The following is a 57,357-nucleotide window of genomic DNA, read 5'->3' on the forward strand; positions in this document are numbered from 1 at the left end:
GACACCGAGGTGTTCCGGCCGGTCGCACCGGCCCCGGCGTGAACTGTCGACATGTCTCTACTTCCCTTCGTGGCCGACGAAGGGCCGCCGGCGGCCCGGAACCGCGCGTGGCGCCGGATTCCGGCCGGGGCGGCCCAGGGCGTCCCGTCGCTGCCGCCGAGCCTAGGGGGCCGGGGGCGGCGCGGGGCCACCGGGGCGGGAGTCGCGATCCGTGAACCTCTGGGTTTAGGTTGCGGTCATGGCGGAGGGAACGCGTTTAAACGCGCACATGTCACACACGGACGATTCACCCACGGGCGGCTCCCATACGGGCGGCTCCCATACCGACGGCTCCCCCACGGACGGCTCCCCCACGGCCGACGACGGGGCCACGGAGACGGGCGGTGGCAGCCTGCGCCGCTCCTCCCTCCTGATGGCGGCGGGCACGGCCGTCTCCCGCGCGACGGGCCTGATCCGGGGCGTCCTCCAGGCCGGTGCCCTCGGCACCGGCCTGCTGGCCACCACGTACAACACGGCCAACCTCGTCCCGATGAGCCTGTACACGCTGCTGATCGGCGGCGCCCTGAACGCCGTGCTCGTGCCGCAGCTCGTCCGGGCCCGGGGGGAGCACGCGGACGGCGGGCGGGCCCACGAGCAGCGGCTCGTCACGCTCGTGCTGACCGTCCTCGGCCTCGGCACGCTGCTCGCGGTGTGGGCCGCGCCCGAGATCGTGAGCCTCTACACGACGGACTCGCCGGAGAACCACGCCGCCTACGAACTGACCGTGGTCTTCGCCCGGTTCCTGCTGCCGCAGATCTTCTTCTACGGGGTGTTCGGCATCCTGGGGCAGGTGCTCAACGCGCGCGGGAAGTTCGGCGCGATGATGTGGACGCCGGTGCTCAACAACGTCGTCCTGATCGCCGTGTTCGGCGCGTACGTCGGTCTGCTGACCGTCCCGGAGACGGTGGCGGACATCACCGGGGCGCAGGTGCGGATGCTCGGCGTGGGCACCACGATCGGCATCGCCCTCCAGGCACTCGCGCTGATCCCCTACGCGCGCGAGGCGGGGTTCCGCTTCCGGCCGCGCTTCGACTGGCGCGGCACCGGACTGCGCAAGAGCGCGAACGCGGCGCGCTGGACGCTGCTGTTCGTGCTGGTCAACCTGGTCTCGATGACCGTCGTCACGCACTACGCGACCCTCACCGACCAGGAACTTCCCACGGCCGGCGCGGGCTTCTCCTCGTATGCGTACGCGCAGAACATCTGGGGCCTGCCGCAGTCCGTCGTCACGGTCTCGCTGATCACCGCGCTGCTGCCGCGGATGACCCGGGCGGTCGCCGAACAGCGCCTGGACGACCTGCGGGACGACCTCTCCCGCGCGCTGCGGGTCAACGGAGCGGTGATCGTCCCGGCCGCCGTCTTCTTCGTGGCCTTCGGCCCGGAGATGGCGCAGCTGCTGTACGCGCACGGCGCCGCCAGCGCCGAGTCCGCCGTGCCGCTGGGGCAGATGCTCCAGGCCCTCGGGCTGGGCCTGATCCCGTTCTCCGCCCAGTCGCTGCTGCTGCGCGGTTTCTACGCCTTCGAGGACACCCGTACGCCGTTCCTGATGGCCGCCTGGATCTCCGGCGTGAACATCGCGCTCGCCACCGCCTGCCACCTGCTGCTGCCGGCCCGGTGGGCGGTCGTCGGGATGGCCGCCGCGTACGCCGTGTCGTACGGCGCCGGGCTGCTGGCCAGTGCGTACCTCCTGCGCCGACGGCTGGACGGGCGGCTGGACGGACGCCGCCTGAGCCGTACGTACGGCAAGCTGACCGGTGCCGCGCTGGCCGCCGGGGCGGTGGGCTGGGCGGCCGCGCACGCCTGTGCCGGTGCCGCCGGGAACGCCTTCTGGTCCACGGCCCTGGCCCTGGCCGCCGGGACCGCGACCATGGCCCTGCTCTTCCTCCTCCTGGCGCGCGTCCTGCGGATCACCGAGCTGCGGTCCCTGCCGGGGCTGCGCTGACGGCCGGGGCCGGGGTGGCTGCCGCCGCCTCGGCCTCCGCCTGCGCCGCCACCTCGGCGGCAACCACCTTCTCCATCTTGTCGATGCCGAGCACCCCGCTGACCAGGATGGCGAGGACGATGGCCACGATGAGCATCACCGTGCCCAGCCACACCATGACGTCCACCGGCAGCGTGAACGCGCCGATCACCCGGGCCACGCATTCGGCCAGCAGCGCGGCGCCCCACACGGCGGAGTGCCGCCGCTGCACCCGCCGGAACGCCGCCGACTCCGCCGTCAGCCGCTCCCAGGCAGCGCCTTTGGCCGCGTTGCCCTTGGTGATCCACGGCTTCAGCATGGGGGCCATCAGCGGCCGCCCGATGAGCGCGGACACCAGCACCGCCAGCCCGAAGGTGCTGCTCACGGCGCTGTCCTTGGCCATCATCAGCCGCTCGTCACCGGCCATCAGGCTCAGCAGCAGACCGATGATGTTGGTCGCCGTCATCAGCGTGGCCACGGCGTTGAAGCGGCGCTCCCTGACCAGGCTCCATACGGAGCGCGCCGCGGGCAGGGCGCCGCTCCAGGCCAGCGCGGCGAGCGTGCTCATGCCGAAGACGCCGGTGAAGAGGTAGTACGAGGCGATCGGGATGCCCGCGTCCAGGAGCAGCGCCCGGGGGCCCTCCAGCTGCCCGCCGGGCCGGGGCTCCTCGCCGGTACCGATACCGGTAGCACTGCCGATACCGGTGCCGGTGCCGGGTGCCGTGCCGTGCGGGGTCTGGCTGTTCATGGGGGCCTCCGTGTCGCTGTCCGCGCCGTCCGTTGCGATGCGTTCAGCTTCGTTCCCGGGCCCCGTGCACCGGCAGGACCGGGTGTAAGCACATCTCCGTGACATTTGTCAGTCCCCGGGGCACCCGGCCGGCCGGGCCCTTGCGCTGGAGTGCTCTCCAGCTCCTAGTGTCCGACGCGGCAACCGACCACCGGAGAGGAACTCTTCGTGCGTTACACACTGTTCGGCAGGACCGGTCTGCGGGTGAGCGAGCTGAGCCTCGGCACCATGACCATCGGATCGGACTGGGGCTGGGGCGCTCCCGAGGACACCAGCGCGCGCATCGTCGACGCCTACGACGACGCGGGCGGCAACTTCATCGACACCGCCAACAACTACACCGACGGCAGCTCCGAGAAGATCCTCGGCAAGCTGCTCGAAGGCCGCCGGGACCGCTTCGTGCTCGCCAGCAAGTACACGTGCGCGACCCGCGCGGGCGACCCGAACTCGGCGGGCAGCCACCGCAAGAGCCTGGTGCGGTCGGTGGAGCAGAGCCTCGCCAGGCTGCGCACCGACCACCTCGACGTCCTCTGGGTGCACGCGCGGGACCACTTCACGCCCGTCGAGGAGACCATGCGGGCGCTGGACGACGTCGTCCGGTCGGGCAAGGTGCTGTACGTCGGCGTGTCCGACTGGCCCGCCTGGGAGATCGCGCAGGCGAACACCCTCGCCGAGCTGCGCGGCTGGACCGCGTTCGCGGGCTCGCAGCTGCGCTACAGCCTGCTGGAGCGCACGCCGGAGCGCGAGCTGCTCCCCCAGGCACGCGCCTTCGACCTGGCCGTCCTGGCGTGGGCCCCGCTGGCGGCGGGCAAACTCACCGGCAAGTACCGGCGCGGGGAGCGGGGCCGGCTGGACGTCGTCGGCGACGGCGGGCGCCCGGCGGACAACGAGGAGGCGACCGTCTCGGCGGTGCTGGAGGTCGCCGAGCAGGGCGGCTGGAGCCCGGCGCAGGTCGCCCTGGCCTGGCTGCGGCAGCGGCCCGGGAACATCATCCCGGTCATCGCCGCCACCAAGGAGAGCCAGCTCGCCGACAACCTCGCGAGCGTCGGTGTGGAACTGGACGCCGGGGCCCGGCAGCGGCTCGACGAGGTGAGCGCCGTACCGCTGGGCTTCCCGCACGACTTCCTGGCGGAGCCCGCGATCACGCAGAACGTCTACGGCGACCGCTGGTCCGCCATCGAGGACCGGCGCTCCGGCTACCGGCGGTCGGTCCACGGGGTGCTCTGACCCGGGGTGCTCCGGCCCGGCGGACCGCGCCGCTCACCGCGCACGCCGCGCGGTGGGCGGCCCGGCCGTCACGCCGCCGCGCGGGCGCGGTCCGTCGTGGCGATCGTCGCCGAGCCGACCACGCGTGTGCCGTCGTAGAGCACGATGGCCTGGCCGGGGGCCACACCGCGGACCGGCTCGGTGAAGGCGACGCGCAGCTCGCCGTCGACCAGCTCGGCGCTGACCTCGGTCTCGCCGCCGTGGGCGCGCAGCTGCGCGGTGTACGTGCCGGGGCCGGACGGCGCGGCGCCGCACCAGCGGGGGCGGACGGCGGTCAGCGCGGTCACGTCCAGGGCCTCCACCGGGCCGACGGTGACCGTGTTGTCGACCGGGGAGATGTCCAGGACGTAGCGCGGCTTGCCGTCGGGGGCCGGGGTGCCGATGCGCAGGCCCTTGCGCTGGCCGATGGTGAAGCCGTACGCGCCCTCGTGGGTGCCGATCCGGGCGCCGGACTCGTCGACGATGTCGCCCTCGGCCGTGCCGAGCCGCTTGGCGAGGAACGCCTGGGTGTCGCCGTCGGCGATGAAGCAGATGTCGTGGCTGTCCGGTTTCTTGGCGACGAACAGGCCGCGCCGGGCGGCCTCCTCGCGGATCTCCGCCTTGGTCGTGAGCGTGTCGCCGAGCGGGAACATGGCGTGCGCGAGCTGCCGGTCGTCGAGCACGCCGAGGACGTAGGACTGGTCCTTGGCCATGTCGGAGGCGCGGTGCAGCTCGCGGCCGCCGTCCGGGAGCTCCACGACCGTGGCGTAGTGGCCGGTGCAGACGGCGTCGAAGCCGAGGGCGAGCGCCTTGTCCAGCAGCGCGGCGAATTTGATCTTCTCGTTGCAGCGCAGACAGGGGTTGGGCGTCCGGCCCGCCTCGTACTCGGCGAAGAAGTCCTCGACGACGTCCTCACGGAAGCGTTCGGCGAGGTCCCATACGTAGAACGGGATGCCGATGACGTCGGCGGCGCGGCGGGCGTCGTGCGAATCCTCGATCGTGCAACAGCCGCGGGCTCCGGTACGGAAGGACTTCGGATTCTCGGAGAGCGCGAGGTGCACGCCGGTCACGTCGTGGCCCGCCTCGGCGGCGCGGGCGGCGGCGACGGCGGAGTCGACACCGCCGGACATGGCGGCGAGCACGCGGAGGCGGCGGGGAGCGTCAGTCGTCATAACCCTTCCAGGGTAGACGGAACCACCGACAGGGCCCCAAGCGTTGTGCAGCTCATGGGAGAAGCGGGGGATTCCGGGCAGGCGGCCGGCGGGGGCTTCAGCAGACGGGCCCTGCTGCTGGGCGGCGTCGGCACGGCACTGGCGGGCGGCGCCGCGTACGCACTGCACGACGACCTGCTGCGCTGGTGGTGGCGCCTGCCGGGCCGCAAGAAGCCGCGGACGGACGGCGCGGTGGACTACGGCGGCGCCCGCTGGGTCCCGGCCGCCACGGCGAACTGGCGCCAGGCCGACCGGCCGGACGACTACACCATCGACCGGGTCGTCGTCCACGTCGTCCAGGGCGGCTACACGGACGCCCTGCGGGTCTTCCAGAGCCCGCTGCACGGCGCGGCGGCGCATTACGTGGTGCGCAAGGACGGGCAGGTGGCGCAGACCGTCCGCGAGCTGGACGTGGCGTACCACGCGGGCAACCGCGCGTACAACGAGCGCAGCATCGGTATCGAGCACGAGGGCTTCGTGGACCGCCCGGCGTCCTTCACCCCTGCCATGTACGCATCATCCGCGCGGCTGACCGCCGGAATCTGCCGCCGCTACGGCTTCCCCGCCGACCGGGAACACATCGTGGGCCATGTGGAGGTACCGGGCACCGACCACACCGATCCCGGGCCACACTGGAACTGGAGGCTGTACATGGACCTGGTGCGCGCCGAGCTGCGCCGGCCGACCTCGACGCCGGGGGCGTGACACGGGGCCGCCGGGGCGTCCGGGCGCCACCGCGCGCCCCTCGTGGAACGGACCACTCATGGCGTACGACAGAGCCCCGGCCGCCGGACCGGCGCACCGGAGCACCGGAGCCGGGCCGCCCGGCCTCGCCGAGGACCGCACCTTCGGCCGGGTCCTGCTGGACCTGGACGCCGACGCGGGCCTGCTCACGGTGCGGGGCGAGCGGGTGGCGACGGCCGAGCTGCGCCGCGCGCCGGGCGCTCCGGCGGCGGGCCACGTACCGGTCGGCACCCGCGACGGCGCGTACCTGCACCTGTCCGTCGACGGCCGGCCCGCGCACCTCACCCCCGCCAAGGGGCGCCTCACCCGGCGCTCCCACCGGGTGGAGGTGATCTACGGCGGCGCCGTGTACCGGCTCCGCCCGGACTCGCCCAACGGCAGCCGGCTGGTCAAGGAGGGCCGCCGGATCGCGGACTTCTCCTCGGACGGCGCCGGGCACGTCTGGGCCGACTGGCATCCGGACGTGGCGCCGCCGCTGCCGGAGGACGCCGCGATCGGGTACGCCCTCGCCACGGCCTTCGGCACCGGCGCCGGGCCGGCCTGGCGGCTGCTCGTCCAGGCCGCGCTCGACAGGGTCAGGTGACCCCGGGCGTCAGCCCCGCCCCGGACGACACCCCTGCCCCGCGCCCGGCCCGGCATGACGGCTCCGGCCCGGCGTGACGGCTTCAGCCCGGCGACGGCTTCAGCTAAGCGTGACGGCTAGGGCCCGGCGTGACGGCTTCAGCTAAGCCCCGCGCTCCGCGCCCGTTCCACCACCGGGCCGATCGCCTCCGCCACCGCCGCCACATCCGCCTCGGTGGTGGTGTGGCCGAGGGAGAAGCGCAGCGTGCCGCGGGCGAGGTCCGCGTCCATCCCCGCGGCGAGCAGGACGTGGCTGGGCTGGGCGACGCCCGCCGTGCAGGCGGAGCCGGTGGAGCAGGCGATGCCCTGGGCGTCCAGGAGGAGGAGCAGGGAGTCGCCCTCGCAGCCGGGGAAGGAGAAGTGCGCGTTGGCGGGGAGGCGGCCCGCCGGGTCGGGGTCGCCGCCGAGGACGGCGTCCGGGGCGGCGGCCCGTACCGCCTTGACGAGGTCGTCGCGCAGGGCGCCGATGTCGCGGGCGAACTCCTCGCGGTGCGCGACGGCGTGCCGCGCGGCGGCGGCGAACGCGGCGATACCGGGGGTGTCCAGGGTGCCGGAGCGCACCTGGCGCTCCTGGCCGCCGCCGTGCAGGACGGGTACGGGCGCGTACTCGCGCCGCAGCAGCAGTGCGCCGACGCCGTACGGTCCGCCGATCTTGTGCGCGGAGACGGTCATCGCGGCCAGGCCGGAGGCCGCGAAGTCGACCTCCAGCTGTCCGAACGCCTGGACCGCGTCGGAGTGCAGCGGAATGCCGAATTCCGCCGCCACTTCGGCCAGTTCCCGGACCGGCATGACCGTGCCGATCTCGTTGTTGGCCCACATGACGGTGGCGAGCGCGACGTCGTCGGGATCGCGGGCGACGGCCGCGCGGAACGCGTCCGCGTGCACCCTCCCGTACGCGTCGACGGGCAGCCATTCGACCTGCGCGCCCTCGTGCTCGGCAAGCCATTCCACGGCGTCCAGGACGGCGTGGTGCTCGACGGGGCTGGCGAGGACGCGGGTACGGGCCGGTTCGGCGTCCCGGCGGGCCCAGTACAGGCCCTTGACCGCGAGGTTGTCGGCTTCGGTGCCGCCCGCGGTGAAGACCACCTCACTGGGGCGCGCGCCGAGCGCGGAGGCGAGGGATTCCCGCGCCTCCTCGACGGTGCGCCGGGCGCGCCGGCCCGCGGCGTGCAGCGAGGACGCGTTGCCGGTGGCGGTCAGCTGGGCGGTCATCGCCTGCACCGCCTCCGGGAGCATCGGGGTGGTGGCGGCGTGGTCGAGGTAAACCATGGTGCGCACGATTCTACGAGCAGGCGCGGGGGCGCGTGCCGGGCGCGTGGAGGCTCGGCCCCACTCCCCTGGCCGCGCCGCGCGCCGGGGCCGGTGTCACACGGGTCTCCGCAATCCCCTCGACACCCATGTAAGGAGTCACTACGGTTACGGTCATGACACAGTGGCGTTTGGACCGTACGTACCGCAGCACCTCCGGCGAAGTGCGCTGGACCGCGCTCGGGGAGGAGGGGGCGCCGCCCCTGGTCCTGCTGCACGGGACACCGTTCTCCTCGTACGTCTGGCGGGGTGTCGCGCGGGCCCTGTCCGCACGGTTCCGGGTGTACGTGTGGGACATGCCGGGCTACGGCGCCTCCGAGAAGGCCGCAGGCCAGGACGTGTCCCTGCCCCGGCAGGCGGAGGTCTTCACCGAACTGCTCGCCCACTGGGGGCTCGGCGACCGCGAACCCACCGTCGTCGCGCACGACTTCGGCGGCTACGTGGCACTGCGCGCCCACCTCGTGCACGGCGCGCGCTACCGGCGCCTCGCGCTCGTCGACGCGGTCGCCCTCACCGGCTGGGGCTCCCCCACCTACCGCCTGCTCGGCAGCCACAGCGACGTCTTCGCCCAGCTGCCCGCCGGCCTGCACCGGGCCCTGGTGACCGAGTACATCTCCTCGGGGAGCCACCCCGGCCTGCACCCGGCCGTACTGGAACAGCTGGTCGAACCGTGGTGCACGGAGGAGGGACGGCCCGCTTTCTACCGCCAGATCCAGCAGAACGGACTGGACACCACCGCGGACCTCGACGGCCGCTACGGCGAGATCGCGGTGCCCACCCTGGTGTGCTGGGGCGCGCAGGACACCTGGCTGCCCGTCACCTGGGCACATGGCCTCGTGTCGGCGATCCCGGGCGCCCGCCTGCGTCTCTTCGAGGGGGCCGGACACCTCGTACAGGAGGACGCCCCGGCAGAGCTGGCGACGGCGCTGGCCGCGTTCGCGGCGTAGGGGCCCCTACGCCCTTTACATCCCGCCCGGCTCCAGAGGCAGCCGCAGCCGCGCCTGCGGGAGCGGCGCATCGGTCACGTTCAGCGCTTCGTACAGGGCGAGCGCCTCGTGCCGGTGCTCCTGGGCCCGCGCCAGCTCGCCCAGGGCCTCCAGCGCGTTCGCCAGCAGGCTCAGCCCGTCGGCCCTCCGCCGGTCGCTGCCCGCCTCCGCGAGCAGCCGTACCGCTTCCTCCGCGGACAGCTTGGCGCCGTCCGGCCGGCCGATGGCGAGGCGGGCCTCGGCGGTCCGCAGCTGGGTCAGGCCCGCCCAGAGGCGTTGTCCGGCCTCCTCGAAAGGGGGCAGGGCCGCCTGGAGGATGCGCTGCGCCTCGTTGTGGTGGCCCGCCTCGGCATGCGCGGCGGCGAGGAAGTACAGGCCCGTGCCGAGGCGGAGCCCCTGCCCGGTCGCCCGGTAGATCGCCACGCTCTGCCGGGCGAGGTCGATGCCCCGCTCCGCGTTGCGGTCGCGTACGCACAGCCGCGAGCGCTCCACCAGCACCGCGGCCTCGCCCAGCCGGTCCCCCTGCACCTGGCAGTGGCTCATGGCCAGGGTGAAGTGCTGCTCGGCGTCGGACCTGCGCAGCGCGACCGCGGCGACGCCGCGCATCAGCGGGGCCCGGCCGCTGGTCACCGGATCGCCCGCGTCGAGCCCCAGCCGGTACGCGCGGCGGGCCTCGTCCTCCGCCTCGGCGAACCGGTCGGCCGTCAGGCAGGCGCGGGCGCGGGCCAGCCGGGCCCGCGCCTCCGCGCGCTTGTCGCGTCCGGCGACGGCACGGGCGGTCACGGCCAGTGCGGTCTGCTCGTACCGGTCCGTCAGGCGCCCGCCCCCCAGGAGCGGTTCGAGCAGGAGCAGCGTGTCGGCGCACCGGGCGGCGTGCGCCCCGGACGGCAGTTCCACCGTCTGCCGGACGACGGCGAGCGCGCCGGCGCCCTCCCCGGCCCACCAGGCCGACGCCGCTCCGCGGTCCGCGAGCGGGAGGGCCGTGACGGGCGTCGCGGGGGTGGCGGTGTGGTCGAGCAGCAGGGCGCCGGGCGCGTCGAGGCCGTACGCCCGGTGGGCGGTGACGAGGTACCAGTCGAGGAGCCGGGACAGCGCGGCGTAGCGGTCCTCCGGGCGGCTGTGGCGGGTCAGCGTGTCGTACGCGAAGGAGGCGAGCGCTTCCCGGTGCCGGTAGCGGCCGGGGGCCGAGGTCTTCAGCAGGCCGGTCCGCACCAGGGTGTCCAGGTGCTCCCGGGCGGCGCCGGGTGTGGTGCCGGTCAGGGCGGCCACGGCGGCCGCCGGGAGGTCGGGACAGTGCGGCAGCGCCAGCAGCCGGAAGGCGACGAGCGCCGGTGGGGCGAGGTCGTGGGTGAGGCGCAGCGCGGTGCTGTTGATCATGGCCTCGGCCGCCGTACGGCCGGCCGGCCCGTCCAGCATCAGTTCCGCCGCCACCGCGTCGACCGCGGCCTCCGAACAGCCGCACGCCTCCAGCGCCGCGCGCGCCACCGCGCGGCGGGCCGCCACCCGCTCCTCCCCCACCCGCAGCACGAGGAGTTCCATCGCGTCGGCGGAACTCATGGTCTCCAGGTGCAGGGACAGGACGCCGGGCAGCGCGGCCGGCGGCCGGTCGCGCGCGATGACCAGGGCGGCGCCCGCGCCGTCCGGGAGCAGGGACAGGACGGACGCGGCATCGCGCACCTCGTCCAGGACGACGACCAGGCGCAGGCCGCGGACCACCGACCGGTAGAACGCCACCCGCTCCGCACCGGCCGCGGGGATGTCCTCGGCGCGGTGGCCGAGTTGCCGCAGCAGTACGGCGGCCAGGTGCGGTGCCGCGTCCTCCGGGTCGCCGGCCGCGGGCATGATCGCGTACAGCCGTCCGTCCGGGAACCGCTCCTGCACGGCGTCGGCCACCCGCGCGGCCAGGCTCGTCTTGCCGACGCCCGCGTCCCCGGAGATGACACAGGCGTTCCCCCCCGTGGGACGCTCCCGCGTCAGGTGCCCCGCCAGCCGGTCCACCTCGGCCGTCCGGCCGCCTCCTCCGCGGTCCTGCCGGGGCCCGTACCGGCCGGCCCGCAGCAGGCTGCGCAGCCCCGGGGTGACCGCGTCGTCGTGGGCGAGGGCCTGCGCGAGGAGTTCGCGGGTGCGTTCGCGGGCCGGGTCGAGGTACAGCAGCCAGGTCAGCGCCTCCCCGGCCTCGGTGTAGCGGCCCAGGCGCAGTTCCATCTCGGTGCGGTCCTCGACCAGGGTGCGGCGCCGGTCGGCCAGCCGCCGGGACTCCGCGCGCAGGTACGGGCCGCGCAGGCCCGTCAGGGGCTCACCGCTCCGCCACAGGGCGACGGCCGAATCCAGCAGGTCCCTGGCGCGGTCCCAGTCCCGGGCGGCGCGGGCGTCGCGGGCCGCCGCGACCAGGTCGTCGGCCCGGCGCAGGTCCACGTCGAGGTCGGTGTCGGCGGTACGGCGCAGCGCGTACCCGCCGTGCTCGCCGACGAGGGCTTCGGCGTCCGGCCCGAGGGCTTTGCGCAGCCGGGAGACGTAGGTGTGCAAGGCGGCGTGCGCGGCGCGCGGCGGATCGTCGCCCCACAGGGCGTCGACCAGCTCGGCCTCGGAGATGACGCGTCCGGCCCGCAGCACGAGGACGGCGAGCAGTGCGCGCTGCTGCGGTGAGCCGATCGCCAGATACTCGTCGCCGCGCAGCATCCGCACCGGTCCGAGCACGGTGATGCGCAGCGGTTCGCGCGGAGGCGGCGTGTCCGCTGTGCTCCGCCCGGCCTTGTTCTGGTCCCGTGCGAGCGCGAGCAGTTCGCGCAGGCGCGCGCGGGACGAGTCACGGGCGAGCATTTCGGCCAGCTCGGTCTGGACTTCGTCGTACAGGCCGAGCCGCAGGTCGCATTCGATGCGGTCCTCGACGAGGGTCTGCCGCCACTCGGCCAGCCGGAGCCGTTCGGTCTGGGCGTACGGGCCGGGGATCCCGGCCAGCGGCTCGCCGCGCCACAGGTCGAGGGCCGCGTTCAGCAGCGTGCGGGCGCGGTACCACTCTCCCGCGTTCCGGGCGGCGCGGGCGGCCCGCTCGTACCCCTCGGCGCGTTCCAGGTCCATGTCTATGTCGGTCCCGGCGTCGCCGCGCAGGGCGTAGCCGACACGCTCCCTGACCAGGATGTGCTCGTCCTCGCCGAGCGCTTTGCGCAGCCGCGCGATGCTGTGGTCCAGCATCGAGCGGGCGCTGCGGGGCGGGTCGCCGCCCCAGAGCGCGTTGAGCAGTTCGGCCTCGGAGGCGACTCCCTCGTGGCGCAGCAGGAGGGCCGCGAGCAGCCCCCGGTCGAGGCGGGCCGGGATCTCGATCCGCTGGTCCCCCCGCCACAGCCGGACCGGCCCGAGCACGGTGAAGCGCAGCGGCTCGCGCAGTTCCTCGACGGGCAGTACGGGGGCGGGGCGGGCCGGGGCGGGCGCGGCGGGTCCGGCGGCGGGCTCCGCGGGCGCGTCCGGTTCCGTACCGGCGGGTTCTCCGGCGGGCGGTGCGTCCTCGGCCGGCGCCTCCACGGGCGCCGTCACCGGTCCCGCGGTGCCGACGGACGCGTCCGGTACGGCCGTTCCGCCATCGGAATCCGGGAATCCGTCGTCCGTACGCGGGAGGGTGTCCCCGTCCCCCGCGGCCGCGCCGTCCGTCCCTCCGGGCACGACGCCGCGCAGCCGCTCCAGCACGGGACTGGCCAGCACCGCGAACGCCTGCGCCGACTCCTGGAGCCGCATCTCCCCGGTCGCGTCGGCGACCAGGGCGGGGAAGTCGGGCAGCCGTCCCATGTACGGCTCCAGGGCGCGCCCGACGGCCTCGACGACGGCCAGGGACTGCTGGGTGCCGAGGCCGCTGAAGAGGAGTTCGCGCACGCCGGGCCGGAAGTCGTAGACGGGCTGCCCCGGTCCGGTGCCCAGCGGCCCGCCGTACGCGCCGAAGGGCCGGGCCCCGCGTGAATCGGCGACGCGCTCCAGCAGGCCGCCCAGGAGGATCTCGGCGACCTGGGTCGGTCCGGCGTCGCTCATCGTGGCGGCCCGCACCAGCTGCATCAGCGGCACGGTGAGGGGGTTGATGGCGGAGAGCCGTACGGCCAGGCGGTAGGACTCGGGCGAGAACGCGCCGCGGAAGTGGGCGACGAGGTCCTGCGCGGTGCCCGCGGGGCGCGGCGGGTCCTGTTCCGGGTCCTCGCCCAGCAGCGCCGTGTCGATCAGGTGCGGGACGCCGGGCCGGGTCAGCAGCGCGGCCCACTGGCCGAGTCCGCCGGGCGTCAGCGGGACGACGGGCAGCGCCACCGTGCCCGGCTCCTCGGCGTCGGGGTCCGGCTCGCCCGTCAGCGGGTCGAGCACGGTGGTCCGGTCCGGGCCGCCGAACTCCACCGGGGAGGTCAGCAGCCGGGGCTGGGCGTCCAGCGCGGTGCCCCGCCACAGGCGCCGCGGCAGCGGGTGCAGTACCGCCACGGGGCCGTACCGCCCCCAGCGGCGCACGGCGCGCGCCGCGTCCGGGGTCCGCCACCCCGGGCTCGTGCCGTCGGTGAGGACGAAGGTCAGCGTGGGCCCCACGGCCCACGGCAGCCGGCCCGCGACGGCCATCTCCCGGGGATCGAAGGTGCGCACGCGGACGCTGCGGAACATGCCGCCGCGGTCCAGCACCGCCCGCAGCTCACCGGCCAGTTGGTTCCACACCTGCATCGAGGGCGCGTCGTCCACCAGGAGGACGGCGGACCAGCGGTGCTCCCGGTCCGGCCGGGAGACGACGTCGAACAGCGCGGTCTCCGCGGCGAGCCGGACGGTGGCTTCCACGTCGGGCAGGGAGCGGTGCGGGTGCGGCTCGGACCGGCGCAGCGGGCGCAGGGCCCGGGACAGGTGCTGGGGCCTGGCGAGCGCGCGGCGGCCGGGCGCCCGCGCGGGCCGCGCCCGGCGGCTGAGCGTGCTGCCGCCCTCGCTGCCCATGGCGTACAGGGACCGCTGGGCCGGAAATGCGGTGGCCGGGCCGCCGTCGGGCAGGTCCCCGGCCTCGCCGTTCTCCTGCGGACCGTCCGTACCGTCCGGGACGTCCGCCTCCCCCGGGCCGCCATCGGCCGTGTCCGGGCCCGCGTCCGCCGGTCCCTCCGCGAGCTCCGGGCCGCCGTCCGCCCCCGGCCCGGCCTCCTCCGCGGCGGTCGCACCGGGCGCAGCGGTCCGGTGCTCGCCCTCGCGCACGGCGCGGGCCAGCCACAGGATGTCCAGCAGTTCGCTCGCGCCGAGGTCGTACCCCTGGCCCGCGAGGACCTGCCGCAGCCGGTCGATCATGGCGACATGGGTTCGTCCAGGCGGTGCATGACCGCGGCCAGCAGTTCGTCCTTGGTCAGGTCGGCACCGGTGACGCGCAGGTGGACGGCGGCCAGCAGCTGGTCCGTGGCGAGCGTCTCGGTCTTGGAGCGCTGGAGGAAGCCGTCGATGAGGTCCTCGGCCTCGGTGAGCGCCGCCGGCCCCAGGTTGTGGGCGATGATCTCGCGCAGCCGCTCGGGCGTCGGGTCGGGCAGGTCCAGGCGGACGCAGCGGCGCAGGAAGGCGGGCGGGAACTCCCGTTCGCCGTTGCTGGTCATCACCACGACCGGGAAGTGCGCGCAGGAGACGACGCCGCGGTGCACCCGTACCCGCTCCCGGCTCCCGTCGGTGAGCACGTGCACGTCCTGGTGCTGCTCGGACAGCCGGGCCAGCTCCGGGATCTCGAACTCGCCCTCCTCCAGGACCACCAGCAGGTCGTTGGGCAGGTCGATGTCCGACTTGTCCAGCTCGTCGACGAGCAGCACCCGGGGGCGTTCGGTGGCCGCCAGCGCCGTACCGAGCGGTCCCAGGCGCAGATAGTGCCCGATGTCGGTGGTGAAGGAGCCGCGGTGGTCCTTGAGCCGGCGCGGCGCCGTACGGGCCGCCTCGCGCTCGCGGCGCAGCGACGCCTCCCGCAGCCGGCCCACCGCGTCGTAGCGGTAGAGCGCGTCGGCGAGGGTCGAGCGGGAGTTGACCGACCAGCGCAGTACGTCGCCGAGGCCCAGCTCGGAGGCGACGGCGCGGGCCAGCGAACTCTTGCCGGTGCCCGGACGGCCGGTGACCAGCAGGGGGCGGTGCAGATGCAGGGCCGCGTTGACGACGGACACCTCGTTGCGGTCCATCAGGTACGGGGCGGGCGTCTCGGCCCTCCTGCGGGCGGCGGCGAAGTACCGCCACGGGGGCGCCGCGGGCAGGGGTGCGGGACCGCGGAACACCCACCAGCCCTCGGGCTCCGGCCCGGCTCCGGGGCCGTGGTCGGGTGTGCTCTGTCGGGCCACGGGTCGTTCTCCTTCGTCCTTGCTCAGCTGCTGCGTCACGGCTGGGTCAGTACCCAGGCGTCCGGGGCCAGTTGCGGTGGCCGGTGGTCGGGCGCGTCGTACATCAGGGAGAGTTCGCGTCCCCGGTGGTTCGTGGACGCGACCTCGGCGACCGCCTTGGCCCGCTCCAGCCGTACCGTCTCGGGGAGCTGGGTGTGGTGCCCGCCCTCGACCAGTTCGAGCAGGTCCGCGGCGATGTTCTCGCCGTGCTCCGCGCGGTGCCACAGGATGGTGTGCACGCCCGCCTGGACGCACTGGCGCAGCAGCGCCCCGTGGTGGCGGGGTTCGCAGCACACGATCACCGTGCCCACCTCGGGCTGCATCTCCAGCCGGGCGCGGGCGACCTTGCGGTCGGTGCAGTCGTGGTCCAGTACGAGGCTGCGGGCGGTGTCCAGCGCGGCGGTGCGGCGCTTCCACCCGGCGTAGCTCTCACGGGAGCGCCGGGCGGTGCGGATCACCACCCGGCGGGTGAAGCCCAGCCCGAAGGGGCCGTCCTCGTCGCTGTCGAAGGACTCCCAGCGGTCCACCGGCAGGCCGAGCCAGGCGGCGGGCAGGAAGAACTCGACGAGCGCGGGCTCGGGGTCCTCCCGGATCTCGTCGACCAGCACCCGGTGGATGTCGTCCACGACCTGTTCGCTGGTCACCTCGGCGTCCCTGGCGAGGACGAGGTGGTGCGGTGCGTCGCCGCCGCTCCACGCCCAGACCTGGTACGTGTAGTGCCGCCCGGTGGCGGTGGGCAGCAGCTCCACCTGGACGCGCGGCACCTTCGACAGCCGTGCGCCGCCCGGGTGGCCGTGCCCGTGCCGGTGCGGGCGGGCACCGTTCGGCGAGGGGGCCGTCCCGGCCTGGGCCATTCCCACCCCGGCGCTTCCGGTCCCCGCCCAGCCGGCGGGTGGCCGGGCTCCGTGGGGGGCGGGGTGGTGTTCCGCCGCCGCGTACCGTGCGCGTTCCGCGCGGTAGCCGCGCATGTCGGCCGCGTACTGGCGTAAGGCGGCCACGTCCACGCCCAGCCGTGCGGCGGCGCGCTCCGCCCAGGCCGCGAGGTCCTCGGCCGGGTAGGGGCCCGCCTCGTCCTCGTCGACGCCGATGCGCACCACGCCTTGCAGCAGCGGCGGCATGGGCTGGGCACCCTGGGCCTCGAAGCCCTCCAGGACGTCGAGGGCGTCCGCCAGGCCGGTCACCGCGGGAAGTTCGATGGCGTGCGGCAGTACGGCGTTGAGCAGCTCCCGCGGGTCCGTGCGGCCGCAGTGCGCCAGCAGGCCGGTCAGGCCGCGCCGCTGGCCGTGGGTCAGGGCTTCGCCGGGGCTGACGGCGCGGGCCACCCTGCGCAGCCGCTCCCACTGCGGCCCGCTGCCGGGGGGCATCAGCTCCCGTACGGCCTGGAGCAGTTCGGGGACGCCGCGCCGGACGCCCACGGCCAGGCCGACCAGCCGGTCGAGGTCGGCGCCGGGGCCCAGGGACGGCCGCCGCAGCCGGGAGGCGAGCAGTTCCTCGCAGCCGCGGACCGCGTCGGGGGTGGTCAGGATCGTCTCCAGGACGGCCAGGAGCTGCTGGACGCCGCGCCGGGCGGTGGGCACCACGGGCGGCGGCAGGTCGGGCAGTTCGGCCTCGATCGCCGGGACGCTGATCGCGTAGAGGGTGGCCGCGGCCGGGGGTGCCCCGTGTGTGCGGGCGCCGGGCGGGGCCTGGAGGTCGGCCACCACGAGCCCGACGACGGCCTGCCGTTCGCGGTCCCACAGCGGCCCGCCGCTGAACCCTTCTTTGACCTCCGTGCCGCCGGCCACGTCCAGGGCGACCCAGGGCGGCGCGGAGACCCGGGGCACCGCGCGCACGGTGGGCAGCGGGTGGCCGCTGGCCCACAGGGCGATGACCTCGTTGCCGTAGGCGTGCGGGAGGAAGGGGGCCGGTTCGGCGCCGGCGGGCGCGGCGCCCGGCAGGCGGAGTACGGCCAGGTCACCGTGGTAGAGCAGCGCGCCGGGCGGTACGGGGGCCCGGCCGCCCGCCGTCGCACGCGGCGGGCTCCACAGGGCGGGTTCGACCTCGGCGGTCAGGTCGCGGTCGGGCGCGACGTGCGGCAGCCGGACGCGGACCGTGTGGCCCGGTCCGGGCGCGGTCTGGTCGTAACGGTCCCGTCCGAGGGCGCTGTTGACCACGTGCGCGCAGGTGAGCACGAGGTCGTCGGCGAGCAGGACGCCGGCGCCCACGGCTCTTCCGGCGTCGCGTACCGAGACGAAGGAGCGGAACAGCGGCTGATCCACGCCGGACACCACCATGCCGTCCTCAGGTCGTGCTGCCGCTGCCGAGGTTCCAGGTGGCGGAGACCTTGAAGCTGGCCTCGCCGTTGCCGGAGAAGACCCCGAGGCTCAGGTCCGAGCCGAGGGTGACTCCGAACTCCACCGTGACCTCGTCCGGACGGTGGTCGCCCGCGGCGAGCGAGCGGTGGATGCTGCCCAGTACGGCGCCCAGCGGCCGCAGTGCGCCCTCCAGCGTCTCGCCGCCCCGGGTCAGCGCGCGTGCGACCCGCCCGTCCACGCTGACCGGGCGGGAGTGGCCGAAGCCGTCGGGCAGCTCCAGTCCGGCGTCGTCCGGCTTCCTCGGCTCTTCGGGCGACGCCCCCGCGGGCCGCGCCGGGCCGTCCGGGCCGGGTGCGCCGGCCGGGGCCAAGTGCAGCCAGACGACCGCGTCTTCGCCGGTGCCTTCGTCGATACTCAGTGCCATGTCCCCCATGTGATCAGTCTGGCACGTCACCGGGGCCGCCGCGCCCCCTTTGGGGCAGCGATTCACGCCACGGAAGCGGTCGCCCGGGGCGCGCGGGCCAGTTGGCGGGACTGGGCGACCAGCTGGTCGGCACTGTCCCAGATCTCCGCGTCCTCCTCCAGGAAGCCGCCCGCCAGGTTGCGGGTGGTGATGGCGACGCGCAGCGGGCCGGGGGCCGGGCGGCGGCGGATGTGGGTGGTCAGCTCGACGGTGGGCACCCAGCCGGTCAGGCCGAGTTCGAAGGCGGTGGGCGGCATCGCGTCGACCGTGAGCAGGAGCGACAGCGGGTCGGGGTCGCGGCCGTCGGCGAGGCCGAACCAGCCGCGCATCTCGCCCTTGCCGGAGGGCGCGCCGACGGCCCAGCCGCAGGTGGCCGGGTCCAGCCGGATGGTGAGGCGGTCGGCGATGGCGGTGCTGCCGGGGATGGTGGGCTGTCCTTCGGGCGCGCTGTCCGTGCCCAGGCAGTGCTCGTACGGGGGGATGGCGGGCGGCTTGGCGGTGGTCCGTACGTCGTCGGTGAGGGTGTCGAGGTCGCCGTACGCGGCGAGCACCCGCAGCCGCTCGACCTCGCTGCCGTCCTCCTCGAACTGGACGAGGGTGGCGGTGCCGGTGGACATGGTGCGGCCGGTGCGGACGACCTCGGTGCGGATGACGGCGGGGCCGGGGACCGAGGCGGTCAGGTAGTGGGCGGTGACCGAGAAGGGGTGCGGGTGCGGCAGGGCGTCGCCCAGGGCCCGGCCCGTCAGGGCGAGCAGGTAGCCGCCGTTGACCGCGTGAATGATCGTCCAGCCTGCGGAGAGGTCCGCGCCGTACGTGCCGGGGGCGCGGCGGACGACCGCCGTGTCGCGGTCGAATTCACTGTTACCTATGGTCACCTGTGCCATGCGCGGCACGCTACACGGATTTGTTACTGACCGGTAGACCCTTTTTCCTTCAACCGCCGCGCACGGCGGCGCGGCAGGTCGCAGCCGGTGTCGGTCCGCGGGCCGCGCGACGCGCCCCGGCGGCCTGAGATCATGGGTCCATGCTTCATGTGCTCTACCTGGTCGGCGTCTCCGCCTTCGCCGCGAGCGGGGTGCTGGCCGCGTACCGCGCCAACATGGACCCGTTCGGCGGCCTGGTGCTCGCGTTCGCCGCGGCCACCTCCGGCGGCACCCTGCGCAGCCTGATCCTCGACGACCACCCCCTGTACTGGACGCACGACTGGGTCCTGCTCACACTGATCATCTGCGTCAGCGTGGGCACCATCGTCTACCTGCGGTACTGGCAGCTGCCCCGCAAGTCGCTGCTGGTCGTCGACGCCGTCGGGCTCTCCGTCGTCACCGTCATCGCCGCCCGCGCCGCCATCTCCGCGGGGGCCACCCCGCTGGCCGTGATCATCCTCGCGGTGATGAGCGGGGTGGCGGGCGAGGTGATCCGCGACGTGCTGTGCGGCGAGTTCCCGCCGCTGCTGCTGCGCGAGGACGTGTACGCCATCGCGGCGCTCGCCGGCGCCGCCTCCTACCTGGGCCTGCACCACCTCCACGTGCGCGCCGACATCGCCGCCGTGGTCTGCGCCGGGCTGGTCTTCGCACTCCGGATGGCGGCCGTCTACTTCGGCTTCCACCTGCCGCGCCCGCAGCAGCTCAAGCCGCGCTGAGCCCCGCTCCCTCCCCCGGCTACGCCGACGGCTTCGGCTCCGCCAGCTCCTCGCTCAGCCACCCGAAGGCCGCCGGGTACATCCGCGTCCACGTGCCGTAGTTGTGGCCGCCGGTCGGCAGCACCATCGTCCGGACCCGGGTCCTGGTGCCTTCGGCGGCCTTCTTGAAGCGCTCGATGTTGGCGGGCGGACTGATCGGGTCCTGCGCCGAGGTCGCCAGGAACAGGCCCACCCCGGCCCCGGCGTGCCGGACCAGCCACTGCGGGCTGTTGCGCTGCCGCAGCACCGGGTCGGTGAGCACGTCCGGGTCGCCGGTCAGCGGGTCGGGGTCGAAGGCCACGCCCGCGCCGAACGTCTTCGGGTACTGGAGCGGCAGCTTGGCCGCGCAGAACCCCCCGGTGGAGAAGCCCAGCAGCCCCCAGTTCTTCGGCCCCGGCGCGGTACGGAAGTGGTGGCTGATCAGCTCCGGGACGTCGGCCGCCAGCCAGGTCGCGGTCTTGCGGTGCGGGGTGTCGGAGCAGTCGGTGTCCACGCTGCCCGGGTTGACGACGGGCATGGCGAGGATGAAGGGGTGCGCCGCGTTCCCCTCGACGAGCTGCTGGAGGTCGCCGGGCATCCCGCCCTGCTCCAGCCAGGACTGCGGCGAGCCGGGCACGCCGTGCAGCAGCATCACGACCGGGAACCTGGTCTTCCGGTACGCCGGGTCGTCGTACTGCGGCGGCGTCCAGACCATCACCTGCCCGGACAGGTGGGACTTCATCCCGCGGAAGTACGTGTCCTTGATGCCGTCCGGCCCGTCGTTGAACTTCGCGCGCCCGGCCGGCGGCCCCGGCATCGCGACCGCGTCCTGTTCGGTGCCCAGCAGGTCGTCCCAGGAGGCGTAGAGGCCGTAGCTGTTGTTGATGGCGACCGCGACGACGCAGATGGCGGTGAGCTGGCACAGGCCGATCAGCAGGACCCGCACCAGCCAGCGCAGGGGCCGCGGCCCCCGGGCTCTCCCCCACAGCAGCAGTGTGGCGAGGACGGCGAGCACCGTCGCAATCACCAGCACCACGAAGAACGGGGTTCCGGTCAGGCTCATCCGTGTCCCCTTTCACCACGCGTACCACCCCCGACGGTACGTGACGCGCCCTGCCGCACCCCGGGGCCGGGTCCGCGCGCCGGAGGATTTCCGCCGCGCGGACCCGCCGGTACCAGGTCCTGACGACCGGACCTAGGGGAGCGCGGGCTTGCCGGTGGTGTACAGCCAGGTGTGGAAGAGGTCGCCGAGCCGCTGTCCGGAGATCTTCTCCGCCAGTGCGACGAACTGCCGAGTGTCGGCGTTGCCGTAGCGGTGCTGCTTCGTCCACGCGGGCAGCAGCGCGAAGAACGCCCGGTCGCCGATCCGCTCGCGCAGCACCTGGAGCGTCATCGCGCCGCGCGTGTAGACCGCCTGCGCGAACATGGTGTCCCGCTGCGGGTCGCCGACCTTCACCTTCCAGAAGTCGGATTCGGCGGGCCGGGCCGCGTACGCCGCACGGAAGGCGTCGTGGGCGGTGCGGGTGCCCTTGTGCTCGTCCCACAGCCACTGCGCGTACGAGGCGAAACCTTCGTTCAGCCAGATGTGCTGCCAGTTGCGGGGCGTGACGGAATCGCCGAACCACTGGTGGGACACCTCGTGGGCGATGACCGACTCGCTGCGGACGGCCGAGTAGACCGGCTTGGTCTGGGTCTCCAGGGAGAAGCCCGCCTGCGGCATGTCGTCGACGATCGCGCCGGTCTCCTCGAACGGGTACGGGCCGAAGACGCTCGCGAAGTAGTCGGTGGCGGCGGCGGTGATGCCGTAGACGTCGACGGTCCCGGTGGGCAGCTTCGGGTCGGTGGCGACGTAGATCGGGACGCCGCCGGGGGTGGCGCCCGTACGGACGTCGAACTTCCCGATGGTGGCGGTGGCCAGGTACGTCGCCATCGGCCTGCGCTCCCGCCAGTGGAAGTACGAGCGCCCGTCCTCGTCGTAGCGGTCGACCAGCCGCCCGTTGGAGACGCCGGTCAGGCCCTCGGGCGCGTCGATGCGGATGTCGTAGGTGGCCTTGTCGCCCGGGTGGTCGCTGGAGGGGAACCAGGTGGACGCGGCATTGGGCTCGCAGGCCACGAAGACCCCGTCGTCGGTCTTCATCCAGCCGTAGTCCGAGCCGAAGACGATGGGGCCGCTGAGCGGCAGCGGCACGCCGCCGTAGACCACCTCGACGGTGAACCGTTCGTCCTCTTCCAGGCGCTGCTTCGGCGTGACGGTGATCTCGTCGCCGGAGCGGGTGAAGGCCGCGCGTCTGCCGTCCACCTCGATCGAGGTGACCTCCAGCTTCTGGAGGTCGAGGTGGAAGGAGCTGAGGTCCTGGGTGGCGCGCGCGGTCAGTTCCGTACGGCCGTCGAGGCGGCTGGTGCCGGGGTCGTAGCTGACGCCGAGGTCGTAGTGCAGGGCGTCGAAGCCGCCGTTGCCGAGGTTCGGGAAGTACGGGTCGCCGACGCCCGGGGCGCCGGGTGAGGCGGCGGGGGCCGCGGCGAGGGTGAAGGCGGCGGCCGCCGCCGTGGCGAGGGGGAGCAGACGAGCGGAGCGACGTGCTGAACGGGAGAGTGCCATGAGCCGTCCCTTCGAACACACGGATGTCGTCTGGTGTACAACCGCGCCGACTCTGCACTCTTCTGTCGCTGTTCACTCCGGACTTTGCCAACTCGTCATGCCCTACTGACAAGTTGACGCTTCACTCAGACCGTTTTCCGGCCACGTAGAGAATCTTGCGGCAGGCGTCCTCGTCCGGGGTGTCGGTCAGCTTGCGGCCCTCGACGCCGTGCGCCGCGATCAGCCGCAGGCCCCCGGCGGCCAGCTGCCGGCGCACCGTGGCATCGGAATGATGGTGATACAGGTGCCGGGAGGACACCCGCCGCCAGGTGTCGTCGCCGGTGCGCGCGAAGTAGTCGTGGGTGACGTCCACGACCGCGTCCGGCCCGGCCGGTACCGGACCGCCCCGCCACACGTCGAACCGGCCGTCCCGGTCCGTCACCTTGGTCACGGCGTAGTCGCGCCGGAAACTGCCCAGCGTGGTCATGTCGAAGACGACGACGCCCCCGTCCGCGAGCTGCCGTCCCAGGCCCGCGAACGCGGTCGCCAGCTCCCCGCCGGACAGATAGCTCAGCGGCTCGCCCATGCACGTGACGACGTCGAAGGCGCCGAGAGCGGGCATGTCCCGCAGGTCGGCGACGACGAACGGGGTGCCCGCCGCCTCCGGCTTGGCGCGGGCGGCCTCGATCATCCGCGGCGAGAGGTCGCAGCCGGTCACCGTGAATCCGAGGCGGTCGCGCAGGGCGAGGGTGCCGCGTCCCGTGCCGCACCCCGCGTCCAGCAGCCGCTTGCCGTCCGTCCCGTACCGCTCGATGAGCTTGCGGTAGAAGGTGACCCAGCGCAGCAGGTACGGGTCCTCGACGATGGTGTCGTACTCCGCCGCGACCGCCTCGTACGCGGTCAGCGCGGGGTCGGGGGCCGTGGGGTCGTGGTCTTCGTGCTGCGCGGACAAGGCACTACCTCTCCAAGGGACCGGCCGGCGGGCACCGGTGCGGCTGCCGCCCGGTTGCTGCGGCGGGCGCCGCCGGGGCGCGCTTGAATCTATGGTCGGCAAAACCGGCCGGTCAAGGGCGGCAGCGGACGCCGGAGGGCCGGTGCACGGGCGCGTCACCGCGCGCCCCGCACCGGCCCCGCGCCCCGCGCGTCCTCCGGTTCAGCCGCCGCTCCCGGCGGCGCCCGGAGTCCCGGCCGCGGCGCTCTCCGGCACGTTCTCCGGGTGGTGGCAGGCGACCTTGTGGCCGCCGCGCAGCGCCACCAGCGGCGGCTCGGTGGTCTCGCACACCCCGGTCGCCTTCCAGCAGCGGGTACGGAACCGGCAGCCGGAGGGCGGGTTGATCGGCGAGGGCACGTCGCCCGTGAGCAGGATCCGGTCGCGCTGGGTGCGCCGCCTGGGGTCGGGCACCGGCACGGCGGACAGCAGTGCCTTGGTGTACGGGTGCATCGGCACCTCGTACAGCGACTTCCGGTCGGCCAGCTCCACGATCTTGCCGAGGTACATCACCGCGATCCGGTCCGAGACGTGCCGGATGACGGACAGGTCGTGGGCGATGATGACGTAGGTCAGGCCCAGTTCGTCCTGGAGGTCGTCCATGAGGTTGACGACCTGCGCCTGGATGGAGACGTCCAGCGCCGAGACCGGCTCGTCGGCCACGACCAGCTTGGGCTTGAGGGCCAGCGCCCGCGCGATGCCGATGCGCTGCCGCTGGCCGCCGGAGAACTCGTGCGGATAGCGGTTGTAGTGCTCCGGGCTCAGGCCCACCAGCTCCAGCAGCCGCTGCACCTCCTTCTTCACGCCGCCCTCGGGCTCGACGCCCTGGAGGCGGAAGGGGGTGCCGACGATGCCGCCGATGGTGTGCCGCGGGTTCAGCGAGCCGTACGGGTCCTGGAAGATCATCTGTACGTCGCGGCGCATCGGGCGCAGCCGGCCCGTCGAGAGGTGGGTGATGTCCCGGCCCTCGAACTCGATGGTGCCGCCGGTGGGCTCGTCCAGCCGGGTGATCAGCCGGCCCATCGTCGACTTGCCGCAGCCGGACTCGCCGACCACGCCCAGGGTCTCCCCCGGCCGTACGTCGAAGTCGATGCCGTCGACCGCCTGCACCGCACCGACCTGCCGCTTGAGCACGCCCTTGGTGATCGGGAAGTGCCGTACCAGGCCGCGCACCTTCAGCAGCGGCGCGGCGTCGGCGCCTTCGTCGGTCCCGCCCGTCGTACCGGCGGCCACGCCGGTCTCCTCAGTCTCGGTCACAGCTTCGGCGCAATCTCTTCGGTCCAGATACGCTCCCGCTCCTCCTGCGCCAGGTGGCACGCGGCGAAGTGGCCGCCGCCCGCGTCGCGCAGTTCGGGGCGGACGGTACGGGTGACGTCGTCCCCGGGGATGTCCGCGTACGGGCAGCGGGGGTTGAAGGCACAGCCGGAGGGGATGTTGATCAGGCTGGGCGGCGACCCCTTGACCGGGATCAGGCGTTCGGTCTGCTCCCGGTCGATGCGCGGCATCGACCCCAGCAGACCCCAGGTGTAGGGGTGCTGCGGCTCGTAGAACACCTTCTCCGCCGGGCCGCGTTCCACGCAGCGGCCGCCGTACATCACCAGCAGCTGGTCCGCGAGTTCGGCGACCACCCCCAGGTCGTGGGTGATGATGATGACCGCCGAGCCGAACTCCTTCTGGAGGTCGCGGATCAGGTCGAGGATCTGCGCCTGGACCGTCACGTCCAGGGCGGTGGTCGGCTCGTCGGCGATCAGCAGCTCGGGGTTGTTGACCAGCGCCATGGCGATCATCGCGCGCTGGCGCATGCCGCCGGAGAACTGGTGCGGGTGATCGTCCACCCGCTTGTCGGGCTGCGGGATGCCCACCCGGTCCAGCATCTCGACCGCCCGCTTGCGCGCGGTCTTCTTGTCGACGTCGTGGTGGACCCGGTACGCCTCCACGATCTGGGCGCCGACCGTGTAGTAGGGGTGCAGCGCGGACAGCGGGTCCTGGAAGATCATCGCCATTTCGCGGCCGCGCAGCCGGCGCACCTCGTCCGGGTCGGCGCCGACGAGTTCCTTGCCGTCCAGCCAGATCTCCCCCGACATGTTCACCTTGGCGCGCTGCTGCCGGGAGGCCCGGTGCAGGCCCATCACGGCGAGCGAGGTGACGGACTTGCCGGAGCCGGACTCGCCGACGATACCGAGGGTGCGGCCCTTCTCCAGGGTGAAGGACAGGCCGTCCACGGACTTCACGACACCGTCGTCGGTGGGGAAGTGCACCTTCAGGTCGCGCACTTCGAGGAACGCCGTGGGCGGCGCCCCCTCGCCGGCCGGGGCCGGCTCGCCGACCGCGGCGCCGGTCTCGATCAGGTCCGGCGCGGCGGGGGTCGGACCGGCCTTGGCGGTGTCCGGGGTGGTGGGTCCGGCGCCGGGGCCGGCGGTGGAGTCTGGGGAGTCGGTCACGAGAGCCTCACCCGCGGGTCGACGGCGGCGTACAGAACGTCCACCACCAGGTTGCATATGACGATGAAGAACGCGGCGAGCAAGGTGACGCCGAGGATGTTCGGCAGGTCGTTGGCGTTGATCGCCTCGACGGCGAACGCGCCGACCCCCTTGAGGGAGAAGACCTGTTCGGTGATGAGCGCACCGCCGAGCAGCAGGCCCACGTCCATGCCGAACACCGTGACGATCGGGGTGAGCGCGGCACGCAGGCCGTGGCGCACCACGACCTTGCGCTCGCCCAGCCCCTTGGCACGCGCGGTACGGATGTAGTCCTCGCTCAGCGTCTCCAACATGCTGGCTCTGGTCAGGCGTGCATAGAGGGCGGAGTAGAGGAAAGCCAGCGTGATCCAGGGCAGCACCATCGTCTGGGCCCACATGAAGGGGTCCTCGAAGAGCGGTACGTAGTCGCTGCGCTCGATGATCGGCCACTGGTAGGTGAACAGGGCCAGCGCCAGCGCGCCGGTGAAGAACATGGGCAGCGACACGCCGGCCAGCGCGACGCCCATCGCCATCCGGTCGAAGACCGAACCGGGACGCAGCGCGGAGAGCACGCCGGTGGCGACGCCGGAGACCAGCCACACCACGGCCGCGCCGGCGGCCAGCGAGAGGGTCACCGGGAGCCGGTTCTGGATCTCGGGCCAGACCTCGATGTGCGTCTTGAAGGAGTAGCCGAAGCACGGCACGTTGCATGTGGCGGCGTCGGGGCCGAACTTGTAGTCGACACCGACGAAGATGCCCTTGACGAAGTCCCAGTACTGTACGAAGACCGGCTTGTCCAAGCCGAGGTTCTTCTTCACCGCGGCGATGTCCGCGGCCGACGGGGCCTTTCCGATGTACTGCCCGGCCAACTGGTCGGTGGTCTGTCCGGCCAGTTTCGGCAGCACGAAGAAGATGCCGAAGGTGACCGCGCTGACGATCAGCAGCAGAATCACCGCGCTGATCAACCTGCGGATGATGTACGCGAACACGGGACTGCGGCGTCGGCGCCGCGAACCGGACCGGCCGGCCCGCGGACACCAATGCCTTCACCTGCCTTCCGGGGCTGCTACTTCTTGACGCCGATGTTGAGGTAGTCGTACTCACCGCTGTAGGCCGAGGTGGACACCAGGTTGGTGGCCTTCGGGGAGCGGTACATCAGGATTTTGAAGTAGGTCAGCGGGACGATGACGGACTGCTCCATCGTCAGCTTGTCGATCTGTGCGTAGTCCTTCTCGCGCTGTGCCTGGTCGCTGGTGGCGATGGCTTCGTTGAGCAGCGCGTTGATCTTCGGGTCGTCCAGCTCGGAGATGTTGGAGTTGCCGGACTTCTGGATCGCCTTGCCGTTGACGATCTGGTTCAGGTAGCCGAAGCCGCTCGGGTAGTCCGCGGCCCACTGCATCATCATCAGACCGACGTTGTTGCGCTTGGTGAACTCCGGGACGCCCGCGTAGTCGGAGAAGTACTTGCCGCTCGGGTACGTCTGGATCTTGGCGTTGATGCCGATCTTCTTCAGGGAGTTGACCACCGAGGTCGCCGCGTCCACCTCGTCCTGCCGGTCGCTGCGGGCGGTGATCGTGGTGCTCACGTTGCCGGCGCCGCACGCCTGCCAGTGCTTCTTGGCCTCGGTCAGGTCGAGGTTCTCACCGTCGTACTTCTGCGGGTAGATGTCGTACTTCTGGAATCCGGGGATGTCGCTGGGGAGCACCGTGGAGGCGAGTTCGCCGCGGACCGGCCCGCCCTGCGCGGTCTGCACGGCCTTCTTGTCGATCGCGTACTGCACGGCCTTGCGGCACTCCAGCTTGTCGAACGGCGCGACCTTGGTGTTGATCGCCGTGTAGACCAGGCGCTGGCCGAGCGCGTTGTCGGTGTTGGCCTTCTCCTTGGAGCTGGTCAGGAGCTGGGCCTGGGTCTGGGCGTCCACGCCGCGTCCGGCCATGTCGACGTGCGTGTTGCCCGCCTTCAGGTCCTTGTCGATCGTCGACTGGGCGACCTTCAGCTTCAGCACGATCTTGTCCGGCAGCTGCTTGCGCAGCGGGTCGGTCGCGGCCGACCAGTGCGGGTTGCGGACGAGGATGACCTGCTTGCCCTCCTCGTAGCTCTCGAACTTGTAGCTGCCGGAGGACAGGATGTTCTTGGTGTAGTCCGCGCCCTTGTCCTTCGCCCGCGGCACCGGCGCGGTCTGCGGGGAGCTGACCAAGTAGTCGAACTCCGCGAACGGCTGGTTGAGGTGGAAGACGATGGTCTGGTCGTCCGGTGTCTCGATGGACTTCAGGCCTTCCGGGCTCTTGTCCTTGTACGGACCCTTGTAGCCGCCCTCGTTGTCCTTGAGGTAGGTCTGGAAGTAGTTCGGGCCCAGCGAGAGGACGTCACGCGCGAAGTTGCTGCGCTCCACCGCGTACTTGACGTCCTTCGAGGTGATCACGGAGCCGTCGTCGTACTTGAGCCCCTTGCGGATCTTGTACGTCCAGGTCTTGTTGCCGTCGCTGGACTTGCCCTTCGACTCCGCCAGATCGGGCGTCAGCACGTTGCCCTTGACGCCCGGCCCCGGCTTGAAGGTGGTGAGGGCGCGGGCGTACAGGCGGCTGAAGTTCCAGACGTAGGCGTAGTACGTGTTCCCGGGGTCGAAGGACTCCGGGGCGTCGCTGTTCGCGTACGTCAGCGTGCCGCCCTTCTCGTCCGAGGCGTTGACGATGCCCTTGGTGGCGGCGTTCGCCTCCGCGGAGCCGCTGCCCGAGCTCTTGCCGCTGCAGCCGGACAGCAGCAGGCCCGCACTGGTGAGGGCCGCGAGCGCCGCGACCGGGACTGACCTTCGCATAATGGTCGGTTTCCCCTTCATGGGTCGGAAACGTGGATGGGGTGCTGCCGGGTGTACGGGTCCGGGCGGTGTCAGCGGCTGCGCGGATCCAGCGCGTCCCTGAGGCCGTCGCCGAGGAGGTTGAACGCCAGCACGGTGAGGAAGATCGCGAGGCCGGGGACGAGCATGTACTGGGGGTCGACCTCGTAGTACTTGACCGCCTGGTTGAGCATTCCGCCCCAGGACGCCTGGGGCGGCTGGATGCCGACGCCCAGGAAGCTCAGTGCCGCCTCGAAGAGGATGTTGGAGGGGATCAGCAGCGTCGAGTAGACGATGATCGGGCCCACCAGGTTGGGCAGCAGCTCCCGGAAGAGGATGAACGGGCCGCGGGCACCCATGCCGCGTGCGGCGTCCACGAACTCCCGCTCGCGCAGCGAGAGCGTCTGGGCCCGCACGATCCGGCCCATGTACGGCCAGTTGAAGAAACCGATCACGAAGATCAGGACCGAGATGTGCAGCGGCAGGCCTTCGAGGCCGAAGGCGCCGCCCTGGAGCGAGGCCGAGATGGCGATGGCGAACAGCAGCAGCGGGAACGCCAGGAAGACGTCCATCAGGCGGCTGATCAGCGAGTCCACCCGGCCCCGGTAGAAGCCGGCCACCACGCCGAGCACGGTGCCGATCGCCACCGACAGCAGCGTCGCGCCGAACGCCACGATCAGCGAGACCCAGGAGCCCTCCAGCACCCGCGCGAGCAGGTCGCGGCCGAACTTCGGGTCCACGCCGAGCGGGTGGTCCAGGCTCATGCCGCCCAGGTCGCCCTTGGGCAGCGTGGTGTTGGGGTCGATGAGGTCCTGGTGGGGGCTGTTGGGGTCCAGGCCCAGCCAGGACTGGACCGGCCGGGAGAGCGCCGCGATCACGATGAGCAGGATGACAACGATGGCACCCGCGACGGCGACCTTGTCGCGCCGGAACCGCAGCAGGGCGATCTGGCCGAGCGAACGCCCCTCGATCTTCTTGCTCTCGACGCCTTCCAGCACCGCTTCCGGCTGCGCTTCGGCAGCCGCCCCGGTGGTCTCGATCGGTGCGGTCACGGTGCCTTGACCCCTCTCGGCCGGCGTCGCCGGCCCGTGCGCGCCGCGGTGGCGGCCTGGTTCACATCACTGGTGCGAGTGGTACATCTGGTGCAACTGGGAGAACTCTGGAACAGCTGGAGCAACTGGTGCATAGAAAGCGGGCGTTGCAGAAACAGGTGTTGCAGGTGTTGCAGGCGGTACAGATGTTGCGGAACGTCACGCAAACGACGAGCGGTGAATCTCTCGTACACAGGGCCGAAACCCTCTGCTGCGGGAGTCTTCATCCGAGTCGCGATCACTCACCAGCCCTGACCGGGAAAGGATGCGCAACTGTGATGTGGCCCACGGTCTTCCGTTATGCGGACACCGGCCCCGACTGAGCGGTCCGCACCGGCACGCACAGCGAACAACTCACGCGCACGGACGGCCACTTCGGCCGAAAAGAATCGCTGGAGAGCAGGCGGAAACCGACGAGCGGCAGGGAAAACCGGCCGGACCGGGCCAGGAAGGACCGGAGCGGGCCAGGTCGGGCCGGGCCCGTGCCGGGACGGCGTACCGGCACGGCCGGACCGTGGGACCGGTACGGGCGAGGCCGGTTCCGCGGGGTCAGTACGGGCGCGGGTAGCCGTATCCGTACGACGGCGCGGGGGCAGGGGCGGGCGCGGGCACCGGACCCGCCGCGTAGGCGTCCCGGTCGAAGAACGGCCGCGCGTTGGCCCGCATCCACATACCGACCGGGTCGTACTCGTCGTTCATCGCGACCGTCGAGACGGGCAGCCCCTCCGGTACCGCGCCGATGGACTGCTGGATCATCAGCCGCACCGAGTCCACGGCCGGCTGGCCCGTGTCGTACAGGTCCAGGCCGATCGCCAGGTACGGGGCGCCGAGGGCGGGCTGCACCCAGGCCCGGCGCAGGGAGCGCACGGCGGGCGTGCGGTGCGCGTTCTGCCCCAGAAGGGCGTAGAACTGGGGGATCTCGATGGCCGGTTCGGTGATCCGCAGCGGACCGGCCGGCAGCCGGTCCAGGCCGCCCGCGATGCGCCGCAGGTCCAGCCACGGGATGCCGACGCCGCCGCCGGGGGCGTGCGGGTTCAGCCACAGGCCCCAGCGGTCGGGGAAGAGGGTAGCCGCGATGTCCCGCCCGTAGACGACCTCGTGGGCACGGTTCCAGCCGCTGGCGGCGAGCTCGGGGGCGGAGGTCACGCACGGCGCGTAGCCGAGCCCGTCGACCTCCATGTTGCCGTACTGCGCATCGGGCGAACCCGCCTGGCCATGCCAGAGCAGCATCCAGACCTGACCTGCGGCGAGCGCCTGCAGCAACGCCTCATAGGCGTCGTAGCGGCCGGGCGAGACCTGCTGCAGCATCTGCTCGACCTGCCCGGCAGCCGCTCCCTGATGCGCACCCGCGCTCACGTGGTCCGTCCCTTCGTGTCGGCAGGCACGTGGGGTACGCCTGCCGGTTGCATCAACAGCTTAGAGCCTGCGTCCGGGCCCCGGTCGGATCAGCACACGCCGCTTGCGGTCCCGGCAGGGAGCGCTCAGGGCGAGCCGGGGGCGCCGGGGCGCGGGCCCTCAGACGGCGTCGCGGGAGTAGAAGGGGCGGACCCGCTCCAGCATCCAGTCCGCGACCGGGTCGCCCTGCGCGAGGTCCAGCATGACCAGTTGGACGGGCCAGGTCAGCGGCCCCCCGCCGAGGGCCCGCCCGAGGGCCGCGGTCACCGCGTCCCGTACGGCCGGGTCGTGCGGCGCGACCGCCGCCGCGTCCACCTGGACGCCGACGAACAGCGCGGGCGCGTCCCCCTCGACGCTGGCCAGCACGCGGCGCGCGGCGACCACGAAGCCCGCCGCCGAGAACTCCAGCCCGGCCGCCGCCAGGAAGTCCACCGGCTCCTCCTGCCAGTCCGGCTCGAACAGCCGGACCCGGGCACCGCTCGGCACCCCCGGCTGGTCCGGACGGCCGGCGCGGCACAGCGCGGCCACCGCGTCCGGCGGCAGCGGCGCCCCGACCGTGCCCTCCGGGTTGACCGCGAGGCCGATCAGCGGGGGCAGGCCGCGCGCGAACTCGGCGGCCGGCGCGACGGTGAAGGACAGGTGCGGCCCGGCCACCCGGCGGAACTCCTGCTCGGAGCTGAAGACCGGCACGTACGCGGCCGAGTCGATCTCGACGGTGGGCAGGTCCAGGCCCGCCCGGCCCATTCCGGCGCTCTCCGGGCCGCCGCCCTTGGGCAGCGGCACCCATATGAGGCTGCGGCCCAGCACCTCGACGATGCGGGCGCCCGCCCCGGGGTGCCCCACCGAGGCGGCCAGCACCTCCTCCAGTTCGTTGGCGGGCCACTCCAGCTGCGGAATGCCCTGCTCCGGAAAGTCCATGTCCACCCACCCGTTCCGTACCGCTCGTACCGCGCCTTACCTGGTCGACGACCCTAACGCCAGCAGGCGGGAGGGGGGCTGGTGCGTCCGGATGACCACCGAACGCACGCGAGCGGTTGCGGACCGTGCACACCGCTCCGAAGGTGGCTCCAGGGTGATCTTGCCCTGCCGTTCCGTTCCTACAGAAAGGCACGTCTCCTGATGGCAACGCACCGGACCGCCACCGCCCTCGTCTGCGCCGCCACCGCCGGCGCCCTCGCCCTCGGCGCCGCGGGTTCCGCGACCGCGACGGAAGGTCCCAAGCCCCCGGACCGCAACCACAGCGTCACCGTCGACGACATCGGCAGGCTGGCGGACGCCTCGGCCGAGCTGGCCGAGAAGGCCGCCGACAGCCGCGGCCAGTCCGTGCAGGTCAGAGCCGCGCGCACGCACCTGGACAGCGTCCTGACGGACGCGCAGCGGCTGGCGGACATGCTCAACACGGACTCCGACCGTACGGTGTCGGCCGACGCCGTACAGCTGCGCAGGGTCTCGCAGCACCTGCGCACGCAGGTGGACGAGCTGGCCGAGCGCCGGGCCCCGGTGCCGGAAGAGGCCACCGACCAGGTGAGCGTGGTCAGCTCGGTCTCCCGGTCCGTCACGGACATCTTCAAGATCCTGGGCGTCGACAAGCTGCTCGGCGACCTGCGTCAGCAGCCCGCGGCGCAGCCCGCCGGCCAGGCGGCCAACCGGCCGGTCCAGCCCGCGGCTCAGCCCGCCGCCGAGCCTGCCGCCGAGCCCGCCGCCGGGCCCGCGGAGGAGGCGGACGGGCAGTCGACCGCCCAGCAGAAGGCGCCGACCAGCGACCCGCAGCCGGCCGACGACGCGCCGCGGCAGCAGCCCGCCGCCGAACCGCGGCCGGCCGCCGAGGGGCAGCCCGCGGCCGAGGGGCAGCCGGCCGCCGACGCGACGAAGCAGTCCGGCGACTCGCTGCTCAACTCCGTCCTGACGCTGCCGACGGTGCTGCTCAAAGCCCTGGGCCTCTAGATCGGCCCGGTACCGAGCGTCCCGAGGAGGCGCGGATGCGGGAGATACGCCAGAGCTAGGACCGGTCCGACGGGCCGTGCGGGACATCCCGTACGGCCCGTCAGGCGTACGGGAGCGGTCTCACCCCCTGAGGAAGCGGTCCCGCCCCTTACGGAAGCAGTCGCGCTCCTCACGGAAGCAGTCGCTCCCCTTACGGAAGCGACCACATTCCCTACGGAACCTCACGGAAGCGGTCTCACTCGAAGCCGAGCCGCCGCAGCGCGCCCGCCGCGGGCCGGTCCAGCAGGACGGCCGAGGTGAAGCCCGCCGGGAGCCGGGCGGCCTGTGCGCGGGCGGCCAGCCGGCGCACCGCGCGCCGGTGCCGGGCGAAGGCGTAACCGGAGACGCCGCGTCCGCGCGAACGCTGCCCGGACAGCGCGACCTCGGGCGGTACGTCGAGCAGCACCAGGTGCAGTCCGCGCCCGCCGCGCCGGGCCTCGCGCGCGAGCCAGCGGCGTACCCACGCGAGCGTGCCGCAGTCGTGCACCACCACGCTCCGCCCCGAACGCAGCGCCCGCCGCAGCCCCGAATAATGGGCCCCCCTGACCAGCGGCCGGTAGAGCGCGTACGGGAACCGGCGCAGCCTGCCGCGCTCCCAGCGCTCCCGTACGTCCTGCGAATCGATCCGGTGCACGGCGGCGCCCTGGCCGTCGAGGGCGGGCACCACCCGGAGCATGAGCGTGCTCTTGCCGCTGCCCGGCAGACCGGAGACCACCACCACATCGCCCGCCACGAAGTGCAGTTCGGCCGCCTCACGCGGGGCGCGCCGGTCCCTGAGGTCGACGACGTCCACCACCGGGGCATCCGCCGCCGCGGGCGTCCGGCCGGGGCGGACCACCCCGCGCGTCAGCCGCCGGGGTCCCGGTACGGCGGCCGGGGCCGGGGCCGGTTCCGGGACACAGCCCGGGGGCACGCCTCCTGGACTTGTCGCGAATGCGGCGTGCGTGTGCACCGTGATCGCCCCTCCCGGTCCGGTGGTTCCGTCCCCTTACCCGCAGAGTGTCAAGAAAAGGTAATGCGCTTCAAGGAAACCGCGTGATCCGTACATTCCCCGGACAGTGTCGTGACGCCACCGCGAACACCGGTACGAACAGGGCTCCTGTATCCGGCGATCCCGTGCGATGATGTGCGCGCCATGTGCGGGACCGCACCTCTTTCGTGCGCGTCTCCGTACGGGTGCCACGCTCAGCCAACTGCATACCGGCCGCTTGAATCCGCGCGGGAGAGTCCCCGGCCGTCACGGCGGGGCGCCGAAGGAGCAAGTCCTCCCTTGAATCTCTCAGGCCCCGATACCGCGCGGGCGAGGCAGATCTGAAAAGCGGGCCGCCGTGGTGTGGCTCCACCCAAGGTGCAAACCGGGGCCGGTGCGGCTTCCGGTGAACCTCTCAGGTTCCGATGACAGATGGGGAGACCGTCTTGTCACCCATGCCCGGGAGCCACCACCATGACCGATGCCCCCCGCCGGACCGCGCTGGACGCGACCCATCGCGCTCTCGGCGCGACCATGACCGACTTCGCCGGATGGGACATGCCGCTGCGCTACGGCAGCGAGCGTGACGAGCACGTCGCCGTCCGTACCCGCGCCGGCCTGTTCGACCTCTCGCACATGGGCGAGATCACCGTCACCGGACCGCGCGCCGCCGACCTGCTGGACTTCGCGCTGGTCGGCAACATCGGCGGGGTCGCCGTCGGCCGCGCCCGCTACACCATGATCTGCGACGCCGGGGGCGGCATCCTGGACGACCTGATCGTCTACCGCCTCGGCGAGACGGAGTACATGGTCGTCGCCAACGCCTCCAACGCCCAGGTCGTGCTGGACGCGCTCACCGAGCGTGCGAGCGGCTTCGACGCCGAGGTGCGCGACGACCGGGACGCGTACGCGCTGCTCGCCGTGCAGGGCCCGGAGTCCCCCGGCATCCTCAAGGGCCTGACCGACGCCGACCTGGACGGCCTGAAGTACTACGCCGGGCTGCCCGGCACCGTCGCGGGCGTACCGGCGCTGATCGCCCGTACCGGCTACACCGGCGAGGACGGCTTCGAGCTGTTCGTCCGCCCGGCGGACGCGCCCGCCCTCTGGGAGGCGCTGACCGAGGCGGGCAAGGGCGCCGGCCTGGTGCCCTGCGGCCTGTCCTGCCGGGACACGCTGCGCCTGGAGGCGGGCATGCCGCTGTACGGGCACGAGCTGACCACGGACACCACCCCGTTCGACGCGGGCCTGGGCCGGGTCGTGAAGTTCGAGAAGACGACGAACGGCGGCGACTTCGTGGGCCGCGCCGCCCTGGAGGCGGCCCGGGACCGCGCCGCCGCCCGGCCGCCCCGCAAGCTGGTCGGCCTGATCGCCGAGGGCCGCCGCGTGCCGCGCGCCGGGTACCCGGTCGTGGGCCCGGACGGCGCCGTCGTCGGCGAGGTCACCTCCGGTGCCCCGTCGCCCACCGTCGGCAAGCCCGTCGCCATGGCGTACGTGGACGCCGCGTACGCCGAGCCGGGCACCTCCGGTGTGGCGGTGGACATCCGTGGCACCCATGAGCCGTACGAGGTCGTGGCGCTGCCCTTCTACAAGCGCCAGAAGTGACGCGCGTCCCTCCGTTCCGGACGCTTGTCCGTCTCATCTGTCAAGACCCCAGCACCGAGCACGCCCTCGCATCCAGGAGAATCAAGACATGAACAACCCCCAGCAGCTGCGCTACAGCAAGGAGCACGAGTGGCTGTCGGCCGGCGAGGAGGGCGTCTCGACGATCGGCATCACCGAGCACGCCGCCAACGCGCTCGGCGACGTCGTCTTCGTGCAGCTTCCTGCGGTCGGCGACACGGTCACGGCGGGCGAGACCTGCGGTGAGCTGGAGTCGACCAAGTCCGTCAGCGATCTCTACTCCCCCGTCGACGGCGAGGTCACGGAGATCAACGAGGACGTCGTGAGCGACCCCTCGCTGGTGAACACCGCCCCGTTCGAGGGTGGCTGGCTGTTCAAGGTGAAGGTGAGCGGCGAGCCGGACGACCTGCTCACGGCCGACGAGTACACCGCCTTCACCGGCTGACCCGCCCACCCGCCGCCCGGCGGGGCCGTGCGCCCCGCGGAACCCCAGGAAGAGTCATGTCGCTTCTGAACAGCTCCCTCCACGAGCTCGACCCCGACGTCGCCGCCGCCGTCGACGCCGAGCTCCACCGTCAGCAGTCCACCCTCGAAATGATCGCGTCGGAGAACTTCGCCCCGGCCGCCGTCATGGAGGCCCAGGGCTCGGTCCTCACCAACAAGTACGCCGAGGGCTACCCGGGCCGCCGCTACTACGGCGGCTGTGAGCACGTCGACGTGGTCGAGCGGATCGCCATCGACCGCATCAAGGCGCTGTTCGGCGCCGAGGCCGCGAACGTGCAGCCGCACTCCGGTGCGCAGGCCAACGCGGCCGCGATGTTCGCGCTGCTCAAGCCGGGCGACACGATCATGGGTCTGAACCTCGCGCACGGCGGGCACCTGACCCACGGCATGAAGATCAACTTCTCCGGCAAGCTCTACAACGTGGTGCCCTACCACGTCGACGAGGAGTCCGGTCAGGTCGACATGGGCGAGGTCGAGCGCCTGGCCAAGGAGACCCGTCCGCAGCTGATCGTGGCCGGCTGGTCCGCGTACCCGCGCCAGCTGGACTTCGCGGCGTTCCGCCGGATCGCCGACGAGGTCGGCGCGTACCTGATGGTCGACATGGCGCACTTCGCCGGTCTGGTCGCGGCCGGGCTGCACCCCAACCCGGTGCCGCACGCCCACGTCGTGACCACCACCACGCACAAGACCCTCGGCGGTCCGCGCGGCGGTGTGATCCTGTCCACCCAGGAGCTCGCCAAGAAGATCAACTCGGCGGTCTTCCCGGGCCAGCAGGGCGGCCCGCTGGAGCACGTCATCGCGGCGAAGGCGGTGTCCTTCAAGGTCGCGGCGAGCGAGGAGTTCAAGGAGCGCCAGCAGCGCACCCTGGACGGCGCGCGCATCCTCGCCGAGCGCCTGACGCAGTCCGACGTCACCGAGGCGGGCGTCTCCGTGCTGTCCGGCGGCACCGACGTGCACCTGGTCCTGGTGGACCTGCGCAACAGCGAGCTGGACGGCCAGCAGGCCGAGGACCGCCTCCACGAGGTCGGCATCACGGTCAACCGCAACGCCGTCCCGAACGACCCGCGCCCCCCGATGGTCACCTCGGGCCTGCGGATCGGCACCCCGGCCCTGGCCACCCGCGGTTTCCAGGCGGAGGACTTCCGCGAGGTCGCCGACATCATCGCCGAGGTGCTCAAGCCGGCGTACGACGTCGAGGCGCTCAAGGCCCGGGTGACCACCCTGGCCGGCAAGCACCCGCTGTACCCGTCGCTGTGACCGGCTCGCAGCCGTCGCCGTGACCGGCTCGCAGCTGTTGCTGTGACCGGCTTGGCAGCTGTCGCTGTGACCCGCGCCACCCGGACCGTGACCGCGTGCCCCTGCGGCGCGTCCGCGGCGGCCGTGTGACGCGTCCGCCGCGGCCGTGTGACGCGTTTCATGAAGTGCGCCCCGCGAGGTGCCGCCGAGGTGGTGTCCGCGGGGTGAACAGGCCGTGCGCCCGGGGTCGTTGGCCCCGGGCGCACGGCTTTTCCGTCCGCCTTACGGTGATTTTGCGCCACATAGGCTGAGGTCGGCCCCTCAACGACGCGGGGCCCTTCGCACCACAGCAGGACGGAACACGCACGGCATGGACATGAGCGCGGGCAACCGCAAGGGGATCAGTCTCTTCGCCCTGATCATGATCGGCATCGGTTCGATCTTCGGCTCCGGCTGGCTCTTCGGTGCCGGCTCCGCCGCGCAGGTGGCGGGGCCCGCCGCGCTGGTCGCCTGGGTCATCGGCGCCGTCTTCATCGGCATGATCGCGATGTCCTACGCGGAGGTCGGCTCCGCGTACCCGATCCCCGGCGGCATGGCCCGCTACGGCCACCTCTCGCACGGCCCCGTGCTCGGCTTCCTGACCGGCTGGGCGGTGTGGATCGCGGTCGCCTCGCTGATCCCGATCGAGTCCATCGCCGCCACCCAGTACATGTCGTCCTGGGGCTTCGGCTGGGCCCGGGGCCTGGTCGACCCGGCCACCAACCACCTGACCGCGGCCGGGAGCGGCGTCGCGCTGCTGCTGACCTTCGTGCTGTGGCTGACCTGCTACTGGTCGGTGCAGCTGCTGGCCCGCGCCAACGCGGTCCTGACGCTGGTCAAGTTCGCGATCCCGGTGCTGGCCGTGGCCGCGCTGATCGCCTCCGGCTTCCACACCTCGAACTTCACCGCGCACGGCGGCTTCGCCCCGTACGGCTGGCCGGCCGTGCTGACCGCCGTGACCACCTGCGGCGTGGTCTTCGCCTTCAACGGCTTCCAGGCCGTGGTCAACCTCGGCGGCGCCGCGAAGAACCCCGGCCGGGCCATTCCCGTCGCCCTGGTCGGCGCGCTCTCGCTGGGCCTGGTGATCTACCTCGCCCTCCAGACCGCGTTCCTCGGCGCCGTGCCGCCGGAGCAGCTGGCACAGGCCGGCGGCTGGCACGGGGTGAACTTCAACTCGCCCTTCGCCGACCTGGCCAAGGTGCTGATGCTGCACTGGGTCGTCACGATGCTCCAGTTCGGCGCCTTCATCTCGCCGGCCGGCTCCAACATCGCCAACGTCGCGTCCGCCGCGTACATGGTGCAGAACCTCGCCGAGACCGGCTTCTTCCCCAAGAAGCTGGCCGCCGTGCACCCCCGGTACGGGACCGCCCGCCCGGCGATGTGGCTCAACCTCGGCTTCTCCGTGCTGCTGCTGATCACCGTCGGCCACAGCTGGAACGCGCTGGCCAGCGTGATCTCCGCCGCCATGGTCATCTCGTACCTCATCGGCCCGATCGCGGTGGGCGTCTTCCGGCGGACCAGGCCGGACCTGCCGCGCCCGTTCCGGCTGCCCGCGGCCGCGGTGCTGTGCCCCGTGACCTTCGCCTTCGCGGCGTGCGCCCTGTACTGGTCGAAGTGGCCGGACACCGGCAAGGTCGCACTGCTGACGCTGATCGCCGCGCCGGTCGCGGCGGTGGTGCTGCGGCGGCGTGGCGAAACGAATCTGCGCAAGCAGTTCGCGCCTGCCTGGTGGCTGGTCGGCTTCCTGGCGTGGATGTCCCTGGTCTCCGCGCTCGGCAGCCCCGACTTCGGCGGCCACGGCGTCATCCCCGGCGGCCTGGACATCGCCCTCGTCGCACTCTCCGCCGTCGCCTTCTACCACTGGGCCGTACGCGCCGGAATCCGGGCCCACGAGACCGGCCTGACCGGCACCGACTCCGCGCTCGACGCCGGGACCGGCTCCGCTGCGTCTTCTGCCGTTGCGCCGGAGGACAACCGTCCGATGGCCTCCGTCTGAGAGTCTGTGCGCCGTCCGGGTTAGGCTCGACAGTCGGCGCAGAAACGTACCTCCTGTTTCGCCCGCCCCTTCAGCTCCATTTGCTCCACCGTCCACCACGAGCAGACAAGGGAGTCCGCCACCGTGGCCATCTCCGTGTTCGACCTCTTCTCCATCGGCATCGGCCCGTCCAGCTCCCACACCGTCGGCCCGATGCGCGCCGCCCGGATGTTCGTCGGGCGGCTCAAGAAGGACGGTCTCCTCGCGCAGACCACGGCGGTACGGGCCGAACTCTTCGGCTCGCTCGGCGCCACCGGCCACGGCCACGGCACCCCCAAGGCCGTCCTGCTCGGCCTGGAGGGCCACTCCCCGCGCACCGTGGACGTCGAGACCGCCGACGAACAGGTCGAGCGGATCCGCAAGAGCGGCCGGCTGCGGCTGCTCGGCGCGGAGATAGGCAGCGACCACGAGATCGCCTTCGACGAGTCGACCGAGCTGATCCTGCACCGCCGCCGCTCCCTGCCGTACCACGCCAACGGCATGACCCTCTTCGCGTACGACGCGGCCGGCGCGCCCCTCCTGGAGAAGACCTACTACTCCGTCGGCGGCGGCTTCGTCGTCGACGAGGACGCGGTCGGCGAGGACCGCATCAAGCTCGACGACACGGTCCTGAAGTACCCCTTCCGCACCGGCGACGAGCTGCTGCGCCTCTCCCGCGAGACCGGGCTGTCCATCGCCTCCCTCATGCTGGAGAACGAGAAGGCGTGGCGCACGGAGGACGAGATCCGCACCGGGCTGCTGGAGATCTGGCAGGTCATGCGGGACTGCGTGGCCCGCGGTACGTCCCGCGAGGGCATCCTGCCCGGCGGCCTCAAGGTCCGCCGCCGCGCCGCCAACGGCGCGCGGGCCCTGCGCGCCGAGGGCAACGCCGAAGCCCACGCGATGGAGTGGACCACCCTCTACGCGATGGCCGTCAACGAGGAGAACGCGGCCGGCGGCCGGGTCGTCACCGCCCCCACCAACGGCGCGGCCGGCATCATCCCCGCCGTCCTGCACTACTACGTCAACTTCGTGCCCGGCGCCGACGAGGAAGGCGTCGTCCGCTTCCTGCTCGCCGCCTCCGCCATCGGCATGCTCTTCAAGGAGAACGCCTCCATCTCCGGCGCCGAGGTCGGCTGCCAGGGCGAGGTCGGCTCGGCCTGCTCCATGGCGGCCGGCGGCCTGGCCGAGGTCCTCGGCGGCTCCCCCGAGCAGGTCGAGAACGCCGCCGAGATCGGCATGGAACACAACCTCGGCCTGACCTGCGACCCCGTCGGCGGCCTCGTCCAGATCCCGTGCATCGAACGCAACGGCATGGCCGCGGTCAAGGCCGTCACCGCCGCCCGCATGGCCCTGCGCGGCGACGGCCGCCACCACGTCTCCCTCGACAAGGTCATCAAGACCATGAAGGACACCGGCGCCGACATGAGCGTCAAGTACAAGGAGACGGCCCGGGGCGGCCTGGCGGTCAACATCATCGAGTGCTGAGGGCCCTTTGGGCCCGGTTTTTCCGGGGGGCGTTGTTGCGCGTGGGGTCCAGTGAGTGGGGGCTCGATCCCACGCGGACGGGGCCACTCTCCCCCCAGCCTTCGGCCGAGGGCTCCCACGGCCCCCTCAAGGCGTCCTTGCAGAACGATCTTCGTGTGGCGCGGTGGAGGGGCGGTGACGTCGTTCCTTGAGGGTGAGGACGGCTCGGCGGAAACCGCAGGAGTTGGGCTTCGGGTCCGGACCGACACGCTGGCGGCGCCTGGCCGAAGGGCAGCAGGCCGGCGTCTGGGAGGAATTGCAGCAGGTGCTGCTGGACCGGTTACGGGCGGCGGACCGGCTGGACTTCTCCCGCGCCGCCGTCGATGCCTCGCACGTGCAGGCCAAGCGGGGGCGAAGCCGCCCAGAAGTCGGCCCGAGCCCGGTCGACCGGGGACGGCCGGGTTCCAACCCCGACTATGACCACGACGTCTACCGCCGCCTGCGACAGCGGAACATCATTCCCAAGGTCGCTCATCGAGGACAGCCGCACGGCTCGGGACTGGGTCGGGTGCGACGGGTCGCCGAAGCAGCCATCGCCCACCTCCACGGACCACGCCGACTGCGCGTTCGCTGGGAAGCACGCGACGACATGCACAACGCCTTCCTCCAACTTGCTCACTGCAAGACCCTCGCTCGCAAGCTCCCAGCTCCTTGAAAGGACCCCTAAGACCGCGGTGCCGTAATCGTGCACCACGTCGCCTGGCTGTCCTGCGGGGATACCCCTGCGTGGTCCCGAGCCCGTGCCGTGGGCGGGTTTCCCACCGTCGTGGTTGACAGACCGGGCCTCACGGGTCTGAGCGGCGGCTCTGCCTCTGCGACGGGGGCCGTACAAGATGTGAACGGCTGTGCGCGGAGGGCTTACTCGCAGGCCTTCTCCACCTCTCGCAGGAATGTGGGCCAGTTCGGTATTCGGCGGCCGGGGATCGCGTTCTTCAGGGTGAGCCGCAGGGTGGTCCGCAACGGGTAGGGCGAGCGCATGATCGCCTCGTTGCGGTGGGCCAGCCGTGCCAGTTCCGTCCCGGTGGGCATCCGGTCGCTCTTCTCCCCGTTGCACTTCCGGTGGGCTACGGCAAGGTTCCACAGGGCATCCAGGTCGGGTCCGCGCCAGCCACCGACGCTCTCGAAGCGCCGCAGGAGCGCGTACGGGAAGACGTGGTCGACGGCCGTGCGGGCGCCGGGGTCCACCGGCTCGTCGCAGATGTGGCAGCGTCCGTGCTGGAACCCGGCCACGGCACCGGCGACACCGGTGACCGGGCGGCGTCGGTGCCGGTCCGTCAGGTGCAGGGTGGCCCGGTCGACGTGCACCCCCTCCGTCATCAGACTGCGGCCTATACCGGTCGCGAAGCTGTTCTCCACGATGCTCCAACGAGCGTCCAGCTCCGCGCGGAGCGTGGTGGGCTGGGCCAGGCACGACACACCGTAGGGTGCGCGTCCGCCGCCGGGTGACGCCATAGCCGCCCCGCCTCCGCCCCGTGAGCCTCACCACGCGGTGGGCGGACACGACGGTGATCGAAAACCTCCCCCCAGCTGGCCGCAGACGCCAAACAACCTGAGGGGGTGCGTAGGGGGCCATCCCCGCAGAGCAGCCGGGTATCTGGGTTCACGATGTAGTCACCGTTGCCGTACACGGTGTCGAGGAGTTGGCCCCCTGCGCGCCCCCGCCCCACGAGTCACACAATGCGACCCGCCCGCCAGCGAACCCCCGCGCGAAGCGCAAACGCCCACCCCGCCGGGGGGAACCCGACGAATCAGGTCCAGCCCCTAGGGGTACGTCGTCGGCTGCCCCACCGGCGCGTCAGAGGTGGCCCTTCTCGAAGGCCAGCCCAGTCCAGTGGATGTCACCGCGGCCCAGGTGGTCCGTCCCGTTGTCGCGGAGGCGAATGGAGCGCAGGGCGTGCTGCTCGGCGAGGGTGACGGTTTCGTGGGTGGGGATGTCGTACATCCGGCGGTTGGTGGGGGGTGGGCCGTGTCGGAGGGAGAGGAAGAGGCGGCCGCCGGGGGCCAGGAGGTCGTGGAGGCGCCGCATGGCAGGCGGGCGGTCCTCTTCCGCCAAGTGCATCCATACGGCGGAGAGCAGGATCGCGTCGAAGCCGGTCTCACCGGCGAGGCCGGGCAGGGCGGGGAGGGAGTCCGCCAGCCAGCGGATCGCCGGGGTGGGATGCAGGCGGCGGGCCACGCGGCGCAGTTCGGGTACGGGTTCGACGGCCAGGACGTCGTAGCCCCGGGCGGCCAGCGCCGCGGCGTCCCGGCCCGTGCCCGCGCCGATGTCGGCCACGCGGGCCGGGGCCGCGGGGAGCAGGGGCAGGAAGTCCTGGTGCACGGTCTCGAAGGAGACGCTTTCGTACCGCTCGGCCAGTGCTTCCGCGGCCAGCGCGTAATAGCCCTGGACGCCCGGCAACGCTCCCCCGGCCGTCTGCTGCTGTGGAGCGCCCGTGCCGCCGCCCGCTCCCCCGCTCGTCGTCGTCATACCCGCAGACTACGGCCGGGCACTGACAGTGCCTCCGCGACTGCTGGCCCGACCCCGCCTCACCTGCCTATTTCCCAGGCGAACGGCGGAAGTTCACGGGCCCGCAGGTAGACCTCCATGGCGCTGCCGGCCGGGACGAACGGGTGGACGCGGGCACCTTCGAGACCGGCCAGCACCCGTGCGCAGTGGTGAACGCACCCGGCGACCTCCCGGCCGTGCGGGTAGATGATCGTGGCCGCTTCGTGCGGTCCTTCGCAGGGCGTCGGGTCCTGTGGCGGTGCGGCGGGGCAGCGTGTCTGCGCACAGCGGTGTCGGTGTTCCATGGAGGGCCTCCCCCTGGGCGGATGGTGCGCACGGTGCCGGTGGACGGCGGCGCGGGCCACCGGCGTTCACGGGGGTGGTGCTCGCCCTCGTGCCGGTCCATGCCTCCCTTGGTGAACATCTGGGCAGGTCGTGAACCGTTCAGGGGTCACGTGGTGACACCGGGGTCGTGCGGGGAAGCGGGGGCGGGTGGGGCCGGGAGGCGGCCCGTCCGTACGTGGTGCAGGGCGAGGGAGAGCCAGGCGGCGGCGAGCAGCCAGCCCGCGAGCACGTCGCCGGGCCAGTGCACGCCCAGGTGGATGCGGGTGAGGCCGACCGACGCCGCCCACACGCCGGCCAGCCCGCAGACCAGGTAGCGGGCGGGCCTGCGGGGGACGCGGGTCAGCACGGCCCACGCGAGGATGCCCGCCACCAGGAGGGAGGTCGTGGAGTGCCCGGAGGGGAAGGAGTGGCCGGTGGCCCGGCCTGCCCAGTCGGCTGCGGAGGGGCGTGGGCGGGCGATCAGTTCCATCAGGCCGTACCGGACCGCCTGGCCGAGGAGGAGTACGCCCAGCGCGACGGCGGCCGCGCGCAGCCGCTCGCGCGCGTCCCGCCCGGCGAGCGCGCCCGCCAGCAGGGCCAGTGCGTACGGTGCGGGGCCGGTGCCGGTGGCCGTCACCACGAGGGCGGCCGCGCCCGCCGCGCCCGGCCGGTGGTCCACTGCCCAGGTGTGCGCCGTCTGTTCGGGCCCGAGCGGGACCCAGCCGTGCGCGGCGAGCAGCGCGGCGGTGGCGGCGAGGAGCAGGACGCACAGTGCGGCGAGGAGGAGCGGGCCGGAGAAGCGCGGTCGGCGCGGGCGCGTTTCGGACGGGGTCACGGAGCGCTCCCCGGGGGCCGCGGAGGCGCGGGGGTCTGCCGGGCCGCGGAGGGGCCGCCGGAGCGAGCGCCCCGGGCGCGTCGTGCTGCATGCGTCATCCGGCAAGTCTGCCAAGGTCAGAGATGGTTCGTGCCGGGCATATATGTCAGGGGCAGCTGCTCCGGCGGCACCGCGGCCCTCCGGCCGGGTACCCCGCCGGTCCGCGCCGCGCACGCCGGCGGGCGGCCGAAACATGGGGGCGCCGGGTCTGGCCGGACTCCGGCGCTTCTCTGGCCGATGCGCGCCCCTTCCGTGGCCGGACCGTGCGCCCCTCCCCCGCTTCCGGGGCACCGGCCCCTACGTATCGCTACCGGAACGGCAGTCGATCATCCCCGGTCGAAGAACGTCATCCGCCACCGTACGCCCGTCAACAACGCGTTGATCAGCGGAAATTCGCCGCCGGACTCTGGCGCGGGACACCGTGAACATGTTGAACTGCTGATAACACCACGTGACGCATCGTAATCGATCGTTTTCGGTCGGCAGGAGGCCGCACATGCTGCATGGCGTCGACGTCAGCTCCCACAACCCCTCGTATTCGGCGACCGGACTGGACTTCGTCGTCATCAAGGCGACAGAGGGCCGCTCGTACATCAACCCGCACCAGAGCGCTCAGGCGGCCAAGGCCCGCAACGCGGGCTGCGTGGTGGGCTTCTACCACTTCCTGTGGCCGGGCAACATCGCGGCGCAGGCGAAGTACTTCGTCGACAAGTGCGCGTCCGTCGAGGGCGATCTGCTGGCTGCGGACTGGGAGCGCACCGGCGGCGGCACGTACGCGAGCAACGCGCAGAAGGACCAGTTCCTGAAGGAGGTCAAACGGCTGCGCCCCACGCACCGCGTGATCCTGTACTGCAACCGTGACTTCTGGCTCAACCACGACACTACGTCGTACGCAGCCGACGGCCTGTGGATCGCCGACTACGTCGCGGCCGGGCACCCGCGCATCAAGGCGCCGTGGCGCTTCCATCAGTACACGGACCGCCCGCTGGACAAGGACGTGGCCGATTTCCCGGACAGGGCCGCTCTGAAGGATTGGGCCGCTCCGTCATAGAGTCGACCCTGTCCGCACCAGCACCGCGCACCCTGAGTACCGGGCTGGCCCCTCCGTCCGAAGGAGCAGCCGTGACCGACCCGGCGTCCACGTCCCAGCAGCAGGAGATCGCCCGGGACCTCCAGGTGTCCGCGTCGTTCGACGTCCAGGCGGAGATCGAACGCCGGGTGTCCTTCCTCACGGAGCGGCTGACGTCCACGGGCCTGCGCGCGCTCGTCCTGGGCATCAGCGGCGGTGTGGATTCCACCACCGCCGGCCGGCTGTGCCAGCTGGCGGCGGAGCGGGCCCGTGACGCGGGGCACGACGCGACGTTCTACGCGATGCGGCTGCCGTACGGGGTCCAGGCCGACGAGCACGACGCGCAGCTGGCGCTGGACTTCATCAAGGCCGACCAGGTGCTGACCGTCGACATCCGCCCGGCGAGCGACGCCATGCTGGACGCGGCGCTGGCCGGTCAGGTCACCTTCCGGGACGAGCGGCACCAGGACTTCGTCCAGGGCAACATCAAGGCGCGGCAGCGGATGATCGCGCAGTACGCGGTCGCGGGCGCCCAGGACGGCCTGGTCGTGGGCACCGACCACGCCGCCGAGGCGGTCTCCGGCTTCTTCACCAAGTACGGCGACGGCGCGGCGGACGTGGTGCCGCTCACCGGCCTGACCAAGCGCCGGGTGCGCGCGGTCGCCGAGGCGCTGGGCGCTCCCGCCGAGCTGGTCCGCAAGGTGCCGACCGCCGACCTGGAGACGCTGGACCCGGGCAAGCCGGACGAGGACGCCCTCGGTGTCACGTACGACGACATCGACGACTTCCTGGAGGGCAGGCCGGTCGCCGAGAAGGCGTACCAGTCGATCGTCCGCCGCTACCACGCCACGGCCCACAAGCGCGAGCTGCCGACCGCTCCCTGAGCTGCCCGAGCGGGGCTGTGCGCGGGGGCCGGACCGGCCCCCGCGCCGCCTTCGCGCCCGGCCCCGTGCCGCCTGTCATGCTCCGGCAAGGGGACGGTCATCCGAGGTGTGCTCAATCGTGGCCCGCGGCGGGCATGGATGGGGCATGCGAAGCCGTGAAATGCGATCGGAAGATCAACTGTCAGTGGGGCCCTCTACGCTCCGGAGCATGGGTTACGCAGACCTGCGCGAACTCCAGACCGCGCTGACGACCGCATCCGACATCGCCTCCTCCCTCCAGGCGGCGCCCACCCGGCGGGACGCCGACGAGCTCGTCGACGTCCTGCGGCAGGCGCTGACCGCCGCCAGCTCACTCAGCACCCTGACCGGCCCGACCGGCTGCGCCATACATCCGAACGGCGCGGTCGATCCGCTGTACGGCGACCCCGAGGACCCGCTGCCTCCGGGGTACGGCAAGTGCCTGCTGTGCAACGACCGCCGCCGCCGCGCCGACGCCGGCCCTCACCAGCCGTATCACTGGGACCGGCAGGACCACTCCGTGCGCCGGAGCGCCTAGGGGGCCGTCCGACCGGGCCGGCTCCGGCCTGCTCAGTCCAGGAAGCCGAGGTCGTAGAAGAACTCGTAGCGGGCCGGATCGTCCGGCAGGAACCAGTGGAAGCCCTCTTCCAGGAGGACGGCGACGACGTTGACCGCGATGACCAGCGCGGCGAACGACAGGGCGAAGCGCCCCACGGCCCGGTACGGGCCCGTGGCGGGGACCCGCCGGTCGGCCGCCGTGCTGTACGCGAAGGCCATGACGACGCCGATGGCGACGACCGACGCCTGGAAGAGGATCCACGCCCAGACGTAGAGGTGCAGGCCGAGCGCCTCGCTGCCGTATCCCCGGTCCCCGGGCAGGATGTGCAGCATCGTCTGCCGCCAGGCCGCGAAGGACCCCGCGACGCAGCCGATGAGGGCCAGGCCCCAGCCCATGAGGCAGTCGCGGCGTGCGACCGTGCCGTTCAGGCCCTGCCGCACGATGTACGCGGGGCCGAGGAGGGCCAGCATCATGAACATCCGCTGGACGACGCAGAGCGGGCACGGGTATTCCCACCGTACGAACTGGTAATAGAGGCCGCCGCAGATGATGCCGGTCCAGCCGATGACGAAAAGGCAGGCGAATCCGTACTGGCCGCGGGCCACGATCGCGGGCGGCCCCGGTTCCAGGTCTGCGAGAGAAGGTGCGCTCATGAAAGCCGGCAACTCCGGATCGTGAAAAGCGGCGGGGGATAGTGGAAAGCGGCGGGGCGGTAGGGGAAGGGAAGGCGGCGTCCGGGGAGCCGGGTATTTCCCGGGTCAGTAATTCAGGGACAGGGCCAGACCGCTGGTGATGTGGTGGGCCAGCAGGGCGAGCGTCGCGGCCAGTATCAGCCACCACCACCCGAGGACCACGGCGCGGCTCTTGTTGCCCGCGACCGCCAGGAGCGCGACGAGCAGGCCCGCGAAGACGAGGGTGTCCATGGCTCGCGAAAATAGCGCCTGGACAGCGCACGGGCGGTCCGACATCCCGCATCGTGCGGGGACGCCGGACCGCCCGTGGGCCGGATGGCCCCTTCCGCGCCGCCGGTCACCCGGCCGTTTCAGGGGGCCGGGCCGCTCAGTCCTGCCGCTTCTTCTCCGGGCGCAGCGCGATGCGGCCCAGCACCGCCGCCACGACGAGCGCGATCAGAGCGATCAGGACGTAATCCGGTACGGAATTCCCGATCCTGGTGGCCCATTCCTCGACGCGCACCTCCGCGTCCGCGTCCAGGATTCCGGGCAGCGCGCTGGTCCCGTTGAAGGTGAGGAACAGGACGCCGATTCCGATGAAGAACAGGCCGGACACCAGTGAGGTGGTGTGCAGCCGCAGCTTTCCGACGCTGAATTCCCGGCCGCGCAGCCAGCCCCGGCGGCCCAGCGAGAAGCGGTCCCAGAGCAGTGCGAGCACGAACAGCGGAAGGGCCATGCCGAGCGCGTACACGGCGAGCATGGAGGCGCCGTAGACCGGCGATCCGCTGACCGCCGTGACCGTCAGCACCGCGCCCAGGATCGGCCCGGCGCAGAAGCCCGCGAGGCCGTAGACGCAGCCCAGCAGGAACGTGGACAGGGCCGAGCGCGGGGTGATCCGGGCCGCCGCCTGCTGGGCGCGTTTGAAGGCGAAGCCGATGCCGAGGATCTGGGCGACGCCCATCGCGATCACGACCCAGCCGCCGATGGCGACGAGCAGGTCCCGGTGGCCGTTGAACAGCCGGCTGGCGGCCGTGCTGGCCGCGCCGAGCGGGACCAGGGTGGTGGCCAGACCGAGGTAGAAGACGCCGGTACGCGCCAGCAGCCGGCCCGGGTGGGACAGGGAGTAGGCGAAGAAGGCGGGCAGCAGCAGCGCGCTGCACGGGCTGAGCAGGGCGAGGGCGCCACCCAGGAAGGCGGCGAGGAAGCCGATGTCGCTCACTTCGCCTCCTCCGCCGTGCCGGAACCCCGGCCCTTCTCCCCGCCGCCGGACGGGCCGGCCTTCTTCGCCTGCTCGGCGGCCTGGCGGATCGTCTGCTCGAAGACGCCGGAGGGCTGGGCTCCCGCGATGGGACGCCCGTTGACGAGGAAGGACGGCGTGGACTGCACGCCGATGCCGTAGCCCTCTTCCTGGTCCTTCTTCAGGGCGGCAGCGGCGGCGGGGCTCTTCAGGTCGGCGCGGAACGTGTCGAGGTCGGCCACGCCGCTCCTGCGCGCCATCTCGACGAGCTTGTCCTCGGCCAGCGCGCTGCCCTTGTTGGTCTTGGCGTACAGCTCGTCGTGCATCTGCCAGAACTTGCCCTGCTGTCCCGCGGCCCACGAGGCGCGGGCGGCCCGCTCGGAGTCGGCGCCGTAGATGGTGAAGTTGCGGAACTCGATGCGCAGGGTGCCGTCGTCCACGAACTTCTTGATCAGCTCGGGCTGGGTCTCACGGGTGAAGCGCCCGCAGAACGAGCACTGGTAGTCGGCGTACTCGACGAGGACGACCGGGGCGTCCTTCTTGCCGACGGCGAGCGGGTCGCCGTCCGTGCGGCGGCTGGTCTGCTGCGCGAGCTGGTCGTACAGCTTCTGCTGGCCGTCGTCCTCCTGGGGAGAGACGGACGCGGCGGCGCCGGGCGTGTTCGCGGCGCTGTCCGTATCGCCTTCGACGGCCTTGCCGACGGCGACGCCGATGGCGACGAGCGCCACCACCAGGGCGACGACCGCACCGATGGCGGCGATCTTGCGTGTGGGTGAAGCGGATGACGAGGAAGTGGGCATGGGAATGCTCCAGACGTACCGGGAGGAAAAGGGGGTCAGGCCGTGCGTACGGGCACGGTCTAAATCCGCAGTACGGGCAGGAGCGCGGTGTGATCGGTGGCGGGCGCCGTTCCGGTGGGCGGGCGGGCGAGCCCGAAGCACGCGGGAGTGGCGGCGGCGAGCGGGGCGGGGGCCGTGGCGGCGGGCGCCAGCGGCTCGCCGCGGTTCGGGGTCGGCACCGGGACCGACTCGTTCTGGCTGGGGGCGTGCTGCCCGGAGCACTTCTTGGGCGCCTGGGCGACGGCCTGGTGTCCGGGCTGGCCGGACGTGGTGTCACCAAAACCGGACACCGCGCGGACGGCCGGAGCGCGGCCGGCCGCGGGCCCCTCGGCGTCCGCGGGCCCTTCACCATCCGCGGGCCCTTCACCATCCGCGGGCCCTTCACCACCCGCGGCCCGCTCGCCGTCCGCGCCGCCGCCGGGCGTCCGGTCTCCGGTTCCGTCGGCGGCCTGCGTGACGGCCTGCGCCGCGGCGGCCGGCTGCACCAGGGCCGGCTGGGCGCCGCCCACCCGGCACAGCAGCGGCCCGAAGGTCACGGCGAGCAGGAGCAGCAAGGTCGCGACGGCCGAGCGGCGTACGCGTTCCATGCCCTGGTCTCCTTCCGCTTCCGTCCCCCGGAGCCGCGCCGGGTTCCGTCGCGGTCCGGTGTCCGGTGTTCCGGCGGCGCGGCGGCGGCGTTCTCGGTGTGAGCCGCCCATTCTACGGACCGCGGGCCCGCCGTCCCGCTACCGACCGTCCCTCCCCGCCATCGAGTTACGTGCATAGCCCACCCTCTTGATCGCATAACCATTGAGGGAATCGATTACTTAACCGCTAAATGCAAGGCCAGTGTCGTAGCTCACCTTTGATCGCGTAGTGATTGATCAATATTCGCAGGCTTTTGTCCATAAATGCCGCTTTGGCAAGGCTGCGACCGGCCTGCCATAGTCGGTCCAGCGACCCCCCATTGACCCGGGCCAAGGTCGTCCAGACCCCGCGGGCACACCCCTTTCGCCCGCCGGCGGTCGACACTGGGGCCTCACCCGCACACACCGCGGGCAGGCCCCAGTCGCGTTCCGGACGCCCGTATCCCCGCGGCCCGCGGCGGCCCGGCGTGCCCGCTCAGCGGTCGATGACCCGCATCTCGAACCAGGTCGTCTTGCCGCGCGGCAGCAGATCCACACCCCAGCGGTCGGACAGCTTGTCGACGAGGAAGAGGCCGCGGCCACTGACGTCCATCTCGTGGACCGGCATCAGACAGGGCAGACCGCGGGACGGGTCACGCACCTCTATACGGATCCAGCCACGACGGCGGAGCATCCGCAGCCCGAAGGTGCGCGCGCCGGTGTGGCGGACGGCGTTGCCGACCAGTTCGGAGACCAACAGCACGGCGTGTTCGGCCAGTTGCGGGGAGACGTTCCAGCGCTTGAGGAGCACCGACTGGGTCAGCCGACGGGCGGTGAGGGCGGATTCGGGACGGGAGGGCAGGCGCACCTCGTCCAGCGTGGGGTCGCCCACCAGCTCCAGCGCCCTGGCGACGAGCTCGTCGTCGGACGAGCCGCTCTCCGCGCCCGCACCGGGGAGACCTCCGGGAAGTCCCCAGCGTGCGGCGGCCGTGCCGCTCCGCGGCCGCGGCTGCTCCATTCCTTCGAGGCCCGCCATGCCCCCCATCATGGCCGTTACCGCGGAGTCACGGGGGCGGAACCGTGGGAATACCCTGTCCGGAATAACCGGTTCCGACACCCTGCCGCGGCATATGCCCACGGCAGGGGAAGCCCGGCCGAAACCATGCTGACCTGCGGTGACTTCATGTGCCTACCCGATCATCGGGCGCCCTGGACGGGCTCCTTCCGGGGCGTGCGGGCGATTTCCGCGATTCCCCCACACGAGGCACCTACAGTCAGCCAAACATCACAGGCCCCGCCAACACCTGATTCCTCACCGGAACTTGGCCTTGCCCGGACCTTCCTCGACGAAGCTGCGCATGCCGGTCTCCCGGTCCTCGGTGGCGAACAGGCCCGCGAACCAGGAGCGCTCGATCGTCAGGCCGGTGTCGATGTCGGTCTCCAGGCCCGCGTCGACGGCCTCCTTCGCGGCCCGCAGCGCGATGGCGGGACCGGCCGCGAGCCGGGCCGCCCAGGCATGCGCCTGCCCGTAGACCTCGGCGGCGGGCACGACCCGGTCCACCAGCCCGATGGACAGCGCCTCGTCGGCCCGGACCTGGCGGCCCGTGAAGATCAGGTCCTTGGCCTTGGAGGGTCCGACGAGCCGGGCCAGCCGCTGGGTGCCGCCCGCACCCGGGATCAGGCCGAGCAGGATCTCCGGCTGGCCCAGCTTGGCGTTGTCGGCGGCGATCCGGAAGTCGGCGCACAGCGCCAGCTCGCAGCCGCCGCCGAGCGCGTACCCGGTGACGGCGGCGACCACGGGCTTGGGGATACGCGCCACGGCGGTGAAGGAGTCCTGCAGCGCCTTGGCGCGCTCGATCATGGCCGCGTGGTCCATGACCTGCATCTCCTTGATGTCCGCGCCGGCCGCGAACACCTTCTCGCCGCCCCAGATGACGACGGCGCGCACATCGTCGCGGCGGGTGGCCTCCGCGGCCAGCTCGTACAGCCGGTCCTGGGTGGCGACATCCAGTGCGTTCATCGGCGGGCGGTCCAGGCGGATGGTGCCGACGCCCTCGGCGACCTCGAAGTTCACAGTCATGGAGGCAGGTTAGCCGTCGTTAACGCGGGGCGGACCGGCGCCCTTCGGCCAACGGCCGCCGGCGCCGGCGGCGGCGCCGCGCCTACCGGCCGGCCCGCCACTTCTCCCAGGACATGTTCCATACGTTGAGGCCGTTGTCGGGCGCGATCGTCTCGTCGTGGGAGTTCTTGACCGTGACCACGTCGCCGATCAGCGAGTTGGCGTAGAACCAGGCGGCCGGGGTCGAGCTGTCGCCGCCGCCGCGCTGGTCGAAGAGGCCTATGCAGCCGTGGCTGGCGTTGCGGGAGCCGAACGCCGACCTGCCGGTCCAGTAGTTGCCGTGGATGAAGGTGCCGGACGCGCTCAGGCGCATGGCGTGCGGCACGTCCGGGATGTCGTACTCGCCGCCGAAGCCGACGGTCTCCCCGTTCATCCGGGTGACCTCGTGCTTCTCGCTGACCACCATCTGGCCGTTGTACGTCTCGGTGCCCGGCCCGCCCGCGCTCACCGGGACCGTCTTGATCTTCTTGCCGTCGCGGACGACGGACATCTCCTTCGCCTTGACGTCGACCGTGCTCACCTGGCTGCGGCCGACCGTGAAGGATATCCGCTTGGACTGCGTGCCGTAGACGCCCGGCCGCCCCTCGACGCCCTTGAGGTCGATGTCGAGCGTGACCTTCGTACCGGGAGCCCAGTACTTCGCGGGGCGGAAGTCCAGGCGGTCGTTGCCGAACCAGTGGCCGACGATCGGCACCGAGGGCTTGGCCGTGACCTTGATGCCCTTCTCGACGCGCCCGGGGTCGGTTATCCCCCGGGTGAAGTTGACGGAGACCGGCATGCCGACGCCGACGGTCTGGCCGTTCTCCGGGGTGTACCGGCCGACGAAGGTGTGCTCCGGGACGAGGGTGGTGAACGTCGCGTGCCGGGCGGACTCGCGCAGCTGGTCGTCGACCGCGACGGCGTCGACCTTGTACGTCGTGGCGGCGCGCAGCTTGCCGGTGGGCTGCCAGAGCGCGCCGCCGGTCAGCTTCCCGGCGACCGGGTTGCCCTTGTCGTCCTGGACCTTGACCGAGGTCAGCCGGCCTCGCGAGGAACTCACCTTCAGGGCGCCGTCGGTGGCCACGTCCTTGGCGCCGTCCTTGGGCGTGATCGTCACACCGGCCTGCGAGGGCTGCTTGTCCGCGTCGGTCCCGCCGCGCTTGTCGTCGTCACCGCCTCCGCAGGCGGTGACCAGTATCAGCAGGGCCGACAGCAGCAGCGCGAGCGTCCCGCCGCTCCTGCGTGGTCCTGCCCGCCGCTCCCCCGGCACCGGCTGCCCCGGCACCGGCTGCCCCTGCTGCACGTTCACGACTGGCCCCTTTGTTCCCTCGCCCGGCCCGCAATCCCCCGTACGCGCATATCTACCCACGCACGCTCAGCCGATAGATAACCACACCGCACTGACAGTGGCTTCACCCGGCGATGTCACCGTTCGGCCTCAAGTGATATGCGTGGGGCGGGATCGCACGAAAGGGAGTCCGGTTCGCCCCGAAGTCGGCCGGAACCGTCCCCGCGTCGCGGCGTCTCTAGCGCAGCGCCGAGCCCGCGCGCCACATCCGCCACGGCATGTTCCAGCCACCGAGGCCGTTGTCGGGCGCGACCGCCCGGTCCCGGGAGTTCACGACCTCCACGACGTCCCCGACCAGCGACCGGTCGTAGAACCAGCCGGCCGGGGTGTCCGGGCCGCCGCCCTGGGTGTCCCGCAGCCCGATGCAGCCATGGCTCGTGTTGGTGCCGCCGAAGGTCCGCCGGGGCGCCCAGTAGTTGCCGTGCAGGAACGTTCCCGAAGTGGTCAGGCGCAACGCGTGCGGCACGTCCGGGATGTCGTACTCGCCGCCGAAGCCCACCGTGTCCCCGTCCATGCGGGTCACCGGGTGGCGCTCCAGGATCACCATCTTCCCGTTGTACGTGGGGCTGGTGAGGCTGCCGGCGGTCACCGGGAGCGTGGCCAGCCGCCGGCCGCCGCGCCACACCGTCATCGTGTGCGCCGCCGCGTCAACCCGGCTGGTCTGATCCCGGCCGATCCTGAACCGGACCGTCTTGCGCTGGGCCCCGAGCACTCCGGGCGCCGCCCGGACGCCGCGCAGCCGCAGGTCCATCGTCACCTGCGTACCCGGCCGCCAGCGGGTACGCGGCCGGAAGTCCAGGCGGCGGGCGCCGAACCAGTGGGCGGCGACCTCGGCGGCGGGCCAAGCCGTGACGGAGACGGCGCGCTCGACGGCCGCGCGGTCGGTGACCGGCCGGTTGAACTCCAGCGAGACGATCATGCCGGTGCCGACGGTGGCGCCGTGCTCGGGCGCGAAGAAGCCCACGAGGCGGTGCGGGGGCACGAAGGTGGTGAAGGTGGTGTGCCGGGCGGACCGGCGGCCGTGCCCGTCCAGTGCCACCGCGTCCACCGTGTACCGGGCGGCCGGCGCGAGGCGGGCCGTTCCGGACGGGCGCCAGCTCAGCCCGTCCGGGGCGATCCGGCCCGGCACCGGCGTACTGCCGTCGTCCTCGGTGCGGCTGACCGCGACCCGCTCCAGCCGCCCGTCCGGCACCCGTACGGCGATGTGGTCGGTGTCCCGTACGTCCTTGGCGCCGTCGTCCGGGGTCACCCTGATCGCCTCCTTCGGCGACCGCGGCTTGCCCCCGGTCACGGCGTCGGGCAGCCCGCAGCCCGCCAGCGCCACGGCGGCCGTGAGGACGGCGACGGTGACGGCCGTCATGGAGGACGGCCCCCTGCCCCGGAGCGGCAGGCGCACCGGGCGGCTCCCCGCCGGAGCCCGTCGCACGTCAGGCGCCGGTACGGAGGCGGCCCGCTCCGGAGTCCGCTGCGCCAGGATCCGCCGCCCCATGTCCCGATATGTCACGCCGCAATAGGTCACGGACAGCTCAACGAGGCCCCCAGCACCGAGGAAACGTGAGGCGGCGGCCCGTTGCGGGAAGAACTCAGGGGAGGACGGGACGGGCGCGCGGCCGGGACGCCGCACGGCCCCCGTCCGACCGAGCCATGAGCCGCGGGAGGCTGGCCTGTGTCGAGCGCACCCGAGCAGGAGTCGGTACCGGACGTGCGGGGCGAGGACGGCGTGCGGAACGGACAGCACGACGGCGGCCCCGGACGCACGGCGCCGCCCGCGGGTACGGAGCCGGGGCCCGCGCGCGAACCGTACCCGGACGCCGCGAACGGTACGCAGCCCGGCGACGGCACGGAGCCCGGCAACGGCGCCGCGCCCGTCAACGGCCACCGGGTCCGCGTGTCCCCCGCCCGGCCGCCCGGCCCGGCCGCCGCGCCGGATGCCGGGGCCCGCGCCGCGCCGCTCCCGGTGCCGGTACGGCCCGGCAGCCCGCAGCCTCTCGGGGCCCGCTGCCGTACGGGCCCCGACGGCGTGGCGGGCACCAACTTCGCCCTGTGGGCGGGCGGCGCGGAGGCCGTCGAGGTGTGCCTCTTCGACGACGAGGACCGCGAGACCCGCCACCCGCTCACCGAGCTGACGCACGAGATCTGGCACGGCTTCCTCCCCGGCGTACGGCCGGGGCAGCGCTACGGCTACCGGGTGCACGGCCGCTGGGACCCGTGGACCGGCGCCCGCTGGAACCCGGCGAAGCTGCTCCTGGACCCGTACGCGCGCGCCGTGGACGGCGAGTTCACCCTGCCCGCCCAGGTGTACGGGCACGTCCGCGACTGGCCGCAGCAGCATGTCGCCGACACCGTGCGCGACGACCGCGACTCGGCGCCGTACGTCCCCAAGGGCGTCGTGGTCGGCGAGGAGGGCCCGGAGGACGGCGGCGACGAGTGGATGGACGACCGGCGGCCCAAGACCCCCTGGTCCGACACGGTCCTGTACGAGACGCACGTCCGCGGCTTCACCATGCTCCACCCCGGCATCCCCGAGGAGCTGCGCGGCACGTACGCGGGCCTCGCGCACCCCGCGGCGATATCCCACCTGACCCGCCTCGGCGTGACCGCCGTCGAGCTGATGCCGGTGCACCAGTTCGCCCACGAGGACCACCTGCTCCGCCGCGGCCTGCGCAACTACTGGGGCTACAACTCCATCGGCTACTTCGCGCCGCACGCCGCCTATGCCGCCTCCGGGACCCGCGGCCAGCAGGTCGGCGAGTTCAAGCGGATGGTGCGGGCCCTGCACGACGCCGGCATCGAGGTCGTCCTCGACGTCGTCTACAACCACACCGCCGAGGCGGGCGAGCTGGGCCCCACCCTGTCCTTCCGGGGCATCGACAACCGCGGCTACTACCGGCCGGCGGACGGCAGCCGCCGCTACGCCGACTACACGGGCTGCGGCAACACCCTGCACGTCGTCCAGCCCAACGTGCTGCGCCTGATCACCGATTCGCTGCGCTACTGGGTCACCGAGATGGGCGTGGACGGCTTCCGCTTCGACCTCGCGGCAGCGCTGGCCCGCTCGATGCACGACGTGGACATGCTCTCGCCGTTCCTGGCGGTGATCGCCCAGGACCCGGTGCTGCGCCGCGTCAAACTGATCGCCGAGCCCTGGGACGTGGGCTCCGGCGGCTACCAGGTCGGCGCCTTCCCCCCGTTGTGGACGGAGTGGAACGACCGCTACCGGGACACCGTGCGGGACTTCTGGCGCGGTGCGCACCCCGACGTACGCGACCTGGGCTACCGGCTCTCCGGGTCGAGCGACCTGTACGCGTGGGGCGGCCGCCGCCCGTACGCCTCGGTCAACTTCATCACCTCGCACGACGGCTTCACCCTCCGCGACCTGGTCTCCTACGGGCACAAGCACAACGCCGCCAACGGCGAGGGCAACCGCGACGGCACCGACGGCAACCGCTCCTGGAACTG

At 72.6% G+C, this 57,357-nt stretch carries 49 protein-coding genes, 1 pseudogene and 2 riboswitches (2 of these 52 running past the window's edge); of the genes and pseudogenes, 17 read left to right on the forward strand and 33 right to left on the reverse strand.

The window, feature by feature from the left end:
- Positions 1-53, reverse strand: the 5' portion of a protein-coding gene (gdhA, locus tag A6A06_RS00230) for an NADP-specific glutamate dehydrogenase (protein WP_073757554.1). 1,330 nt of this gene lie to the left of the window's left edge; only the first 53 of its 1,383 coding nucleotides appear in the window; its start codon is at positions 51-53; its stop codon lies off the left edge, out of view.
- Positions 54-412: 359 nt separating this feature from the next.
- Here gdhA and murJ point away from each other — a divergent pair, with 359 nt between their 5' ends.
- A complete protein-coding gene (gene murJ / locus A6A06_RS00235) occupies positions 413-1,981 on the forward strand; it encodes a murein biosynthesis integral membrane protein MurJ (RefSeq protein WP_242440573.1) in 1,569 nt (522 codons plus the stop codon).
- On the opposite strand, the gene A6A06_RS00240 is transcribed toward murJ, so the two are convergent.
- A complete protein-coding gene (locus A6A06_RS00240) occupies positions 1,947-2,747 on the reverse strand; it encodes a VC0807 family protein (protein ID WP_073757558.1) in 801 nt (266 codons plus the stop codon). The genes murJ and A6A06_RS00240 overlap by 35 nt on opposite strands.
- 207 nt (positions 2,748-2,954) lie before the next feature.
- Here A6A06_RS00240 and A6A06_RS00245 point away from each other — a divergent pair, with 207 nt between their 5' ends.
- Positions 2,955-4,013: an aldo/keto reductase gene (locus A6A06_RS00245; RefSeq protein WP_073757560.1), complete on the forward strand. Its 1,059-nt coding sequence runs from the start codon at positions 2,955-2,957 to the stop codon at positions 4,011-4,013.
- Positions 4,014-4,081: 68 nt separating this feature from the next.
- On the opposite strand, the gene mnmA is transcribed toward A6A06_RS00245, so the two are convergent.
- Positions 4,082-5,203 (reverse strand): tRNA 2-thiouridine(34) synthase MnmA, encoded by a 1,122-nt coding sequence (mnmA, locus tag A6A06_RS00250; protein ID WP_073757562.1) that lies wholly within the window; start codon positions 5,201-5,203, stop codon positions 4,082-4,084.
- A gap of 54 nt (positions 5,204-5,257) precedes the next feature.
- Between mnmA and A6A06_RS00255 the strand changes: the two genes are divergently transcribed.
- Both A6A06_RS00255 and A6A06_RS00260 read left to right on the forward strand, forming a co-directional pair.
- On the forward strand, positions 5,258-5,947 hold the full coding sequence (locus tag A6A06_RS00255) for an N-acetylmuramoyl-L-alanine amidase (protein ID WP_073757564.1): 690 nt from the start codon (positions 5,258-5,260) through the stop codon (positions 5,945-5,947).
- A 58-nt stretch (positions 5,948-6,005) separates the two neighbouring features.
- Positions 6,006-6,569, forward strand: a complete 564-nt coding sequence (locus tag A6A06_RS00260) for a hypothetical protein (protein WP_242440503.1) — start codon at positions 6,006-6,008, stop codon at positions 6,567-6,569.
- Between the two features lie 137 nt (positions 6,570-6,706).
- Here the strand turns inward: A6A06_RS00260 and A6A06_RS00265 are convergent, their stop codons facing one another.
- Positions 6,707-7,876 carry a cysteine desulfurase family protein gene (locus tag A6A06_RS00265; protein WP_073757566.1) on the reverse strand — a complete coding sequence of 390 codons (1,170 nt, stop codon included), beginning with the start codon at positions 7,874-7,876 and terminating at the stop codon, positions 6,707-6,709.
- Positions 7,877-8,031: 155 nt separating this feature from the next.
- On the opposite strand from A6A06_RS00265, the gene A6A06_RS00270 reads away from it, so the two are divergent.
- Entirely contained in the window at positions 8,032-8,862 is an 831-nt protein-coding gene (locus tag A6A06_RS00270; protein ID WP_073757568.1) for an alpha/beta fold hydrolase, read from the forward strand.
- A 15-nt stretch (positions 8,863-8,877) separates the two neighbouring features.
- Here the strand turns inward: A6A06_RS00270 and A6A06_RS00275 are convergent, their stop codons facing one another.
- The 5 genes from A6A06_RS00275 to A6A06_RS00295 form a co-directional block, all read right to left on the reverse strand.
- Entirely contained in the window at positions 8,878-14,181 is a 5,304-nt protein-coding gene (locus A6A06_RS00275; RefSeq protein WP_073757570.1) for an SAV_2336 N-terminal domain-related protein, read from the reverse strand.
- Positions 14,178-15,197 (reverse strand): AAA family ATPase, encoded by a 1,020-nt coding sequence (locus tag A6A06_RS00280; RefSeq protein ID WP_073757572.1) that lies wholly within the window; start codon positions 15,195-15,197, stop codon positions 14,178-14,180. Before A6A06_RS00280 ends, A6A06_RS00275 begins: the two co-directional genes overlap by 4 nt.
- A gap of 35 nt (positions 15,198-15,232) precedes the next feature.
- Positions 15,233-17,494: a VMAP-C domain-containing protein gene (locus tag A6A06_RS00285; protein WP_242440504.1), complete on the reverse strand. Its 2,262-nt coding sequence runs from the start codon at positions 17,492-17,494 to the stop codon at positions 15,233-15,235.
- Positions 17,495-17,516: 22 nt separating this feature from the next.
- The gene (locus A6A06_RS00290; protein ID WP_242440505.1) at positions 17,517-17,954 is read right to left on the reverse strand and encodes a CU044_2847 family protein; all 438 of its coding nucleotides are present in this window, start codon (positions 17,952-17,954) and stop codon (positions 17,517-17,519) included.
- Positions 17,955-18,016: 62 nt separating this feature from the next.
- Positions 18,017-18,877: a thioesterase family protein gene (locus A6A06_RS00295; RefSeq protein ID WP_073757579.1), complete on the reverse strand. Its 861-nt coding sequence runs from the start codon at positions 18,875-18,877 to the stop codon at positions 18,017-18,019.
- A 140-nt stretch (positions 18,878-19,017) separates the two neighbouring features.
- Between A6A06_RS00295 and A6A06_RS00300 the strand changes: the two genes are divergently transcribed.
- Positions 19,018-19,632, forward strand: coding sequence for a trimeric intracellular cation channel family protein (locus A6A06_RS00300; protein WP_073757581.1), 615 nt, complete (start codon positions 19,018-19,020; stop codon positions 19,630-19,632).
- Positions 19,633-19,651: 19 nt separating this feature from the next.
- On the opposite strand, the gene A6A06_RS00305 is transcribed toward A6A06_RS00300, so the two are convergent.
- The 10 genes from A6A06_RS00305 to A6A06_RS00350 all read right to left on the reverse strand — a co-directional run bounded on the left by A6A06_RS00305 (position 19,652) and on the right by A6A06_RS00350 (position 31,912).
- The gene (locus A6A06_RS00305) at positions 19,652-20,713 is read right to left on the reverse strand and encodes an alpha/beta hydrolase (protein ID WP_073757583.1); all 1,062 of its coding nucleotides are present in this window, start codon (positions 20,711-20,713) and stop codon (positions 19,652-19,654) included.
- Between the two features lie 132 nt (positions 20,714-20,845).
- Positions 20,846-22,249, reverse strand: coding sequence for a M1 family metallopeptidase (locus A6A06_RS00310; protein ID WP_073757585.1), 1,404 nt, complete (start codon positions 22,247-22,249; stop codon positions 20,846-20,848).
- Between the two features lie 121 nt (positions 22,250-22,370).
- On the reverse strand, positions 22,371-23,180 hold the full coding sequence (locus A6A06_RS00315) for a class I SAM-dependent methyltransferase (RefSeq protein WP_073757587.1): 810 nt from the start codon (positions 23,178-23,180) through the stop codon (positions 22,371-22,373).
- A gap of 201 nt (positions 23,181-23,381) precedes the next feature.
- Entirely contained in the window at positions 23,382-24,449 is a 1,068-nt protein-coding gene (locus A6A06_RS00320; protein ID WP_073759563.1) for an ABC transporter ATP-binding protein, read from the reverse strand.
- 20 nt (positions 24,450-24,469) lie between these two features.
- Positions 24,470-25,564: an ABC transporter ATP-binding protein gene (locus A6A06_RS00325; RefSeq protein WP_073759565.1), complete on the reverse strand. Its 1,095-nt coding sequence runs from the start codon at positions 25,562-25,564 to the stop codon at positions 24,470-24,472.
- A gap of 89 nt (positions 25,565-25,653) precedes the next feature.
- Complete coding sequence (locus tag A6A06_RS00330; RefSeq protein WP_073757589.1) at positions 25,654-26,664, reverse strand: ABC transporter permease; 1,011 nt, start codon at positions 26,662-26,664, stop codon at positions 25,654-25,656.
- Positions 26,665-26,741: 77 nt separating this feature from the next.
- Positions 26,742-28,490, reverse strand: a complete 1,749-nt coding sequence (locus A6A06_RS00335) for an ABC transporter substrate-binding protein (protein ID WP_073757591.1) — start codon at positions 28,488-28,490, stop codon at positions 26,742-26,744.
- A gap of 71 nt (positions 28,491-28,561) precedes the next feature.
- The gene (locus A6A06_RS00340) at positions 28,562-29,560 is read right to left on the reverse strand and encodes an ABC transporter permease (protein WP_073757593.1); all 999 of its coding nucleotides are present in this window, start codon (positions 29,558-29,560) and stop codon (positions 28,562-28,564) included.
- A 588-nt stretch (positions 29,561-30,148) separates the two neighbouring features.
- Positions 30,149-30,955, reverse strand: a complete 807-nt coding sequence (locus A6A06_RS00345; protein WP_030018267.1) for an enhanced serine sensitivity protein SseB C-terminal domain-containing protein — start codon at positions 30,953-30,955, stop codon at positions 30,149-30,151.
- Between the two features lie 159 nt (positions 30,956-31,114).
- Positions 31,115-31,912 carry an enhanced serine sensitivity protein SseB gene (locus A6A06_RS00350; protein WP_073759567.1) on the reverse strand — a complete coding sequence of 266 codons (798 nt, stop codon included), beginning with the start codon at positions 31,910-31,912 and terminating at the stop codon, positions 31,115-31,117.
- Between the two features lie 201 nt (positions 31,913-32,113).
- On the opposite strand from A6A06_RS00350, the gene A6A06_RS00355 reads away from it, so the two are divergent.
- Positions 32,114-32,938 carry a hypothetical protein gene (locus tag A6A06_RS00355; protein ID WP_073757595.1) on the forward strand — a complete coding sequence of 275 codons (825 nt, stop codon included), beginning with the start codon at positions 32,114-32,116 and terminating at the stop codon, positions 32,936-32,938.
- 235 nt (positions 32,939-33,173) lie between these two features.
- Here A6A06_RS00355 and A6A06_RS00360 read toward each other — a convergent pair whose 3' ends face one another.
- Positions 33,174-33,890, reverse strand: a complete 717-nt coding sequence (locus A6A06_RS00360; protein ID WP_073757597.1) for an AAA family ATPase — start codon at positions 33,888-33,890, stop codon at positions 33,174-33,176.
- A 296-nt stretch (positions 33,891-34,186) separates the two neighbouring features.
- Positions 34,187-34,282, forward strand: a riboswitch (glycine riboswitch).
- Positions 34,283-34,389: riboswitch (glycine riboswitch) on the forward strand.
- Between the two features lie 32 nt (positions 34,390-34,421).
- Between A6A06_RS00360 and gcvT the strand changes: the two genes are divergently transcribed.
- From gcvT to A6A06_RS00390, 6 genes and pseudogenes are all read left to right on the forward strand, one after another.
- Positions 34,422-35,549, forward strand: coding sequence for a glycine cleavage system aminomethyltransferase GcvT (gcvT, locus tag A6A06_RS00365; protein ID WP_073757599.1), 1,128 nt, complete (start codon positions 34,422-34,424; stop codon positions 35,547-35,549).
- A gap of 88 nt (positions 35,550-35,637) precedes the next feature.
- Positions 35,638-36,012, forward strand: coding sequence for a glycine cleavage system protein GcvH (gene gcvH / locus A6A06_RS00370; protein WP_073757601.1), 375 nt, complete (start codon positions 35,638-35,640; stop codon positions 36,010-36,012).
- 56 nt (positions 36,013-36,068) lie between these two features.
- Complete coding sequence (gene glyA / locus A6A06_RS00375) at positions 36,069-37,328, forward strand: serine hydroxymethyltransferase (RefSeq protein WP_073757603.1); 1,260 nt, start codon at positions 36,069-36,071, stop codon at positions 37,326-37,328.
- A 349-nt stretch (positions 37,329-37,677) separates the two neighbouring features.
- Positions 37,678-39,342: an APC family permease gene (locus A6A06_RS00380; protein ID WP_073757605.1), complete on the forward strand. Its 1,665-nt coding sequence runs from the start codon at positions 37,678-37,680 to the stop codon at positions 39,340-39,342.
- A 123-nt stretch (positions 39,343-39,465) separates the two neighbouring features.
- A complete protein-coding gene (locus tag A6A06_RS00385) occupies positions 39,466-40,848 on the forward strand; it encodes an L-serine ammonia-lyase (protein WP_073757607.1) in 1,383 nt (460 codons plus the stop codon).
- A 214-nt stretch (positions 40,849-41,062) separates the two neighbouring features.
- Positions 41,063-41,542: pseudogene (locus A6A06_RS00390) on the forward strand (IS5/IS1182 family transposase); the annotation flags it as partial.
- 203 nt (positions 41,543-41,745) lie between these two features.
- Here the strand turns inward: A6A06_RS00390 and A6A06_RS00395 are convergent.
- The 4 genes from A6A06_RS00395 to A6A06_RS00410 form a co-directional block, all read right to left on the reverse strand.
- A complete protein-coding gene (locus A6A06_RS00395; protein ID WP_242440506.1) occupies positions 41,746-42,303 on the reverse strand; it encodes an HNH endonuclease domain-containing protein in 558 nt (185 codons plus the stop codon).
- A gap of 379 nt (positions 42,304-42,682) precedes the next feature.
- Complete coding sequence (locus tag A6A06_RS00400; RefSeq protein ID WP_079193709.1) at positions 42,683-43,354, reverse strand: class I SAM-dependent methyltransferase; 672 nt, start codon at positions 43,352-43,354, stop codon at positions 42,683-42,685.
- Positions 43,355-43,413: 59 nt separating this feature from the next.
- Positions 43,414-43,677, reverse strand: coding sequence for a hypothetical protein (locus A6A06_RS00405; protein WP_073757613.1), 264 nt, complete (start codon positions 43,675-43,677; stop codon positions 43,414-43,416).
- A 146-nt stretch (positions 43,678-43,823) separates the two neighbouring features.
- Complete coding sequence (locus A6A06_RS00410) at positions 43,824-44,531, reverse strand: phosphatase PAP2 family protein (RefSeq protein WP_073757616.1); 708 nt, start codon at positions 44,529-44,531, stop codon at positions 43,824-43,826.
- Positions 44,532-45,066: 535 nt separating this feature from the next.
- On the opposite strand from A6A06_RS00410, the gene A6A06_RS00415 reads away from it, so the two are divergent.
- From A6A06_RS00415 to A6A06_RS00425, 3 genes are all read left to right on the forward strand, one after another.
- The gene (locus A6A06_RS00415; RefSeq protein WP_073757618.1) at positions 45,067-45,621 is read left to right on the forward strand and encodes a GH25 family lysozyme; all 555 of its coding nucleotides are present in this window, start codon (positions 45,067-45,069) and stop codon (positions 45,619-45,621) included.
- Positions 45,622-45,692: 71 nt separating this feature from the next.
- Positions 45,693-46,523 (forward strand): ammonia-dependent NAD(+) synthetase, encoded by an 831-nt coding sequence (nadE, locus tag A6A06_RS00420; protein ID WP_073757620.1) that lies wholly within the window; start codon positions 45,693-45,695, stop codon positions 46,521-46,523.
- Between the two features lie 208 nt (positions 46,524-46,731).
- Positions 46,732-47,079 (forward strand): hypothetical protein, encoded by a 348-nt coding sequence (locus A6A06_RS00425; RefSeq protein WP_073757622.1) that lies wholly within the window; start codon positions 46,732-46,734, stop codon positions 47,077-47,079.
- Positions 47,080-47,111: 32 nt separating this feature from the next.
- Here the strand turns inward: A6A06_RS00425 and A6A06_RS00430 are convergent, their stop codons facing one another.
- The 9 genes from A6A06_RS00430 to A6A06_RS00465 form a co-directional block, all read right to left on the reverse strand.
- Positions 47,112-47,753 carry a disulfide bond formation protein B gene (locus A6A06_RS00430; RefSeq protein ID WP_073757624.1) on the reverse strand — a complete coding sequence of 214 codons (642 nt, stop codon included), beginning with the start codon at positions 47,751-47,753 and terminating at the stop codon, positions 47,112-47,114.
- A gap of 105 nt (positions 47,754-47,858) precedes the next feature.
- Entirely contained in the window at positions 47,859-48,023 is a 165-nt protein-coding gene (locus A6A06_RS41310) for a DUF5993 family protein (protein WP_199930611.1), read from the reverse strand.
- Positions 48,024-48,159: 136 nt separating this feature from the next.
- Complete coding sequence (locus A6A06_RS00435; protein ID WP_073757626.1) at positions 48,160-48,990, reverse strand: cytochrome c biogenesis CcdA family protein; 831 nt, start codon at positions 48,988-48,990, stop codon at positions 48,160-48,162.
- Complete coding sequence (locus A6A06_RS00440; protein ID WP_073757628.1) at positions 48,987-49,808, reverse strand: DsbA family protein; 822 nt, start codon at positions 49,806-49,808, stop codon at positions 48,987-48,989. Before A6A06_RS00440 ends, A6A06_RS00435 begins: the two co-directional genes overlap by 4 nt.
- 59 nt (positions 49,809-49,867) lie before the next feature.
- A complete protein-coding gene (locus A6A06_RS41315) occupies positions 49,868-50,434 on the reverse strand; it encodes a hypothetical protein (RefSeq protein WP_073757630.1) in 567 nt (188 codons plus the stop codon).
- Positions 50,435-50,948: 514 nt separating this feature from the next.
- Positions 50,949-51,500 (reverse strand): ATP-binding protein, encoded by a 552-nt coding sequence (locus A6A06_RS00450; RefSeq protein WP_073757632.1) that lies wholly within the window; start codon positions 51,498-51,500, stop codon positions 50,949-50,951.
- Positions 51,501-51,764: 264 nt separating this feature from the next.
- Positions 51,765-52,532: an enoyl-CoA hydratase/isomerase family protein gene (locus A6A06_RS00455; protein WP_073757634.1), complete on the reverse strand. Its 768-nt coding sequence runs from the start codon at positions 52,530-52,532 to the stop codon at positions 51,765-51,767.
- A gap of 82 nt (positions 52,533-52,614) precedes the next feature.
- Entirely contained in the window at positions 52,615-53,835 is a 1,221-nt protein-coding gene (locus A6A06_RS00460; protein ID WP_073759569.1) for a L,D-transpeptidase, read from the reverse strand.
- Between the two features lie 241 nt (positions 53,836-54,076).
- Positions 54,077-55,258 carry a L,D-transpeptidase gene (locus A6A06_RS00465; RefSeq protein ID WP_073757636.1) on the reverse strand — a complete coding sequence of 394 codons (1,182 nt, stop codon included), beginning with the start codon at positions 55,256-55,258 and terminating at the stop codon, positions 54,077-54,079.
- Between the two features lie 597 nt (positions 55,259-55,855).
- On the opposite strand from A6A06_RS00465, the gene glgX reads away from it, so the two are divergent.
- On the forward strand, positions 55,856-57,357 hold the 5' portion of the coding sequence (gene glgX / locus A6A06_RS00470) for a glycogen debranching protein GlgX (protein ID WP_242440575.1). Its footprint extends 664 nt past the window's final position; 1,502 of the gene's 2,166 nt are visible here — the first part of the coding sequence; it begins with the start codon at positions 55,856-55,858; its stop codon lies off the right edge, out of view.

The sequence above is a fragment of the Streptomyces sp. CB02923 genome, assembly GCF_001905005.1.
GTDB lineage: Bacteria > Actinomycetota > Actinomycetes > Streptomycetales > Streptomycetaceae > Streptomyces.

What these genes read in the sequence shown, in the direction of transcription:
- murJ (WP_242440573.1), top strand. Translation starts at nt 413, where the DNA reads ATGGCGGCGGGCACGGCCGTCTCCCGCGCGACGGGCCTGATCCGGGGC.
- A6A06_RS00240 (WP_073757558.1), bottom strand. Translation starts at nt 2,747, where the DNA reads ATGAACAGCCAGACCCCGCACGGCACGGCACCCGGCACCGGCACCGGT.
- mnmA (WP_073757562.1), bottom strand. Translation starts at nt 5,203, where the DNA reads ATGACGACTGACGCTCCCCGCCGCCTCCGCGTGCTCGCCGCCATGTCC.
- A6A06_RS00255 (WP_073757564.1), top strand. Translation starts at nt 5,258, where the DNA reads ATGGGAGAAGCGGGGGATTCCGGGCAGGCGGCCGGCGGGGGCTTCAGC.
- A6A06_RS00260 (WP_242440503.1), top strand. Translation starts at nt 6,006, where the DNA reads ATGGCGTACGACAGAGCCCCGGCCGCCGGACCGGCGCACCGGAGCACC.
- A6A06_RS00265 (WP_073757566.1), bottom strand. Translation starts at nt 7,876, where the DNA reads ATGGTTTACCTCGACCACGCCGCCACCACCCCGATGCTCCCGGAGGCG.
- A6A06_RS00270 (WP_073757568.1), top strand. Translation starts at nt 8,032, where the DNA reads ATGACACAGTGGCGTTTGGACCGTACGTACCGCAGCACCTCCGGCGAA.
- A6A06_RS00275 (WP_073757570.1), bottom strand. Translation starts at nt 14,181, where the DNA reads ATGATCGACCGGCTGCGGCAGGTCCTCGCGGGCCAGGGGTACGACCTC.
- A6A06_RS00290 (WP_242440505.1), bottom strand. Translation starts at nt 17,954, where the DNA reads ATGGCACTGAGTATCGACGAAGGCACCGGCGAAGACGCGGTCGTCTGG.
- A6A06_RS00295 (WP_073757579.1), bottom strand. Translation starts at nt 18,877, where the DNA reads ATGGCACAGGTGACCATAGGTAACAGTGAATTCGACCGCGACACGGCG.
- A6A06_RS00300 (WP_073757581.1), top strand. Translation starts at nt 19,018, where the DNA reads ATGCTTCATGTGCTCTACCTGGTCGGCGTCTCCGCCTTCGCCGCGAGC.
- A6A06_RS00305 (WP_073757583.1), bottom strand. Translation starts at nt 20,713, where the DNA reads ATGAGCCTGACCGGAACCCCGTTCTTCGTGGTGCTGGTGATTGCGACG.
- A6A06_RS00310 (WP_073757585.1), bottom strand. Translation starts at nt 22,249, where the DNA reads ATGGCACTCTCCCGTTCAGCACGTCGCTCCGCTCGTCTGCTCCCCCTC.
- A6A06_RS00335 (WP_073757591.1), bottom strand. Translation starts at nt 28,490, where the DNA reads ATGCGAAGGTCAGTCCCGGTCGCGGCGCTCGCGGCCCTCACCAGTGCG.
- A6A06_RS00350 (WP_073759567.1), bottom strand. Translation starts at nt 31,912, where the DNA reads ATGGACTTTCCGGAGCAGGGCATTCCGCAGCTGGAGTGGCCCGCCAAC.
- A6A06_RS00355 (WP_073757595.1), top strand. Translation starts at nt 32,114, where the DNA reads ATGGCAACGCACCGGACCGCCACCGCCCTCGTCTGCGCCGCCACCGCC.
- gcvT (WP_073757599.1), top strand. Translation starts at nt 34,422, where the DNA reads ATGACCGATGCCCCCCGCCGGACCGCGCTGGACGCGACCCATCGCGCT.
- gcvH (WP_073757601.1), top strand. Translation starts at nt 35,638, where the DNA reads ATGAACAACCCCCAGCAGCTGCGCTACAGCAAGGAGCACGAGTGGCTG.
- glyA (WP_073757603.1), top strand. Translation starts at nt 36,069, where the DNA reads ATGTCGCTTCTGAACAGCTCCCTCCACGAGCTCGACCCCGACGTCGCC.
- A6A06_RS00380 (WP_073757605.1), top strand. Translation starts at nt 37,678, where the DNA reads ATGGACATGAGCGCGGGCAACCGCAAGGGGATCAGTCTCTTCGCCCTG.
- A6A06_RS00400 (WP_079193709.1), bottom strand. Translation starts at nt 43,354, where the DNA reads ATGACGACGACGAGCGGGGGAGCGGGCGGCGGCACGGGCGCTCCACAG.
- A6A06_RS00405 (WP_073757613.1), bottom strand. Translation starts at nt 43,677, where the DNA reads ATGGAACACCGACACCGCTGTGCGCAGACACGCTGCCCCGCCGCACCG.
- A6A06_RS00415 (WP_073757618.1), top strand. Translation starts at nt 45,067, where the DNA reads ATGCTGCATGGCGTCGACGTCAGCTCCCACAACCCCTCGTATTCGGCG.
- A6A06_RS00425 (WP_073757622.1), top strand. Translation starts at nt 46,732, where the DNA reads ATGGGTTACGCAGACCTGCGCGAACTCCAGACCGCGCTGACGACCGCA.
- A6A06_RS00430 (WP_073757624.1), bottom strand. Translation starts at nt 47,753, where the DNA reads ATGAGCGCACCTTCTCTCGCAGACCTGGAACCGGGGCCGCCCGCGATC.
- A6A06_RS41310 (WP_199930611.1), bottom strand. Translation starts at nt 48,023, where the DNA reads ATGGACACCCTCGTCTTCGCGGGCCTGCTCGTCGCGCTCCTGGCGGTC.
- A6A06_RS00440 (WP_073757628.1), bottom strand. Translation starts at nt 49,808, where the DNA reads ATGCCCACTTCCTCGTCATCCGCTTCACCCACACGCAAGATCGCCGCC.
- A6A06_RS41315 (WP_073757630.1), bottom strand. Translation starts at nt 50,434, where the DNA reads ATGGAACGCGTACGCCGCTCGGCCGTCGCGACCTTGCTGCTCCTGCTC.
- A6A06_RS00450 (WP_073757632.1), bottom strand. Translation starts at nt 51,500, where the DNA reads ATGATGGGGGGCATGGCGGGCCTCGAAGGAATGGAGCAGCCGCGGCCG.
- A6A06_RS00455 (WP_073757634.1), bottom strand. Translation starts at nt 52,532, where the DNA reads ATGACTGTGAACTTCGAGGTCGCCGAGGGCGTCGGCACCATCCGCCTG.
- A6A06_RS00465 (WP_073757636.1), bottom strand. Translation starts at nt 55,258, where the DNA reads ATGACGGCCGTCACCGTCGCCGTCCTCACGGCCGCCGTGGCGCTGGCG.